General features: G+C 61.6%; 35 protein-coding genes. 16 read left to right on the forward strand and 19 right to left on the reverse strand.

What is annotated here, in order from left to right; genetic code table 11:
* Positions 1-78 precede the first annotated feature (78 nt).
* Entirely contained in the window at positions 79-903 is an 825-nt protein-coding gene (gene tatC, locus ACMO9O_RS09270; RefSeq protein ID WP_418983587.1) for a twin-arginine translocase subunit TatC, read from the forward strand.
* A gap of 162 nt (positions 904-1,065) precedes the next feature.
* Here tatC and ACMO9O_RS09275 read toward each other — a convergent pair whose 3' ends face one another.
* On the reverse strand, positions 1,066-1,881 hold the full coding sequence (locus ACMO9O_RS09275; protein WP_418983588.1) for an SDR family oxidoreductase: 816 nt from the start codon (positions 1,879-1,881) through the stop codon (positions 1,066-1,068).
* Between the two features lie 872 nt (positions 1,882-2,753).
* Complete coding sequence (locus tag ACMO9O_RS09280) at positions 2,754-3,533, reverse strand: MBL fold metallo-hydrolase (protein WP_418983589.1); 780 nt, start codon at positions 3,531-3,533, stop codon at positions 2,754-2,756.
* 184 nt (positions 3,534-3,717) lie between these two features.
* Here ACMO9O_RS09280 and ACMO9O_RS09285 point away from each other — a divergent pair, with 184 nt between their 5' ends.
* From ACMO9O_RS09285 to ACMO9O_RS09295, 3 genes are all read left to right on the forward strand, one after another.
* Positions 3,718-4,266, forward strand: a complete 549-nt coding sequence (locus ACMO9O_RS09285; protein WP_418983590.1) for a hypothetical protein — start codon at positions 3,718-3,720, stop codon at positions 4,264-4,266.
* 32 nt (positions 4,267-4,298) lie between these two features.
* Positions 4,299-4,691 (forward strand): hypothetical protein, encoded by a 393-nt coding sequence (locus ACMO9O_RS09290; RefSeq protein ID WP_418983591.1) that lies wholly within the window; start codon positions 4,299-4,301, stop codon positions 4,689-4,691.
* Between the two features lie 102 nt (positions 4,692-4,793).
* Positions 4,794-6,008 carry a helix-turn-helix domain-containing protein gene (locus ACMO9O_RS09295; protein ID WP_418983592.1) on the forward strand — a complete coding sequence of 405 codons (1,215 nt, stop codon included), beginning with the start codon at positions 4,794-4,796 and terminating at the stop codon, positions 6,006-6,008.
* 39 nt (positions 6,009-6,047) lie between these two features.
* On the opposite strand, the gene ACMO9O_RS09300 is transcribed toward ACMO9O_RS09295, so the two are convergent.
* The 5 genes from ACMO9O_RS09300 to ACMO9O_RS09320 all read right to left on the reverse strand — a co-directional run bounded on the left by ACMO9O_RS09300 (position 6,048) and on the right by ACMO9O_RS09320 (position 12,788).
* Complete coding sequence (locus ACMO9O_RS09300; RefSeq protein ID WP_418983593.1) at positions 6,048-6,341, reverse strand: PG0541 family transporter-associated protein; 294 nt, start codon at positions 6,339-6,341, stop codon at positions 6,048-6,050.
* Between the two features lie 158 nt (positions 6,342-6,499).
* Positions 6,500-9,640: an efflux RND transporter permease subunit gene (locus ACMO9O_RS09305; RefSeq protein WP_418983594.1), complete on the reverse strand. Its 3,141-nt coding sequence runs from the start codon at positions 9,638-9,640 to the stop codon at positions 6,500-6,502.
* A gap of 149 nt (positions 9,641-9,789) precedes the next feature.
* Positions 9,790-10,803: an efflux RND transporter periplasmic adaptor subunit gene (locus tag ACMO9O_RS09310; RefSeq protein WP_418983595.1), complete on the reverse strand. Its 1,014-nt coding sequence runs from the start codon at positions 10,801-10,803 to the stop codon at positions 9,790-9,792.
* Positions 10,804-10,831: 28 nt separating this feature from the next.
* The gene (locus ACMO9O_RS09315) at positions 10,832-12,148 is read right to left on the reverse strand and encodes a TolC family protein (protein WP_418983596.1); all 1,317 of its coding nucleotides are present in this window, start codon (positions 12,146-12,148) and stop codon (positions 10,832-10,834) included.
* Positions 12,149-12,161: 13 nt separating this feature from the next.
* Positions 12,162-12,788, reverse strand: a complete 627-nt coding sequence (locus ACMO9O_RS09320) for a TetR/AcrR family transcriptional regulator (protein WP_418983597.1) — start codon at positions 12,786-12,788, stop codon at positions 12,162-12,164.
* A gap of 190 nt (positions 12,789-12,978) precedes the next feature.
* Between ACMO9O_RS09320 and ACMO9O_RS09325 the strand changes: the two genes are divergently transcribed.
* Positions 12,979-13,608: a CatA-like O-acetyltransferase gene (locus tag ACMO9O_RS09325; RefSeq protein WP_418983598.1), complete on the forward strand. Its 630-nt coding sequence runs from the start codon at positions 12,979-12,981 to the stop codon at positions 13,606-13,608.
* 1,042 nt (positions 13,609-14,650) lie between these two features.
* Here ACMO9O_RS09325 and ACMO9O_RS09330 read toward each other — a convergent pair.
* Complete coding sequence (locus tag ACMO9O_RS09330; protein ID WP_418983599.1) at positions 14,651-16,684, reverse strand: alpha-amylase family glycosyl hydrolase; 2,034 nt, start codon at positions 16,682-16,684, stop codon at positions 14,651-14,653.
* Positions 16,685-16,774: 90 nt separating this feature from the next.
* Between ACMO9O_RS09330 and ACMO9O_RS09335 the strand changes: the two genes are divergently transcribed.
* The 4 genes from ACMO9O_RS09335 (at position 16,775) to ACMO9O_RS09350 (ending at position 22,443) form a co-directional block, all read left to right on the forward strand.
* Entirely contained in the window at positions 16,775-18,298 is a 1,524-nt protein-coding gene (locus tag ACMO9O_RS09335) for a peptide MFS transporter (protein WP_418983600.1), read from the forward strand.
* A gap of 119 nt (positions 18,299-18,417) precedes the next feature.
* Entirely contained in the window at positions 18,418-20,448 is a 2,031-nt protein-coding gene (locus ACMO9O_RS09340; RefSeq protein ID WP_418983601.1) for an ATP-binding protein, read from the forward strand.
* 504 nt (positions 20,449-20,952) lie between these two features.
* Positions 20,953-21,504 (forward strand): LemA family protein, encoded by a 552-nt coding sequence (locus ACMO9O_RS09345; RefSeq protein ID WP_418983602.1) that lies wholly within the window; start codon positions 20,953-20,955, stop codon positions 21,502-21,504.
* 9 nt (positions 21,505-21,513) lie between these two features.
* Positions 21,514-22,443, forward strand: coding sequence for a DUF3137 domain-containing protein (locus tag ACMO9O_RS09350; RefSeq protein ID WP_418983603.1), 930 nt, complete (start codon positions 21,514-21,516; stop codon positions 22,441-22,443).
* A 71-nt stretch (positions 22,444-22,514) separates the two neighbouring features.
* Here ACMO9O_RS09350 and tpx read toward each other — a convergent pair whose 3' ends face one another.
* The 7 genes from tpx to ACMO9O_RS09385 form a co-directional block, all read right to left on the reverse strand.
* Positions 22,515-23,024 (reverse strand): thiol peroxidase, encoded by a 510-nt coding sequence (tpx, locus tag ACMO9O_RS09355; protein WP_418983604.1) that lies wholly within the window; start codon positions 23,022-23,024, stop codon positions 22,515-22,517.
* A 47-nt stretch (positions 23,025-23,071) separates the two neighbouring features.
* The gene (locus tag ACMO9O_RS09360; RefSeq protein ID WP_418983605.1) at positions 23,072-24,493 is read right to left on the reverse strand and encodes an amidohydrolase; all 1,422 of its coding nucleotides are present in this window, start codon (positions 24,491-24,493) and stop codon (positions 23,072-23,074) included.
* A 4-nt stretch (positions 24,494-24,497) separates the two neighbouring features.
* Positions 24,498-24,944 carry a DUF1573 domain-containing protein gene (locus ACMO9O_RS09365; protein ID WP_418983606.1) on the reverse strand — a complete coding sequence of 149 codons (447 nt, stop codon included), beginning with the start codon at positions 24,942-24,944 and terminating at the stop codon, positions 24,498-24,500.
* A 5-nt stretch (positions 24,945-24,949) separates the two neighbouring features.
* Positions 24,950-25,633 carry a TonB family protein gene (locus ACMO9O_RS09370; protein ID WP_418983607.1) on the reverse strand — a complete coding sequence of 228 codons (684 nt, stop codon included), beginning with the start codon at positions 25,631-25,633 and terminating at the stop codon, positions 24,950-24,952.
* A gap of 3 nt (positions 25,634-25,636) precedes the next feature.
* The gene (locus ACMO9O_RS09375; RefSeq protein ID WP_418983608.1) at positions 25,637-26,041 is read right to left on the reverse strand and encodes an ExbD/TolR family protein; all 405 of its coding nucleotides are present in this window, start codon (positions 26,039-26,041) and stop codon (positions 25,637-25,639) included.
* A 6-nt stretch (positions 26,042-26,047) separates the two neighbouring features.
* A complete protein-coding gene (locus ACMO9O_RS09380; protein WP_418983609.1) occupies positions 26,048-26,722 on the reverse strand; it encodes a MotA/TolQ/ExbB proton channel family protein in 675 nt (224 codons plus the stop codon).
* Between the two features lie 542 nt (positions 26,723-27,264).
* Positions 27,265-31,824 carry a translocation/assembly module TamB domain-containing protein gene (locus ACMO9O_RS09385; protein WP_418983610.1) on the reverse strand — a complete coding sequence of 1,520 codons (4,560 nt, stop codon included), beginning with the start codon at positions 31,822-31,824 and terminating at the stop codon, positions 27,265-27,267.
* A 128-nt stretch (positions 31,825-31,952) separates the two neighbouring features.
* On the opposite strand from ACMO9O_RS09385, the gene tsaD reads away from it, so the two are divergent.
* Both tsaD and ACMO9O_RS09395 read left to right on the forward strand, forming a co-directional pair.
* Positions 31,953-32,975: a tRNA (adenosine(37)-N6)-threonylcarbamoyltransferase complex transferase subunit TsaD gene (tsaD, locus tag ACMO9O_RS09390; protein WP_418983611.1), complete on the forward strand. Its 1,023-nt coding sequence runs from the start codon at positions 31,953-31,955 to the stop codon at positions 32,973-32,975.
* A gap of 14 nt (positions 32,976-32,989) precedes the next feature.
* Positions 32,990-33,937, forward strand: a complete 948-nt coding sequence (locus tag ACMO9O_RS09395) for a BACON domain-containing protein (protein ID WP_418983612.1) — start codon at positions 32,990-32,992, stop codon at positions 33,935-33,937.
* Between the two features lie 172 nt (positions 33,938-34,109).
* On the opposite strand, the gene ACMO9O_RS09400 is transcribed toward ACMO9O_RS09395, so the two are convergent.
* The 3 genes from ACMO9O_RS09400 to ACMO9O_RS09410 all read right to left on the reverse strand — a co-directional run bounded on the left by ACMO9O_RS09400 (position 34,110) and on the right by ACMO9O_RS09410 (position 37,631).
* Entirely contained in the window at positions 34,110-35,204 is a 1,095-nt protein-coding gene (locus ACMO9O_RS09400) for an NAD(P)H-dependent flavin oxidoreductase (RefSeq protein ID WP_418983613.1), read from the reverse strand.
* Positions 35,205-35,600: 396 nt separating this feature from the next.
* Entirely contained in the window at positions 35,601-37,049 is a 1,449-nt protein-coding gene (terL, locus tag ACMO9O_RS09405; RefSeq protein WP_418983614.1) for a phage terminase large subunit, read from the reverse strand.
* 294 nt (positions 37,050-37,343) lie between these two features.
* Positions 37,344-37,631 carry a hypothetical protein gene (locus ACMO9O_RS09410; protein WP_418983615.1) on the reverse strand — a complete coding sequence of 96 codons (288 nt, stop codon included), beginning with the start codon at positions 37,629-37,631 and terminating at the stop codon, positions 37,344-37,346.
* Positions 37,632-37,770: 139 nt separating this feature from the next.
* Between ACMO9O_RS09410 and ACMO9O_RS09415 the strand changes: the two genes are divergently transcribed.
* The 3 genes from ACMO9O_RS09415 to ACMO9O_RS09425 all read left to right on the forward strand — a co-directional run bounded on the left by ACMO9O_RS09415 (position 37,771) and on the right by ACMO9O_RS09425 (position 41,373).
* On the forward strand, positions 37,771-38,442 hold the full coding sequence (locus tag ACMO9O_RS09415) for an XRE family transcriptional regulator (protein WP_418983616.1): 672 nt from the start codon (positions 37,771-37,773) through the stop codon (positions 38,440-38,442).
* 1,004 nt (positions 38,443-39,446) lie between these two features.
* Positions 39,447-40,289, forward strand: coding sequence for a 5-dehydro-4-deoxy-D-glucuronate isomerase (gene kduI / locus ACMO9O_RS09420; protein ID WP_418983617.1), 843 nt, complete (start codon positions 39,447-39,449; stop codon positions 40,287-40,289).
* Positions 40,290-40,578: 289 nt separating this feature from the next.
* Entirely contained in the window at positions 40,579-41,373 is a 795-nt protein-coding gene (locus ACMO9O_RS09425) for a gluconate 5-dehydrogenase (protein WP_418983618.1), read from the forward strand.
* A gap of 68 nt (positions 41,374-41,441) precedes the next feature.
* On the opposite strand, the gene ACMO9O_RS09430 is transcribed toward ACMO9O_RS09425, so the two are convergent.
* Positions 41,442-42,617 (reverse strand): hypothetical protein, encoded by a 1,176-nt coding sequence (locus ACMO9O_RS09430; RefSeq protein WP_418983619.1) that lies wholly within the window; start codon positions 42,615-42,617, stop codon positions 41,442-41,444.
* Between the two features lie 609 nt (positions 42,618-43,226).
* Here ACMO9O_RS09430 and ACMO9O_RS09435 point away from each other — a divergent pair.
* The gene (locus ACMO9O_RS09435) at positions 43,227-45,071 is read left to right on the forward strand and encodes a 2-oxoacid:acceptor oxidoreductase subunit alpha (RefSeq protein ID WP_418983620.1); all 1,845 of its coding nucleotides are present in this window, start codon (positions 43,227-43,229) and stop codon (positions 45,069-45,071) included.
* 4 nt (positions 45,072-45,075) lie between these two features.
* Positions 45,076-45,530 (forward strand): thiamine pyrophosphate-dependent enzyme (locus ACMO9O_RS09440; RefSeq protein ID WP_418983621.1); only part of this gene is annotated, 455 nt, incomplete at its 3' end.

Consider the following 45,530-nt stretch of genomic DNA (forward strand, 5'->3'; position numbering starts at 1 on the left):
GGAGACTGCCGGCAAGGAGACCGCCGGGAAGGAGACCGCCGGGAAGGAGAACATCCCCGAAAACAAATAAGCCCGGACATGTCCGGTCAGCCGCAGACACCCGCAGGCGAAATGACCTTCGCCGAGCACCTCGATGCGCTCCGGCCCCACTTGGTGCGGGGTGCGGTGGTCATTTTGGTGCTCGTGGTCGTGGCATTCTGCCTGAAGGAGCTGCTGGTGGACAAGGTGCTCTTCGGCCCCGTGGCGGAGTGGTTCCCCACCAACCGGCTGCTCATACGGCTGGGTGCGCTGTCGGGGATCGACCGGCTGGGCGTCCGTCCGGAAGATTTCCAGCTGGTGAGCACCACGCTGGCCGGGCAGTTCAACCTGCACCTCACCGTCTCGGTCGCCGCGGCATTCGCCGCGGGATTTCCCTATCTGTTGTGGGAGTTGTGGCGCTTCGTGCGTCCGGCACTCACCCCGCGCGAACTGCGGGGCTGCCGGCGCTTCGTACTCTACGTCTCGCTGGGATTTTTCGCCGGACTGGCTTTCGGCTATTTCATGATCGCCCCGCTGACGGTCGCCTTTCTCACGCAGTACCGCGTGAGCGCTCTGGTGACCAACATGATCGACGTCAACTCCTACCTCTCAACCGTGCTGAACGTGTCGCTCGCCTGCGCGGTGGTGTTCCAGCTGCCGCTGCTGGTGCATTTCCTGACGCGCATGGGGATTCTCGGCCCGGCGTTCCTGCGCCGTTACCGCCGCCACGCCATCGTCGTGCTGGCGATTCTCTCGGCCATCATCACCCCGCCCGACGCATTCAGCATGGTGCTGGTGCTGCTGCCGCTCTACGGACTTTACGAATACAGCATCCGCATCTCCGAGCGGACGCAGCGCAAGTACTCCTCGGAAACGGAGCGGTAAGTCGGGCGCGCAACGGCAGGGCATGGCCAGGCACGCGGCGGCTGTCGGCAACAGAACCGGACGGGGAAAGACTGGACGAGACTGGATGAGGCGGTAGCCCCCCCCCATAAAACAAACGAACCGACGGCTTAGGGGCTGTCGGTTCGTGTTTCAGGTCGACCGTTATTTGAGCGGGGAATCGGGTTCGCGGGACATCACCAGGTAGAACATCCGATCGAGAAATCCCGGCGCGAACTTCTTGACCAAGTGCGTGGCGCGCCCCTCGGCCTCCATCAGGCAGAGCCGCTTGCGGCGCAGGATGCCGCGGGCGATGATGCACGCCACCTCCTCCGGGGTCATCATCTTCGCCTCGTCACGCGGGGTTTCGCCCTGCTGCGTGCCGTCCGCGGTCAGCGCCGAAAAGCGCACGTTCGAGGCGGTGAAACCCGGGCAGGCGATCATCACGTGCAGTCCTTTCTTCAGATTTTCGATGCGCAGCGTCTCCAGAAAGCCCGTCATGGCGTATTTCGAGGCCGAGTAGCCCGTGCGGCCCGGCAGACCGTGCAGCCCCGCCACCGACGAGACGCCCACGATCGAACCTTTTGCCGCCTGCAGATAGGGCAGCGCGTATTTGCAGCAGTTGACCGTCCCCCAGAAGTTCACGTCCATCAGGCGGTGGAGCACCTCCAGGTCCACGTCGTCGAACAGCGCCCGCATCGAAATTCCGGCATTGCAGATCAGCACATCCACTCCGCCGAACTCCCGGACCGCCACGTCGATCAGCTCGCGGCACTCTTCGGGCACGGTCACGTCGACCCCGCAGTAGGCCGCCTGACCGCCCCGGGCACGGATGTCGCCCGCGATCAACTGCAATTTCTGGATGCTGCGCGCGCCCAGCACCACGCGCGCACCGCGGGCCGCGAACTCGCGGGCCAGCGCCTCGCCGATGCCCGACGATGCGCCGGTCACTACGACCACCTTATTCTGGAATGTTTTCATATCGGGTTGTGTCTTTTAGTTTGGAACGGTTTCGTTCTGCGGCTTCGCAGCCATCTTTATCGCTACTTGTTACTTAAGTTTCGACCTTTAGGTCGGCGGGCCGCAGCCTCCGGGCAGCGGAGGCCCGCTGGTCGCGTGCCCCGCAGGCTGCGTCCGAAAAATTAGGTTTCCACAGCAAGCGCCTTTATAATTATAAGCAAAGCGTCAGCTTTGCACCTCGATCGCGCACTTCTGAAAAACGGCGGGAATTGCGGTTGTCCGACGCCGAGCGCCCGGAACGGGTGTGCGATATGCTTTAGCTTTCGTGCCCGTTCAGCGAGGCGGAGGACGGACGCCCGCCGTTTTCTGCGTGCGCCTCTCTTTCGCCCTTTCTTTCAAAGAAAGGGCAAGAACGTTTGGTTCGAAGAACCGCGGGCCGCAGCCTCCCGGCAGCGGAGGCCCGCTTGCCGCGTGCACTCCGCAGGCTGCTGCCCGAAATCACTTTTACTCAATATCGGCGGCGTCACTCGCCCCACTTTTACATCTTCAAAAAACGGGAACCCAGCTCGAAGAGCCGCGGACCGCAGCCTCCGAACGCGGAGGTTTGCATTGGCGTTCCTTCACAGGCTGCGTCCTTTCTTTCGATGTAATTCCTCCCACAAAAGGGCGAAAAGTCTTTGGTAAAGTTCTTACCTATTATGGTGCGGCTCTTGAGCCGCGCGGGCCACAGCCTCCGGGTGCGGAGGCCCGCTCAGCGCGTGCACTCCGCAGGCTGCTGCCCGCAACTCCGTAACACGACACATCCGGCAAAATCCACCGTATTCCTCTCTGCAGGCCGTCCTTCCAATAATCAGCCATACCCGTTCGCAGGCTCCCTATCTTTCGGAACCGCTTTACACCTCCACCGTCAGGCCGTCGTAGGCCATATAAACATTTTCCGGAAGCGTCGGTTCCGTGGCGGCGTGCAGACCGATCTCGTGGGACATGTGCGTCAGATAAGCCGCGCGGGGCCGGACGCGGGCGATCAACGCGAGCGCCTCCGCCACGTTGAAATGCGAGTAGTGCGGTTCGAATCGCAAGGCATTGACCACCAACACCTCCACACCGCGCAGTTTTTCGACCTCACGGTCCTCGATGGTCTTGAAGTCGGTCAGATAGGCCAGCTTGCCGATGCGGTAGCCCAGCACGGAGAAGCGTTCGGAGTGGCGGCCCGAGACGGGCACGATCTCCACGCCGCGGACGCGGAACGGCCGCTCGGGGTCGATCTCGTGCAGTTCGATCTCCGGCACGCCGCGGTACTTGTCCTGCGCGAAAGCGTAGTCGAAATCCTTGCGTACACACGCCGCCGTGCGCGCCGAAGCGTAGATGTCGACCTTGTGAACGGCTGCCGGATAATCCACGAAGTTGAACGCCCGCACGTCGTCCAGCCCGGCGATATGGTCCTTGTGTTCGTGCGTCAGCAGGATCGCGTCGATATGCCGGACGCCCGTGCGGAGCATCTGGGCCCGGAAGTCGGGTCCGGCATCGATCACCAGCCTCATGCCCTGCGTCTCGACCATCGCGGCCGTCCGCAGCCGGTTGTCCCGCCCGTCGGCCGAGGTGCAGACCGCACAGCGGCAACCGATGACGGGGACGCCCTGCGAGGTCCCGGTTCCCAAAAACGTAAGTTTCATCCCTGCAAAGATAGTAAAATTCGGCTTTCGCGATCGCTCCCCGCCGAAGAATCCCCCGCCGAAAGCCGGCAGGGCTACCCTGCGGGTCGGCGTGTATGTTTTGAAAGCGTAAATATACGTTTTGAGAGCCTGCAAAACGCGGGCCCGGCTAATTTTGCTACACGTTCAACCAAACTAAAAACCTATGAAAAAAATCGCATGGCTCCTGACGGCCGCCCTGCTGCTCACGGCCGCCGCCTCGGGACAGGATCAGCCCAAGAAAAAGGGCGGATTCTGGAACAAGGTCAAAAAAGGGGTCGAATCCACGACCGGTCTCGACGTATCGAAGGAGACGCTGTTCGTCTATCCGCAGCTCGGACAATGGAAAATGGAGTTCGTCAGCGCCACGGGCAACCCCTCAACGGGCGAGGTTAGTGTCACGATCGGCATTATGCCGCTCGCGGGCCAGAAGTCGGCCTTTCTCAAGCTGACCGAAGTGACCGATGCCGCTGGCAGGGGCGTCGCCGAAGGGGCGGCCTGGAAGGCGACCTCCAAGTTCCGCACCTCGGACCTCGGCGCCAGTCCGCTCTACCACGAGGACCTCGCGGCAGGCACATACGCCGAGTACCGGTTCCAGCCGATCAAGGTCGAGCCGGGCATGAAGAGTTTCAAGGCGCTCAAATTCACCCTCGAAACGGGCAACGCGCAGGAAGAGGGCTTCGAAGCCCGCGACGTGCCCGTCACGTGGGAGTAGGAAGTCACAACCTTTTAAATTATAACGGATTTATGAAAAAATTGCTCCTTCTGGCGGCATCGCTCTGCTGCCTGGCCGCCTGCTCGTCGTCGGCCGCCGCGGATTCGGCCGCGGACACCGTGAAGCGTTTTTACGCCGCGATCAACGACGAGGCCTACGACAAGGCCGCCGACTGCCTCTACTTCGACGGCAAAAGCGTCGAGGCCGACCGGAAAATGATGGTCGAAATTCTCTCCACCTACCTGGGGCCCGAGCTGAAAAAGCTGGGCGGCGTCAAGGTCGAGATTCTCTCGGAACAGGTCGGCGAGAACGGCGAGGCGACCGTCGAATTCAACATGCGCAACGGCAGCGGCCAATCGGGCAAAGAGACGGCCAAATGCGTGAAGGACGCCGCCGGACAATGGAAGATGCGGCCCGCGTTCTGAGGCTGCCGTCCGCCGATTCGAACACCCGGTTCGCCGTGAACCGGGTGTTTTTTGGGTTTCCCGCCCTCCAAAAACCGATTTTTTCGCTATCTTCGTTCTGAAATGACCCGGACGCTCATCTACTTTTTCAACGGCGCGGCGTGCATGTTCTTCCTCGCGGCGTTCTGCCATATGCTTCTGCGGGCGCGGAAAACCCGCTCGCGGCCCCACCGCCTGTTCGCCCTCTGTCTGGGGTGGATGGCCCTGATCGAGGTGAAAGAACTGCTGCTCAGCCTGACGCCGACCTACTACTGCGAGGTGCTCGGGGCCGGATTCACGCTGCCCGACCTGTTCACGCTGCCGCTGCTGTCGCTCTTTTTCTTCGAACTGGTGATGCCCGGCCGGGTCACCGTGCGCTACGCGCTGCGGCTGGTCGCCCCCTTTGTGGCGCTGGCCGCCGCCTACGCCGCCAGGCTGGCGTTCCACCCGCGGCCGGTCTACGCCTCGGGCGGCGAACTGATCGGCTCGCTGCCCGCCTACCTGCCCGCCGTGCTGCTGATCTACGTGGCCTACGCAGCGGGCTACTGCCTGTTCGCCCTGGCGCGGATCGTGGTCTACTCGCTGCGCTACGCCGAGCAGATCGCCCAGGCCTACTCGTTCACCGAGCGCATCCACCTGCGCTGGATGCGGTGGATGTCGGCCGTGCTGGCTTTCTACCTGATTGCCTACATCACGATCATATCGCTCACCACGACGACCCTGTCGATCGTGCTGACCCATGTGATGACCCTCTGCGTGTGGTCGCTGCTCTACGGCTGCGTCAGCCGCTACCGCATCCCGGAGATTATCCGCGACTACTGGCAGCCCGCCGCTCGGGAAACGGTTCCGGAGGAGAATGCCGACGAACGCAGCGGACGCATCGAAACGCTCCGGCGGCGGGTCGCGGAGGCGCTCGACGAAAAACAGCTCTTTCTGGACCCCTGCCTGACGATCGTCTCCCTGGCGCAGGAGTGCGGAACCAACCGCACGCACCTCTCGCAGTTCTTCAATCAGGAGCTGGGCTGTTCGTTCCGCGACTGCATCAACCGCTGCCGGGTGGAGTACGCCACCCGGCTGATGGTGCAGCAAAGCTACAAGGCCGAGGAGCTGGCCCTGCTGGCCGGATTCGGCAGCAGCACCACCTTCTACCGCGCTTTCGCCCGGGAGAAGGGCATGACGCCCCAGCGGTGGCAGGAGCTGCACGGCAGCGAAACGCAAGGGGGGGGGAATCCGCGACCTGCCCCGACCGTACCGCCTGATCGCCCAGGTCCGCAGACCGGATTAGCCCTTTGCGGCTGAAACGGGAGCGGAGCGGGAGAAGTCGACGGACCCGCTCGGTCAGGAGACCTGCTCGATATTCCAGACGAAGGCCCGCGAACCCTGCATCCGGGTCGTGGAATCCATTTCGCGCAGGGCGTCGAGCAGCGGCGCCACACGGCTGTCCTCCACGATAGCCAGCACCGAGGAGTTCATCGACGGCCACGCATGCGTGCCGTAGTGGGGTTCGCCGTCGACCGATCCGCGCCCCTCGGTAAGCGCCCAGCGCGTGAAGCCGCGGATACCCTGCTCGTCGAGGATATGATTTACCCGGTCGGTCAGCGCTTGATTATAAGATATAAAGACTGCTTTCATAATTTACCTTTTATAAATCGACATCCTGTTACCGCAGCTCTTCGAAGCCCCTCCCTCGGGAGGGGTTTGGGGTGGGGTCAGGCTTGTAAACACGGCCGCAGGCCGTGAATACAGCGATCCGTTCTGCTAAACGATGAGAATAGTAATCCATCATCTCGTCAATGCGCACTTGCCTGGTGTTTGGCCTGCAGGCGGGCCAGTTTCTCCCGCTCCTTGCGCTGCGAACGGTTCACCAGAATCGAGTAGAGCACCGGCACGATAAAGAGCGTGAGGATCGTGGAGAAAGTCAGGCCGCCGATCACGGCGATACCCATCGGCTGCCACGTCTCGGAGCCGGAGCCGGTTCCCAGCGCCAGCGGAAGCATACCCAGAATGGTCGTGAACGAGGTCATCAGCACGGGGCGCAGACGGCTCTTGCCGCCGGCGATCACCGCATCGAAGACCCCCGAACCGCGCTCGATCAAAAGGTTCATGTAGTCCACCATCACGATACCGTTCTTCGTTACGATACCCACCAGCATGATGGCTCCGATCAAGGCGATCAGCGACAGCGGCGTGGAGGTCATCCACAGCGCCAGGAAGACGCCCGTGAAGGCGAACGGAATGGTGAACATGATGATGAACGGGAATTTGAGCGATTCGAACTGCGTGGCCATGACGATATAGACCAGAATGACGATCAGTACGAACAGGGTCAGCAGATCGGAGAACGCGTCGCCCTGATCCTCGACCGTACCGCCGATCTCGAGGTCCACGCCGTCGGGCAGCGGATAGTCGTCGATCATCTGCTGCGCCCGGGCCACCACCTCGCCCAGCGGCACGCCCGCGCCGAGCGACGATTTGACCGAAATAACGCGCTGACGGTTCTCGCGCTCGATCATCGGCGCGGCGTACTCCTCCTGCACCGAGCCGACCTCCTTGAGCTTCACGGGACGGCCCTGCGCATTGTAGAGCGTGATGTTCTCCACGTCCTCCACGCGCGTGCGGAACGGTTCGGCGTAGCGCACGATGATGTCGTACTCGTCGCCGTCCTCACGGTATTTCGAGGCCACCAGCCCATCGATGCGGTTCTTGACCGCCTGCGAGGCCACCGCGCTGTTCATGCCGTAATACGAGAGGCGGTCGCGGTCGAAGACCACATTGTATTCGGGCCGCAGGTCGTCGCGCGAGAGCTGCACGTCGCGCGTGCCGGGCAGTTCGCGCATCTTCTGCTTGAGGTCGTTGGCGACGGCGTTCGTCACGTCCATGTCGTAGCCGAAAACCTTGATGTCGACCGTCGAAGCGCCGCTCATGCCGCCCGACTGACCGCCCGGGGTCACCTTGTACTGGCGCACCTCGGGGATGCGGTCGAGCTTCTTGCGCAGCAGGTCCGAGATGACGTAGATCGAGCGGTCGCGCTCCTCGGAGCGCGGCAGACGCAGGTTGTAGTTGATGATGTGCGAACCGGTGGTCTGCATCGCCGCGAAGGCGTTGTCCGAGGAGTTCGCACCGGCCGAAGCCGAAACGAGCACGATTTCGGGGAACTCGGCGTAGATGATGCTGTCGATCTGGCGGGCGATGCGCGCCGTGTACTCCACCGAGACGTTCTGCTCCAGCTCCACGGTGGCCGAGATACGGCCGTTGTCCGAGGGCGGGAAGAACTCGGTGGGCACCTTCGACAGCAGACCCAGCGAGACGACGAAGATCGACATCATGGTAAAGACGGTGATCCGGCGGTGATGCACGACCCAGTTGAGCGCCCGGGCGTAGGCGTTGTCCTGCCAGGCGAGCGCCCGGTCGATGGGTTTGTAGATCGCGCCCAGCCCCTTGTAGTCGTGCTGGCCGCCCTCGAGTTTCAAGAGGTAGGCCGACATCATCGGCGTGAGCGAAATGGCCGCCGTGGTCGAGACGCATACCACGATCGTCACGATCCAGCCCAGCTCGCGGAAGAGGATACCCGCCATGCCGGGAACCATCGTCAGCGGCAGGAACACGGCGACCACGACCAGCGTGGTGGCGATTACGGAGAGCCACACCTCATTGGTGGCGTAAATAGCCGCCTCCTTCGGGTTCGAACCGCGTTCGATGTGGGTGGTGATGTTCTCCAGCACCACGATGGCGTCGTCGACGACCATGCCGATGGCGATCGAGAGCGACGAGAGCGAGATGATGTTCAGCGTCGACCCCGTGGCGAAGAGGTAGATGAACGAACAGATCAGCGAGACGGGGATGGTCATGCAGATAATCAGCGTCGCTCGCCAGCGTCCAAGGAAGACCATCACCACCAGCACCACGAAGATAAAGGCGTAGAGGATGGTCTCCGACAGCGAACCGATGGCGTCGGTGATCTCCTGCGAACCCTCGAAGATCAGCTCCATCTTCACGTCCTTGGGCAGCGTCTTCTGGATCGCCGGCAGGCGGTCCTGAATCTCGTGCACGATATTGACCGTGTTGGCGCCGGACTGCTTCTGGAACATGACGCGCACGCCGCGCTGGCCGTTGACGCGCTCGTCCATCGTCGACTTTTCGAGCGTGTCGCGGATCTGCGCCACGTCCGAAAGCATCACCGTGCGGCCTCCGGCGTTCGAGACGACCACCTTGCGCAGCTCGTCCGAGAGCTTGAATTCGCCGTCGGCTTTGATGTTGAAGGTGTTGTTGCCGATGTCGATCGTACCGCTGGGGATGTTGACGTTCTCCGCGGCGATGATCTGTCCCAGCTGCTCGACCGTGAGGTTGTAGGCCTCCAGCTTGGCGGGATCGACGTTGACCTGCACCTCGCGTTCGGGCGCACCGATGATCGACACCGCCCCCACGCCGTCGACGCGGTTGAGCACGTTGACCAGCTTGTCGTCGAGAATCTTGTTCAGCGCCGGATAGCTCTCCTCGGCGGTGATGGCGAGCATCATCACCGGGATCATCGAGGTGGAGAACTTGAAGATCGTCGGATAGTCGATATCGTCGGGCAGCATCGACTGCACGCGCGACACCACGTCGCGGATCTCGTTGGCCCCCTCGTTCAGGTCGGAGCCGTACTCGAACTCGACGGTAATCATCGACACGTTGTCCTGCGACTTGGAGGTCAGCTTCTTGAGGTTGCTCACCGTATTGAGGTTGTCCTCCAGCACGCGGGTGATGTTGGTCTCGATGTCGGCGGCGTTGGCCCCGGGGTACATCGTGATGACCGATATCTGCGGAATCTCGATCTCGGGGTACTGGTCCACGGCCAGGTTCGAGAGCGAGAAGAGTCCGAAGACCAGCACGCCGACGAACAGCAGCACCGTCGAAATGGGTTTGCGGACCGCGCTTTCGTATATTTTCATGGATATTCGACAGTTTTTATTCTAATATTCGGATTCCGGTCGGGTCAACCATGAAACTGTCGAAAGACAGGAAGCGTCTCCGACGCAAATCTCACAGTTAACATCCCGCTGAATCTCCTCTTGTCAAGGGAGACAATCCCAGCTCTTTATCAGTCTTTGCTGATTTCGATCCGTGCGCCGTCGTAGAGTTTCGAGAGGGCCGTGACGGCGACCTCTTCGCCCGGCTCCACGCCCGAGAGGATGTCCACGCGGTCGCCCACCTGGCGGCCGACCTCCACGCGGCGGCGCTCGGCCAGCGTGTCGCCCTTAACCACGTAAAGGTAGCGTTCGGCGGAGCCGACCTGCTTCTGCACGGCCACGTCGGGGACCAGCACACCCTGCTTTTCGCCCAGGTCGAAGCTCGTGCGGGCGTACATGCCCGGCCGAAGCGTGCGCTGCGCGTTGGGGACCTTGACCTCGACCTTGAACGTGCGCGTCGAGGGATCGAGCGCCGGGTAGATCAGCGACACCGTGCCGCGGAAAGTCTGTCCGGGGAAGATGTCGACCGTCAGATCGACCGGCATGCCGACCTTCACAGCGGGGAAGAACTGCTCCGAAATGTTGACGATCACCTTCAGCGGGTCGATCTGCATGACGTGCAAGATGGGCTGCTGCGCGAACAGGTCGCCCGATTCGTAGTTGCGGGCCGTGACCACCCCCGCGATCGGGGAGCGGACCTCGATGTTCTTTTTGAGGTTGGCGACCACCTCGCGCTGCACGTCCAGCTGCGCCTTGGCCTGGTCGATCTGCTGGCGGGAGATGCCCCCGGCCTCGTAGACCGGCAGCAGACGGCCGTAGTCGTCCTCGACGGTGCGCAGCTGCACCAGCTGCTGGTTGTACTGCGTGGGGTCGAGCGTCACGAGCAGCTGCCCCTCGGAGACCCGATCCCCCACTTCGACCAGGATGCGGTCGATGTGCACGCCCGACGCCGCTGGGGTGATGTCGTTCTCCTTGAAGGGTTCGATCTCCGAAGTGAAGCGCTCGGTGAGGCGCACCGACGCCGCCTCGGCAGGCGCGGTGCGGGTCAGCACGCCCGTCTGCTCCGCCACGGTCTGCACGTTCTTTTTGCCCGTGCAGCCCGCCAGGGCCAACGCGGCGAAGAGGATGACTGAGAGTTCTTTCATAGGTATCGTCTGTTTTTTCCGTTTCACGCTAAAGTTCGCGGCCGATGATGCGGTCGTAGTCGGCCTTGGCCGAGAGGTAGTCGTAGATGGCCTGCGAGAAGCTCAGCTGCGCCTGCGTCTGGGCCAGCTGCGCCGAGTTCAGTTCGAGGATCGTGCCCGCCCCCGCCCGGTAGCGGGTGTCGGCGATGCCGTACGCCTTGCGCGCCTGCTCGACGGTCTTCTCCTGCGCGAACATCGTCTCGCGGGCGGTCAGCAGGTCATTGAGCGCCGTGCGGACCTCCACGTCGATCTGGTCGCGGGCGTAGCTGCGCTGCAGGCCGACCTGCGCGATCTGGTTCTTCAGCTCGCGCGAGCGGTTCATCTTCGTAAGCCCCGAGAACAGGGGGATGGAGACCTGCACCCCTGCGTAGAGGGGATTCTGCCAGTAGTAGCCGTCCTGCACGGTGGTCATCGTCCGCATGTCGAACGAACCCATGTTGTTGCCCGAGACCGTGAAGTTGCCGAAAAGCCCGACCGTCGGCCAGCGGCTGGCGTTGGCCACCTTCAGCTGACGCGTAAGCAGCTCCTCCTGCAGTTCGAGCGAGCGGAGGTCGGAGTTCTGCGAAATGTCTGTCGACAGGCCGTCGGTCCCCTCCAGCACCGCGTCGCGCAGCGCATCCAGCTCGCCCGCGACCTCGACGGCGATCTCTTCGGGAATCGAGAGGTACATTTTCAGCAGCCGCACGGCCACCTTGATCGAGTTCTCGGTCTGGAGGATCGAAGGGCGCAGGTTGCTCAGCTGCACCTGGGCCGTCAGCAGGTCGTACTCCGAAGCCAGCCCGTTGCGGTAGCGAAGCTCCGTGTCCTCGACCGTGCGGCGCACGGTGGCCTCCGACTCGTGCAGCACGGCGAGCGACTGTTCGGCCAGCAGGATGTTGTAGAACGCCTTGCGCACCTCGGCCACCAGCCCGATGCGCGTGGCGCGCGCCGCCTCAACGGCCGCGGCCATCTGCGTATCGTTGAGCCGGAGCGTGCGGTAGACCGTCGGTGCGAAGAGCGGCATCGTGGCGTCGACCGTACCGCTGAGCGTGTTGTACTGGTCGCCGCCCAGCGAGAAGCCTTTCGACATGTTCTGCTTGATGAAGGTGTGGTTGAGCTGTCCGCCCACGGTGACTTGCGGCAGCAGTGCGCCCCACGTCTGGCGTTTCACGTAGTCGTAGCGCGTCACCTCCAGTTCGGCGATGCGGATGGTGGGGTTCTCGCTAAGCGCCAGCGTCACGGCATCGTCGAGCGTCAGCCGAAGCTGCGCCCGCGCGGCAAGGATGCCCGCGACGGCGAAAAGGAGTGTCAGAAGGATTTTTCTCATATCGGATTCGATTTCATTTTCGGTCTTTGCCCGGCTCGTAACGCGTCAGGTAGTCGTCGATGAGCCGGAGTCCCTTGGCCGTGGAGATGCCGCGGAAGAAGTTGCTAACGATCTCCACGAACGCCTCGCGCTCGGTGATGCCCTCGGGCAGGACGAGGTCCTTGCGCGTGACGAGCGCCGAGGCGGTGTAATAGAGGACGCTGATAGCCAGGTCGATATTGATGCGGTCGAGGAAGAGCCCCTCCGAAATGCCCTGCCGGAGCATCGCGCGGAACTCCTGGCGGTTCTTCTCGGTCCCCTCGCGCGTGAGCTTGTCGTGGACCGCCGGGTAGAACTTGCGGAGGTTGTCCATCAGACGGCCCGTGGTGTCGGCATGGTCCATGACGCTGCCCAGCACCCTGAACATCGACTCCAGTACGTTGCGTGCATCGGCGCACAAGGCGTCCCAGCGCGCCCGGTTCTGCTCGAAATAGCAGGTCATGGCCAGGTAGAGCAGCCCCTCCTTGTCGCCGAACAGCTCGTAGAGCGTCCTTTTGGAGACGCCCAGCTGCTGAGCGATGTCGTCCATGCGCACGGACTTGATGCCCTGCGTGACGAACATCCGCATGGCCTGTTCGATAATACGTTCTTTCTGCGTCATGGGCTAACGGTTAAATCGGTTACAAATTTAGCAAGAAAACCCATAAAACCAAAAAAGTTTTCTGTTTTTTTACGTTTCTTCCACGAAAATCTTCCGGCGGTCTGCAATTTCCTGCCGGTACTATGTCGGAAAGGGTGCAGCGAACCGGATTTTTCCGTACTTTTGCAAACATTCCAAACCGAGCATCCGCATGAAACGATTGATCGACGTCGCCTCCTGGGCGCGCCGGGAAAACTACCTCTTTTTCCGCGACTTTCCCAACCCCTACTACGCCCTGACGGTGCGCATGGACGTGACCCTGGCCCGGGAGCGGGCGCGCAGGGCGGGCGTGCGGTTCTCGCAATACCTCTGCTACGCCGCGCTGCGGGCGGTGAACTCCGTCGAAGAGATGCGCTACCGGCAGGTCGACGGGAAGGTGTGGCTCTTCGACGCCATCCGCCTCAACACCCCCGTCGCGCTGCCCGATCACTCGTTCCGTTCGGTCATCATCCCCTACGCCCCCACGCTGGCGGCGTTCGCCGCCGAGGCCGAACGCATCCGCGTCGCGGCGCTGCGGGGCGAGGGCGATGCCTACGGGGCCGATGCCATCAAGGACACGTTCTGCATCAGCATCAATCCGTGGTACGACTTTACGGGACTTGCGTTCCAGAGCGGTCCCTGCCCGGGCGAGGAGATTCCGATCGCCACGGTCGGGAAAATCTGCGAGCGCGACGGGCGGCTGAGCGTTGCGGTCGCCATGCGCTTCCACCACGGCTTCGTCGACGGCTATCACGTGGGGCAGTACCTCGAACGGTTCCAGCACAATCTCGATACGTTATAAAAAAACGAACGGCCGCAGTCGCGCGGCCGGAACGGCAGCGGGTCGGGGCGGAACTTAGGGGCGCTGCCTGCGGCCCGCAGGTTCTTCGAACCGAATTCTGTCTGCGAGGGGACGCGATGGACAACCCGGAGCGGACTGGTCTGCAATTCGGGGCGCAGCCTGCTGAGGAACGCGCTTGAGCGGGCCTCCGCAGGGCGAGGCTGCGGCCCGCCGACCTGACGGTCTAAAACAAAAAGAACGGATTGTGGTCCACGACGTTAGGAAGTCGCAAAACAATAGGAAGTCGCAAAACAACCGGTACGGTGAAACGTCTTCAGCCGACCGGATCGTACGCCATCTCCCTCCCTGAGGGAGGGCCGGGGTGGGGTCAGATTTATAAATGCGGCGGCACGCCGCAAGGATTCAACGATTGAGCGTGATTTGACGGTCCTGTCGCTCGCATGGTTTCGATAATCGTACAGCCTTGCCCTTTCCCAGGAAGAAAGGGCGAAAGAGAGGCGCACGCAGAAAACGGCGGTCGGTTGTCCTCCTTCTCTCTGAACGGGCACGAAGGCTAAAGCATATCGCACACCCGTTCCGGGCGCTCGGCGTTGGATGGCCGCAATTCCCGCCGTTTCCAGAAGTGCGCGAGCAGGTGCGGCGCTCCGCGCCGCGGAGGTTGATTAAAAATAAATCCGGCTGGTAGCCTGCATAGATATACTTGCGGAAAGTTCTCGGGGCCCAGCCTGCGGCCCGCCGACCTGACGGTCGAAAACAGAACGACGACCTGTGCGGGAGAGGTTAAACCAATTGGTAAGATGAAAACTTCTCAGCCAACCGGGTGGTACGCCCCTCCCGGGGAGTGGATAGGGGAAGGCTGATTGGCAAATGCGGCCGCGGCCACGAAAATTCAGCCGTCGGAGCTGCTCCCACGGTCGTTTGAATCCGCTCAGGCTTCGATCGAGTACAATCTGCCTTTCCTGCCCCACCTGCCGCTTGCGTAGAAAGACCGTCGCCGTAGCGAGGTGTTGTATATGCGGATGCGCGGTTACTCCTGCCCCGCCTACCGCTTGCGCAGAAAGACCGTCGCCGTACGCGAGGTGTTGTAGATGCGGATGCGCGGATACTCCTTCCCGTCCTCGGCGCGGACGTTGAAGGAGAAGTGCTCGGCGTCCATCGCCTGCCGCTCCTGCCCGCCGAAGCGCTGCTCGTCGGTCGAGAGGATCGGCACGTATTTGCCGGGTCCCTGCACCGGAAGCTCGTAGTCGGGGATCGAGGCGGTCGGATGCCAGTTGAAGACGAACAGCAGCCGCCCGTGCGAGAAGGCCATCGTCTGGTTCTGCTCATCCATCTGCAAACTCCACGGATAGCCGTCCGCAAGCACCTTGTAGCGCTTCACCAGCCGGATCATCGCCTTGTCGAAGTCGCCCAGAAAGACATAGCGCAGCAGCTTGTCGGTCGAGAGCGACCACTGCCTGCGGGCGTGGGCGTAGCTCCAGCCGTTGCCCTCGCGCGGAAAGTCGATCCACTCGGGGTGGCCGAACTCGTTGCCCATGAAGTTGAGATAGGCCTGTCCGCCGGTGGAGATGGTCATCAGGCGGATCATCTTGTGCAGCGCCATGCCGCGGTCGACCACCAGACTCTCCGAGGCGCGGTCCATGCGGTAGTACATCTCCTTGTCCATCAGCCGGAATGCGATGGTCTTGTCGCCCACCAGCGCCTGGTCGTGCGACTCGGCGTAGGCCACGGTCTTGACGTCGGGCAGGCGGCCCGTCATCACCGACCACATCTCGTGGATGTTCCACTGCTCGTCGGGCACGTCCTTGAGCAGTTTGATCCAGAAGTCGGGGATCGCCATTCCCAGCCGGTAGTCGAAGCCCACGCCGCCCTCCTCGGTGGGGATGCACATGCCCGGCATGCCGCTCACGTCCTCCGCGATGGTCACCGCATCGGGCCGGAAGTCGTGCACCAGCCGGTTGGCCAGCGTGAGGTAGGTCATGGCGTCCTCGTTGACGCCCCCGTCGAAGAAGCGGTCGCGGCTGTCGAAATCGACGTAGCCGTGGTGGTGGTAGATCATCGAGGTCACCCCGTCGAAGCGGAAGCCGTCGAAGTGGAAGCAGTCGAGCCAGTATTTGACGTTCGACAGCAGGAAGTGCTGCACCTCGCCCTTGCCGTAGTCGAAGAGCATCGAATCCCAATGGGGCTGGTAGCCCTCCGCTCCGGGCCGCGAGTAGAGGTGGTCCGTGCCGTCCAGCTCGTTGATCCCCTCGTTGAGGTTCTTCACATAGTGGGCGTGCACCAGATCCATGATGACCGCCAGCCCCATCTCGTGCGCCCGGCGGATCAGCTCCTTCAGTTCCTCGGGCGTGCCGCAGCGCGAGGTGGGGGCAAAGAAGCTCGACACGTGGTAGCCGAACGACCCGTAGTAGGGGTGCTCGGCAATGGCCATCAGCTGCACGGCGTTGTAGCCGTCCTTCTTTATAACAGGTAGTATCTTCTCGGTGAACTCGCGGTAGGTCCCGACCCCCTCGCGCTCCTGGGACATGCCTACGTGCGCCTCGTAGATCAGCAGGCTGCCCAGCGCCGAGGCGTCGAAGCGGTCGCCCTGCCAGTCGAACGGTTCGGGGTTCCAGAATTGCGCCGTGTAGTTCTTGGTCTCATCGTCCTGCACCACGCGCGTGGCATAGGCCGGAATGCGGTCGAGCCAGCCGTTGTCGCCGTGCACGTGCAGCTTGTAAAGCGAGCCGTGGAGGAGCCGGTCGCGGTACATCGCCGCCGGGAAGAAGGCGCTCCACACGCCCGCCGCGTCGCGGTGCATGCGCAGTTCGGTGCGCTGCCAGTTGTTGAAGTCGCCGAATACGTAGACGTCGTGCGCCCCGGGCAGCCACTCGCGCAGCCACCAGCCGTCGAGCGCCTCGTCCCACTGCCACCCGAAATAGCGGTAGCCGTTGGCGTAGTTGACCAGCGAGCGGGAGGTGCGTTCGATGTCGCTGAGTTTGGCGGTATAGCGCGCGTAGCGGTCGTTAAGCTGCTGTTCGACGGGCTGCAGCCACTCGTCGCGTTCGACGATGGGCAGGCGGCGGTTCGATTTTGTCATGACGGAGAACTGTTTATACAAATATATGAAAAATTTTTCTATCTTTGTCTCCGACACGAACGAATCATTCATCAAACACGTAAACTGACTATGTTCAAAAACCACCCCAAAGGCTTGATCCCTGCCGCCTTGAGCAATATGGGTGAGCGGTTCGGCTACTACATCATGAATGCCGTGCTGGTGCTCTTCCTCTGTTCGAAGTTCGGTCTGAGCGAGGAGAAAAGTACGTTGATCTACTCCTTCTTCTATGCCGGCATCTACGTGCTGAGCCTGGTCGGCGGTCTGATCGCCGACCGCACCCAGAATTACAAGCGTACGATCATCAGCGGATTGGTGGTCATGACACTCGGTTACTGCGTGCTCTCCGTTCCGATTCTGGCCACGCCGCAGAATACGACGTGGCTGCTGACGCTGACCTGCTGCGCGCTCTTCTTCATCGCCTTCGGCAACGGCCTTTTCAAGGGCAACCTGCAAGCGATCGTCGGTCAGCTCTACGACAATCCGCGCTATGCGGCGCAGCGCGATTCGGGTTTCCAGATCTTCTACGTCTTCATCAACATCGGCGGTCTGGTGGCTCCGTTCGTCGCCCCGATGCTGCGCAGCTGGTGGCTCGACGTGCACAACATGACCTATAACTCCGATCTTCCCGCACTCTGCCACCAGTACCTGAGCGTCTCCGACAGCATGTCGGGCGAGACGATCGACAACTTCTACGCCCTGGTCACGCAGGCCGGCGGCACGGTTTCGGACAATCTGAGCGCGTTCTGCCAGCAGTATCTGGAGGTCTTCAATACGGGTATCCACTACTCGTTCATCGCCTCGGTGGCTGCCATGCTCATTTCGCTGGTCATCTTCGTGGTGAGCAAAAAGGGACTTCCCAATCCGAGCAAGAAGGAGAAGGAGGAGACCGTCACCTATACCGCCGAGGAGAAGAAGCGGATGGCTCAGGAGATCAAGCAGCGCATGTACGCGCTCTTCGCCGTGCTGGGTATCGCCATCTTCTTCTGGTTCTCGTTCCACCAGAACGGCACTTCGCTCTCGATCTTCGCGCGCGACTTCGTAAGGACCGATACCATCGCGCCCGAGATCTGGCAGGCGGTCAACCCCTTCTTCGTCATCGTGCTGACCCCGCTTATCATGTGGCTCTTCGGATCGCTGGCGGCCCGCGGAAAGGAGATCTCCACGCCGCGCAAAATCGCTATCGGCATGGGGCTGGCCGGGGTGGCCTACCTCTTCCTGGCCGTCTATTCGCTCGTTCAGGGGTATCCTTCGGGTACGGAATTCCGCGAGATGGCCTCCGTGGCCAAGGAGGGGCTGAAGGCGGGTCCGTGGGTGCTGATCATGCTCTATTTCTTCCTCACGGTCGCCGAGCTGTTCATCTCGCCGCTGGGCCTTTCGTTCGTCTCGAAAGTGGCTCCCAAACATTTGCAGGGCCTCTGTCAGGGCTTGTGGCTCGGTGCTACGGCCGTCGGCAACCTGCTGCTCTGGATCGGTCCGCTGATGTATAACAAGTGGCCGATCTGGGAGTGCTGGACCGTCTTCCTGACGGTGTGTCTGATCTCGATGGGCGTCATGCTCGGCATGGTCCGGTGGCTCGAACGGGTCACGGAGTAAGGAACCGTTTTCGTACAGGACAGCCGCTGCAGAGTTCTGCAGCGGCTTTTTTTCGCACCGGTAATTTGCAATTCGGACGGATATTGTTACCTTTGTAACCAATACAACCTTTTCCTGCCATGTCCCCACGCATCCGCCGCTGCCTGTCCCTGCTGCTCTTCGTCGCAGTATGCGCCGGCGGTCCGTCCGCGCGGGCGCAGGAGGGCGGTGGAAGCGATACCGACAGCCTGCTGTGGGCCTATTACCGGGAGGTGCGGGCGCACGTGAACGACCCGGAAGCGCCGCAGCGGTGCGACACGCTCTTCCGCCGGGCGGGCGAAGCGGGCGACCGGAGGATGCAGGCCGTGGCGCTCTGTCTGAGGCTGGATCACGATTACTTCCGCAACGACCGTGAGCGAATCCGCGAAGGGGTGCAGCGCGTTAAGGATTTCTGCGCGGCGCACCCCGACCGGGAGGAGCTGCGCTATTTCTACTATTTCGCCTGGGGCAGCCGGCTGGTTACCTACTACATCAAGCAGAACCAGTCGAACGTGGCGGTCTACGAGACGCGCAAGATGCTGACCGAAGCGCAGAAGGAGGGCTACGCACGCGGCGTGGCGATGTGTTACGGCCTGCTGGCCAACCTCTACCTGTCGCAGGGCGACCATAAGCTGGCCTACGACAATTTCCGGCTCCAGATCGACCAGATCGAACGCAACGGGATCGAGGAGATCAACCTCCCGACGCACTACGCCTCGATGGCCCAGTGCGCGCTGGAGATGAATATGCCCGATACGGCGCTCGTGGCGCTGCGCAAGGCCGATACGCTCTCTATGCGCAGCGCCTACCAGCGTTTCACGGTCGACAAGTCCTTCGCCCTCTACTACATCCAGACGGGCGACCTGCCTGCGGCGCGGCAGCGGCTCGATGCGATCGAAGAGGCGTTCCGCAACGAACCCAAACTGTCGACCTACCGTTCGGGACTTTACTACATCGAGGCGGCCTACTACAAGGCTGCCGGTGACTACCGCCGGGCGCTCGACGTGGTGCTCCGCTCGCAGCGCGACACGGTGCTCATCAAGAACGACTACGCCTACTACTCCCTGTCGCTCGAGCTGGCTAATATCTACTACAAGATGGGCGACATGGGCCGCGCCGCGGAGAACTACCGTCAGTATGTGCTGGCAGCCGATTCGGTGCACCGGCAGGAGGTGCGCAACGCCACCAACGACTTTTCGGGGCTGCTCGAAGTGGGCCGTCTGCAAAACGAGACCCGCGAGATGCAGCTCGACCTGCAGCGTCGCCGACTGCGCAGCACCTATCTCGTCATCCTGCTGCTGGGCTGCGTGCTCATAGCGGGTACGGCCCTCTTCGCGCGGATCATGCGGCTGAACCGGCGGTTGAAAGCCTCCGAGGCGCTGGTCACAGAGCAGAACGAGCACCTGGTTGCCGCGGGCGAGCAGCTGCGCGCTGCCAAGGAGCGCGCCGAGCAGGTCAGCAGCCTCAAGACCAACTTCATCCAGAACATGTCGCACGAGGTGCGCACGCCGCTCAACTCGATCGTGGGCTTCTCGCAGGTGCTCGCTTCGCAGTTCCGCAACGACCCTTCGGCGGGCGAATACGCCTCGATCATCGAAACCAACTCCCAAAACCTGCTGCGGCTGATCGACGACGTGCTGGACATCTCTTTCCTCGATCAGACGGACAACCTGCCCGCCAACGACCGGCGGGAGATGAACAGCTGCTGCCGCGAGTGCGCCGACAACATCGTGCGCGAGGTGGCGCCGGGAGTGTCGGTCCAGTGCGAACTCTCGTCCGAAAATCCGGTCGTAAGGACCAATATCCGCCGCGTGGCGCAGGTGCTCAACCATCTGCTGCACAACGCCGTGAAGTTCACCGAGCAGGGGACGATCTCGCTGAGCTACAACTGCCTGGAGCCGGAGGGCGTGCTTCGCTTCACCGTCACCGATACCGGACCCGGCATTCCGGCGGGGATGCACGAACAGGTCTTCGAACGCTTCGTCAAGCTGGACGCCTTCTCGCAGGGATCGGGGCTGGGGCTTCCCGTCTGCCGCGTCATTGCGGATAAGCTCGGCGGCCGGCTCTACGTCGATCCGGCGTATACGGGCGGCTGCCGGATGGTCTTCGAAATTCCCTATCTGGAGGCGTAAACGGCCGAACGCAAGCGCCCGGAACAGGTGGCGTACGTTCCGGACGGTCAGTCGCAAAGAGCCGTGCGGGCCATGTCCGCTGTGTTCTGTTTTCGACCATTTCGGTCGGCGGGGCGAAATTCGCGTTGTTGTTTTTCGACCTTACGGTAGGCGGGCCGCAATACGATTTGCCATGTTGCGGTTCGAAGAACCGGCGGGCCGCAGCCTCCGGCAGCGGAGGCCCGCTTATCGCGTCCCTCCGCAGGCTGGGCCCGATGATCCTGGTTCGACACGAAACTTCGTAAGCCCCCGAAGCAGTGGCCGCCCCTCCGCAGGCTGCGTCGCAATCGGCAAACCGTTGTTCCACACTTTTTCCGCAGGCTGCCACCCGAAAACAAAACGTTTGAAGAATCTTTTCTGCAGCTCAAAGAGCCGCGCGCTTCATCCTGCGGACCGAAAAATGTGCGCGGAAAGCGGATTCTTGCCGAAAAACAGCTATATTTGTCCAAATTCAAACTTACTGTTATGACCCTCGTTCTCATTCTCGTCGGGATCGCCCTGTTTGCGTTTATCGGTGCATACAACTCACTAATCGTCAAGCGAAACGACGTCACGAACGCGTTCGCGTCCATCGACGCCATCCTCAAGAAGCGCTACGACCTGATCCCCAACCTGGTAGCCACGGTCCGCGCCTATGCCAAGCATGAGCACGACACGTTCGCCGAGGTGACGGCCCTGCGCACGAAGGATTATGCGCAGCTGACCGACGCGGAGAAGCGTGCGCTGGAGGCCGGCATGCAGCGGGCGCAGACCGCTTTCAATCTGACGGCCGAGCAGTATCCGCAGCTGCGCGCTTCGGACAACTTCCTCCAACTGCAAGGCGCACTGAACGAGACCGAAGAGCAGCTTTCAGCCGCGCGCCGCGCCTACAACGCCGCGGTGACCCACTACAACAATACGATTCAGATTTTCCCGACCAACGTGTTCGCCTCCCTGTTCGGCTTCAAGGCCATGAGCGTACTGGAGACCGCCGAAGCCGAGCGTAAGAATCCCGACGTGAAGAAACTCTTCGAGTAACGCCCCCTGATGGAAACGAATGCCGGACAGTTGTACGACGCGTTACTGCCCCTGCTGGTGGAAATGGAGGCGCAGCGGGTGTGGATAAAACGTTCGGCCGTACGAAGAGTGAGCATCACGATCCCCTTGCTGGCGTTCATAGGTTTTTGCTGCGACCGGATACTGCAGGAAAGCGGATACACCTGCACGATCTTCCTGCCTTTGTTCGGTCTCATGTTCTGGATCAACTCCGTGAAGTCGAGTTCGAACAAACTGAACGCTGTCTATAAAGAGCAGATCATCCCCCGCATCGTCGCCGCCATCTGCGAAAAGGCGGAATATCGTCCCAAGGAGGGCATAACGGAGCAGGTATTTTGCGATTGCGCGCTCTTTTCCGCCCCCGACCGGTATGCGTCCGAGGACCTGATCACCGGACTTTCGGGCGAAACGCATTTCTCCTTTTCGGAGGTGCACGCCGAGGAGAAACGGACCTCTACCAGCAGCAAGGGGCGCACTACGACCCATTGGGTGGATATATTCCGCGGTTTTCTGTTCGTGGCCGACTTCAACAAGGATTTCCGGGGCCGCACGGTCCTCACGCGCGACAGCCTCTTCCACTTTTCGACCCGGGGCGAACGGGCGCGGCTCGAAGACCCCGACTTCGAAAAGCGCTTCGACGTCTTCACCACCGACCAGATCGAGGCCCGCTACATCCTCTCCCCTTCGCTGATGAAACGCATCACCGAGTTGGACGAAGCCCTCGGCGGCCGGATCACGCTGAGTTTCTATAACTCCTCGCTGGTGGTCGCCATCCCCGATTACAGCAACCACTTCGAAGCGAGTTTGTGGCGTACGTTACTCAACAAGCCCTATTTCGAGCGGGAATGCGACCTGATCGTGCAGCTGGTCGGGATTGTCGACGACCTGAACCTCAACCTCAGGATCTGGACCAAACGGTAGCCCGCTGCCGAAACGGCTAAAGAAAAGACCGCCTTTCGGGGCGGTCTTACTTATTTTTATACGTGGTAGGACTACCCCACCAGTTCGCGTACCACGGCAAGCGCCCGCTCGTAGTCGGGTTCGCGGGTGATCTCGTGCACGTATTCGATGTAGCGGATCACGTCGTCGCGGTCGACCACCACCACGCCGCGCGCCAGCAGGCGCAGTTCGTCGATCACGAAACCGTACTTCATGCCGAAATCCAGCTCCTTGTAATCCGAGAAGACGTAGACGCGGTCGATACCCTCCGCAGCGCAGAACCGCTTCTGCGCAAAGGGCAGATCGACCGAGATCGACACGACGGCGACCCGGTCGCCGAGCGCCGCGGCCTCCCGGTTGAACCGCTTGTTCTGCAGCGAGCAGACCGACGTGTCGACCGACGGAAAGACGCTGTAAATACGCACCTTGTCGGCGAAACGCTCCGACGATACGCTTTGCAGCTCCCCGTCCACGACGCGGAATACGGGGGCCTTGTCCCCCACCTTGCGCCGGATTCCGACCAGCGTCACGGGTTTGCCGCCGAATGTCACTTTCTTATCCATAAGCTCACGGTTTTACACGCTTCCTTCGTTGCAATTCCGATGCCAGCCTATTTCACCGCCGCCTTGATCCGCGCAACGGTCTGCGCGACATCGCGGTAGAGCGCGGGCAGGTCGACGTTCCGCACGCGGCGGCCGTCGACCACGATCTGGCCATCGACCACGACCGTCTCCACGTCCGACGCCTTGCCGCAGTAGACCAGGTTCGACACCGCGTCGTGAACGGGTTGCAGATGGGGTTTTTGCAGGTCGATAACCACCAGGTCGGCCAGCGCCCCTTCCGATACGACGCCCAGCTCCCCCGGCGCATAGCCCAGGGCCTTGGCTCCGTTGACCGTCGCCAGCCGGAGCGCCTCGTAAGCCGGAAGCGCCACGGGGTCGCCCGTAGCCGATTTCTGGAGGAAAGCCGCCGTGCGCATCTCCTCGATCAGGTCCAGATCGTTGTTCGAGCAGGTTCCGTCGGTCCCGAGCGTGACCAGCACCCCGGCGGCGCGCATCCGCTCCACGGGAGCTACCCCACTCGAAATCTTCATGTTGCTCTGCGGGTTGTGCGACACGGCCACCCCCCGCTCGGCCAGCGTGCGGATGTCGGACTCGGAGACGTGGATGCAGTGCGCGCCGATGGTCCGCTTGTCGAGCACGCCCAGCGCGTCGAGGTGCTCGACGGGCGTCAGCCCGTAGCGTTCGCGGATGATGCGGCTCTCGTCCAAGGTTTCGGCGATATGGGTCATGAAGTGCAGCCCGTGCCGGCGGCAGAACTCCTTGCCCCGCACGAGGTTCTCCGGCGAGCAGGTGTAGCCCGAATGGGGCGCCGCGGCGATCCGGATGCGGTCGCAGCCGGCGGCAAGCGCCAGCGCCCGTTCCATCTGCGGGAAAACCTCGTCGACGTTCGTGTCGAAGTAGTTGCATCCCAGCATGGCGCGGATGCCCAGCCGGCGGACGGTTTCCACGCAGCGGTCCTGGAAATAGTACATGTCGACGAACGACGTAACGCCGCCCAGCAGCATTTCGACCACCCCGAGCGTCATGCCCAGCGCCACGTCGTCCGGCGTCTGGTGCGCCTCGAACGGCCAGATGTAGTCGTTGAGCCACTCCATCAGCGCGATGTCGTCGGCGTAGCTGCGCTGGAGGGTCATCGCGGCATGACAGTGCGTGTTGACAAGCCCCGGCATCAAAAGTTTCCCCGTGCAGTCGATCTCCCGCGCGGCGGGATGCGCCGCCCGGAAAGCCGCTACGACAGCCGCGGCGTCGGAGTCGGCGGTCGATCCTGTCGATCCTGCGGCGGGTTCGGTACAACGGGCGCAGTCGGCGCTTGGGTTGGTCCCGGCATTAGGGGCGCTATCCGCGTTTCCGGCCGCGGCGACCAGCACGATGCGGTTGCCCGCCACGCCGACCGCACCGGTGAAGGTGCGGGGCTGCGATCCGTCGGCCGTCATCGGCAGCACGGTCGCGTTGGTGAAGAGAATATCCATAGGCTTACTTGATTTTTACTTTCGTTCTTCCGGTCCGGATTTTCCGCACGGGCTGTCGCCCGTCGATCGAGTTGCCCTGCACGGTGATCAGATCGCGGCCTGAAGCGGCGTTCGAGCAGACCTGAATCACTTTGTTGAAAACGCCCGGCTCGGCCTTGTGGGGTTCGTAGACGATGCGAACGACGCCCGAGCCGCCGGGAGCGACCGGCTTTTTGGAGAACGACGCCTTGAGGCACGAGCACGAGGTAATCACGCGCGTAAGCACCAGCGGGGCGTCGCCTGCGTTGGTGAAGGCGAATTCATACGTCAGGTCGCCGCCCTTGCGGGCGACGTCGCCGAAGTCGTGGCTGGTCTGCGCGAAGCGGAGCACCGCGCCCTGCGGCTGTGCGGCGGCCCCGCAGCAGAAGAGGCAGGCGCAGAGCGCCGGAAGGAGGAATCGTAACGGTTTCATAGCTTTTACTCCATGCGGAATATATAGGTTATCGTGCCGCCCTGCACCGCGGCGGCGCTCTCCGTAAAACGGGCCTTGCGCGCGGCGGCGAGCGCGGCGGCGACCAGTTCGGCATCGCTCTCGGTCGAACCGACGGGTTCGAACGAGGCCCCCGTGACGTCGCCCTTGGGGCCGACCGTCACCCGGATGACGATCTTGCCGCTCTTCGTGCCGGGGTAAGCCGGACGGGGCAGGCTGCCTACCAGTCCGCGCCCCTGCAACCCCTTGTCGAGCTGGTCCAGCCCGTCGGCGGCAAGTCCGGGTCCCGTGCCGGAGGCCCGGTCCTCGCCCTGCTTCGCATGCGGATTGCCCGCGTTGTCGGGTTCGTCGACGCCCCCCTTGTTCATCTTAAAAAGCGCCTTGGGGTTGGGCGTGCGGGTCTCGGCATCGCGGCCCTCGGCCTGCGCGGTACGCTCCTCCGGGGCCGGCTTCTCGTGCACGCGCGGTTCGGCCGGAGCCTTCACGGGTCTCGGCGGCTCGGGCGCAGGTTCGACCAGCTCGATCTCGATCGTATCGCCCGGCTTCTCGGCGATGCGGCGGAAGTCGAACGAAACGAACGCGAACGAGACGATCAGCAGCAGCGCGTAAACCGCGGCTGCGATCGTCGCCCAGCGGCGGGGCTTCCGGTCGTTCGGGTCGTAGTAGTGCATACGCTATTCGGGTTGGGTCGCGGCGTTGAGCTTGTAGCCGTTGCGCTTGGCGATGTTCATCACCTTGACCACCTCGTCCCACATGACCGTCTTGTCGGCGTGCAGCGAGACGGTGGGTTCCTGCTGTCCGTCCAGCCGCGCCTTAAGCGCCCGCTCCACCCCGTCGAGCGATCCCACCTCCTGCAACTCCACGTAGTAGCGGTACTTTCCGCCCGCATTCTGGATCGAGACGGTGGTCATCGCCTTGTCCTTAAGCTGGTTGGAGCTTTTCGGAAGCATCAATTTCAGCGCGTTGGGGTTGATGAGCGTCGTGGCGATCAGCAGGAACAGCAGCAGCAGGAACATCAGGTCGGTCATCGACGATGCCGAAAAGCTCTTATCGACCTTCGATCCGTGTTTGATTGCCATGGTATCCTATTTTTGTACGGGTTGGTTGAGAATGTCCATGAAGGCGATCGAGTTGGCCTCCATCTGGAAGACCAGCTTCTCGATGCGCGCCACCAGGTAGTTGTAGCCGAAGTAGGCCGGGATGCCGACGATAAGTCCCATCACGGTGGTCACCATCGCCACGTACATGCCGCTCGAGAGTAGGCCCAGATCGACCGTGCCGCCTGCGGCGGACATGTCCATGAAGGTCTGCACCATGCCCAGCACCGTACCCAGGAAGCCGATCATCGGCGCTCCGCCGGCGATCGTAGCCAGGAACGGCAGGTTGTTCTCGAGTTTCGACACTTCGAGGTTGGCAACGTTCTCGATGGCGGTCTGCACGTCGCTCATCGGGCGGCCGATGCGCTCGATGCCCTTCTCGATCATGCGGGCGATGGGCGTGTCGGTCTTCTTGCAGAGGTTCACCGCAACGGCGATCTTTCCGTCGGAGATGTAGTCGCGGATGCGGTTCATGAAGTTCATGTCCAGCACCGAGGCCTTGCGGATGGCCATGAAGCGTTCGACGAAGATGAAAATCGTCACGCCGCCCAGCGCCAGCAGCGGCCACATCAGCCAGCCGCCCTTGGTAAAAAGCGTCCACAATCCCATGCGGGTTTCTTCACTGAGGGCCACCTCGGCGGTGGCCTGAAGGAGTGTTGTCATGTTCTAACGTTTATTTAAATTTGTTGTTTGTTCGCCTGTTTCGTTTCTTATCACCGTTATCTGCCCGCGGCCGTTGGCCGCGTCTGCAAGTCTGACCCTCCCCTAAATCCCCTCCTCGGAGGGGACTTGTCGCAACGCAACCACGGGCCATTGCATTAGCGAGCCGCCTTCCCTTGCGTCCTTCCCATACCTTCTTTCCTAAAGGAGGGAGATAGCGCACGATCCGGTCTGCCGGCGGAATATATTCTTCCGCCAAACCCGCTCGTTGACGGCTCCCGATCCATGCGGGGCAGCAATTCGGCTGTCTTGTTTTCGGCCGTCAGGCCGGCGGGCCGCAGCCTCGCCCCGCGGAGGCCCGCCTTTGGCGCTCCTCCGCAGGCTGCACCCGAGACAGGAGAAACATCCGCTCAAAACAAGCCGCTCAATCGCCGTCGCCTCCGAGGGCTGGGTCCGAGACAGGAGAAACGCATCCGCTCAAAACAAGCCGCTCAATCGCAGTCGTCTCCGCCCGGCCGCGGTCTTCCGGCCAATTCACAATCCTCTCAACGACTGCTATCCGTCGCCTCTTCCGCCGGAGGAATCTCCCCCTTCGCTTCGGCCGCCTCCGCGGCGGCCGCTTTCCGCGCCGCCCGGCGCGCCTGACGTTTCTTGTTCGTAAACCGCTCCTTGATCCGCCGCCGCAGGTCGCGGAAGTTGTTGAAATCCTCCTTGAAGTAGATGCCGATGCCGGTCTCCTGCATACCCTGGTTCTCGTCGAAGCGGTCGATGGTCTGCGTGAAAGCTTTCAGCTTGAGCGTTCCCGCCCGGTCGATCAGGTAGGTTATGTAGGCCTCGCCCATGAAGTTGGACATCGAGCTGTTCACCGCCTGCTTGTTGTCGATCAGGTAGTTGCCCTCCACCTCGACGAACAGGCGGTTGTTGATCAGGCTCTTCGACAGGCCGAAATCGACCTCGTCGCTGGTAATGTCCGACTTGGGCCGGTAGCGGATGACGATGTTGTAGTCGTCGGCCGAGAGCCAGCTGCTCAGCTGGTTGGCCAGGAACTCCAGCCCCGTGTTGTAGGAGACCGACGCTCCGATATTCTGCGACGCGGCGCTGTTCTCGGCCATGAAGCTCTTGAAGAGCAGCAGGTAGAGGAACTGCATGTCGACCGTCTCGGGCGTATTGAGCGCATTGGCGATGATGGTCTGCGTCTCGGGGTCGGAGGCGGGCACGCGCACGTCGAACGTCACCGCCGGGTCCGTCAGCCGGTCGCCGAGGTGGATGACGCACTCGACGGGAACCGAGCGGTCGGCGGCCAGACGGTCGGAAGTGCCTTGCAGGAGAGGTTGCAGCGAGGCCTTGACCTTATAAACGGCGTCGATGTTGAGCAGCGCGTTCACCGGCGAGCCGGTCCACTGGATCGTCGACCCCGGTTCGATGATGAATTTGCGGGTGAGGATGTTCTGCAGCGAGAAGAGGAAGCTGCCGTCGCTGATGGTGTAGTCGCCGTAGATCTCGAAGACGTTCGAACGGGGGTTGATCTGCATGTTCAGCGCCCCCTCGCCCCGTGCGCGGATGGTGTTGCCCGAGACGGTCAGCTCCACGTCGACGTTCGGCTGTACGTTGAGCGCCAGCGAGATATTCATCCGGCTGCCGGTGGTCGACCGCTCCTTGCGGCGGCGTTCGAACGCCTGTTTCTTCAGCGTGAGGTTGTCCACCGAATCAGCCGTCTTCGGCTTCTCGAAGATCACGAAGTCGGCGTTTGAAATGTTCGACTTGCTTGACAGGGGCATGAAGAACGAGGAGTTGTCGTCCGTAGTGGCCGCGATGTCCATCTCCACGCTGCCCTTGCCGCCCGCGATGCGGGCCGTGCCCGTGGCGAAGACCTTGCCGTAGAAGGCGTCGTTGTCCTGCTCGGTGGTGTTCAGCACGAGCATCCCCTCGGGGGCCACCCGCACGTCGTAAGTGATGTTCGAAAGGTGCTGGAGGCTCATGTCGAAGTCGAAACGGCCGCGGTTGCCCTCCGTGTCGAAGATCGGCACGTTCTTCGCCCGGAAGCGATTGCCCTTCACGTCGAGCACGGCTTCGGGCATCGAATAGGTCACCTGCGTAAAGTCGACCTTCGTGCGAAGTCCCTGCACGCGGATGCGCCCCGAGAGGTCGGCGTCGCGGCGCTGGCCGCGGAGCGTCAGATCGGCCGAGGCGAGGCCCTGCGTGGAGGAGATGACGCCCGAAAGCACGGGATCGAGCAGGCTCATGTCGAGGCTGTCGACGGACAGCCGGGCGTAGTAGCGTTTGTCGCGGGGCGCATAGAAGCCCCGGATAAGCGTGTCGCGTTTGGCCCGGTTCGCCACGATCACCCCGGCCCGGTTGCGTGCCGGGTCCCACCGCGAGGTGAGCTGCAGCGGCGGTCCCCCGACGCCGTTCACCGAGAGGCTGTCGATCAGAATGTCGGCCGCGATCTCGCCGCTGCCCAGCACCGCGCGCATGGTCGCCTCGCCGCTGGTGCGCCCCTCGATGCCGTAACCGATGCGGTCGGCCACCTGCGAGAAGGGGGCCAGGTCGAAGTTGCGCAGACGGAGCGTCAGCGAATCCTCGGGGCTGCGCGAGGCGATGCCGTCGAGCAGCAGCTCCTGCCCGCTGTTCATCACGTAGAACCGGTCGATGACCACCTGCGCCGTGTCGATCTGGATACGCCGCGCGAAGATGCGCCACGTCTTGTCGCCGCGCGTGATGTGCGAGGGGAGGATGTGCACGTCGAGCACCCGGCCGTTGGGACCGTCCTCCCTGGCAATCCCGGCGCGCAGGCCGAGCAGACCCGAAGCCTTGCGCAGCGTGTCGTTGAAGCCCGCCGACAGCTGCACCAACCCCTGTTTCGCCCCTCCGGTGAGCGAAAGGTGCGGCAGGTGGAGCGCTCCGGCGTAAAGGTCCTCGGCCGAGGCGTAGACCGCCAGCGAGTCGCCCTGATTCGAAGCGTTGATATTGAGGCGCGTGGCCAGCAGACGCCGCCGCTCGACGTATTCGGACGAGGCCCGGAACGAGAGTTTGTTGCTCGCGGGGTTGAACAGCAGCCGCAGCAGCGAGCCGTCGGCGATCTGCAGCCCAGGGGCCACCGCGTCGGCGACGGGGTTGAAACGGCGGATGTCGACCGAGAGCAGCGAGTAGTCGTCGGCCGCGGAGGGTCCCCCCTGCCGCGCGGACTCGGCGCGCCCCCTGCGGTCGAGCATCGGGAGGTATTTCCAGGCGCTCTGCCGCAGGTATTCGAACACCTCGCGGTAGCTGGTTTTGCTGCGGAAGGTGGCGTCGGCGAAGTCGGAGCGCAGCTCGAGGTACTTGCTCCGCGCGGAGTTCACGCCACGCACGGTGAGGCTGTCGGCCTCCAGCTCCTTGTCGTTGTAGCGGTAGCGGACGTTCGTCACCCGGATGCGGCCGTTCATGTCGTCGAGCGAGCGGCCGCTGCCGTTGGCCGACAGACGGGCGGAGAGCTGCGAGAGCGTGTCGCGGCGGTTGATGTGCAGACGGGTCAGATCGGCGTGGTGCAGCGCCAGCGTGAAGTCGTAGCGGGGAACCGTGTCGTTGAAGTCGACCAATCCCGAGAAGTCGAAGTCGAGGTTGGGGTCGCGGGCCGTGATCAGCCCGTCGAACTCCTTGTTGCGCAGGCGGCCGTCGAGCCGCAGCGAGTCGTAGACGTAGCCGTTGAAACCCAGCCGCGAGACGCTGCCGACCACCTTCGCGTCGGCATAGCCGCGCCCCACCACTCCGTTGATGCGGGCCGCGAGGGTGGCGTCGCCCAACAGGTCGCTGCGCCCCAGCAGTTCGCCCAGCTTGAGGCTGCGGGTCGAAACCGCACCGCGCACGCTGCTGAATCCCTTGCGCAGCGGCTTAAGCTCCACGTTGCACGCGAGCGTGCCGACACCCGTCTCCGCACCCAGATCGACGTCGAATGCCGAGAGGCTGCCCCGGAAGCGGGCCGAGAGGTCCATCCGTCCGGCGTGCGAGAGCATCTCGACGGTCTTCGCGGGCAGCGGCTTGCGGGCGATGCTGCGGGCGAGCGAATCGGCGGCCGAGGCCGTAGTGCTCAGGCGCGGAACGTTCAGGTCGAAGCGGGCGCTGCGCACGTCGGGCAGCCCCTCCACCGCCAGATCGGCCGTGAGGTAGGTATCGCGTCCGACGCGCAGGCTGTTGATTTTCCCTTTCAGATCTTCGACCTCGCCCGAGACCTCCAGGTCGATCCGGCTCAGGGTCGTATGCCAGTCGCGCAGGCGGGGCGCGAAGTAGGCCGCGTCGTCGGTCGCAAGCTGCGAGTTGCGGATCGTCGCCTCGATGCGCACCTCGCCAATGAACTCCTTGTAGTCGGCCCACGAGCCGCCCGCCAGCGAGATGGAGGGGATCGAGAGGTAGGAGTGCTCCGTGGCCAGGGTCGCCTGCTCGAAGCCGATGCAGCCATTGGCCAGGAAGAAGCGGCCGGAGAGGTGGTCCAGCACGAAGCCGCTGCGCTCGCGGGCGCTCAGGGTCGCAATGTCGACCGCGATGGCCTGTCCGTCGATTTCGAGCTGGTCGATCCGCGCCTCCAGTCCGTAGAGGTGCATGTGGCCGAAGTCGATGCCGAAGGGCGGGTCGCGCCGCTTGAGCCGCTCCAGGCAGAAGTCCATGTCGTGGATCGAGGCGTTCGACAGCGAAAGACGGAAGTTGCCTTTCTTGGGTTTGTCGGGGTCGGACAGGCGGTCGATGAGCTGCTTGATGTTCATCACCCCCTCGGGCGTCTCGCGCAGGTAGAGTTTGGCGTCGGCGATCTCGCCGCGGCTCAGGCTCACCCCGCCACCGAAGAGGCCCAGCCCCGTGACGAACGCGTCGAGCCGGCCCACATAGAGCAGCGTATCCTGTTGGTAATCCTCCACGTAAAGGCCCGACACGCGCACTTTGCCCAACAGGCCCACGTCCACGCGGCCGATGTCGACCGTGGTTTCGAGCTTGTAGGAGAGGGCGCGCACGGCCTTGCGCACCACGAAGTTCTGCACGGCGGGAATGTGGAGCAGCAGCGCCAGCGTCAGCGGCAGGACGACGAACAACAATACCGCCGCCGTGAACACCTTTCGCAATATTTTTATACCTTTGCGCATCGGGACCCCGTTATAACCTGCAAAGTTAATTTTTTTAGGGGAACTACCCTACAAAAAACATGAAAAATCTCCTCCGGGAGCCGTTACGGGCCGACGGAGGCGGCAATGAAAACCGAATATAGCATCCCATGGACATCACCATCTTAGGCATCGAATCTTCCTGCGACGACACCTCGGCGGCCGTGCTGCGCAACACCACGCTCCTCTCGAACGTCATCGCCTCGCAGGCCGTGCACGTCAAGTACGGCGGGGTGATCCCCGAACTGGCTTCGCGCGCCCATCAGCAGAACATCATCCCGGTGGTCGACACGGCGCTGCGCGAGGCGGGAATCGCCGCCGACGAGGTGGACGCCATCGCCTTCACGCGCGGCCCGGGACTGGTCGGGTCACTGCTGGTGGGCGTCTCGTTCGCCAAGGGGCTTTCGCTCGCCCGCAACATCCCGATGGTGGAGGTCAACCACCTGCACGGGCATATCCTCTCGCACTTCATCGACCTGAAAGAGCGCGAGTTGACCCACCCCGCGTTCCCGTTCCTGTGTCTGTTGGTCAGCGGCGGCCATACGCAGATCGTGCGGGTCGATTCGCCGCTGGAGATGGAGATCATCGGCACGACGATCGACGACGCGGCGGGCGAGGCATTCGACAAGTGCGCCAAAGTGATGGGACTGCCCTACCCCGGCGGCCCGGTGATCGACCGGCTGGCCAAGGAGGGCGACGCGGAGGCGTTCCGCTTCGCACGGCCCCGCGTCGAGGGGTACGACTACTCGTTCTCGGGGCTTAAGACCTCGTTTCTCTACACGCTGCGCGATGCCGTGGCCGAGGACCCCGGCTTCATCGAGCGGCACAAGGCCGACCTGTGCGCCTCGCTGCAGGCAACCATCGTGAACATCCTGCTGGACAAGCTGGTGCGCGCCTCGAAGGAGACGGGCATCCGCGACATCGCCATCGCGGGGGGCGTGTCGGCCAATTCGGGGCTGCGCGACGGTATCGTGGCCGAAGGTCGCAGGCGCGGGTGGCGGACGTTCCTGCCGGAGTTCAAGTTCACGACCGACAACGCCGCGATGATCGCCATGGCGGGTTACTACCGCTATCAGCAGGGCGCCTTCTCGGCGCTCGACGTATCGCCCGTGGCACGACTGGAAGAGTTATAAACCAAAACGATAGGATGAAAAAGGAGATTTTTCGGCGGGCGGCATGCGGTGCGCTGCTGCTCGCAACGACCGTTTTCGCTGCATGCAGTGGCAGCGACGATAACGGCGACACGCCCGCGAACGGGGGCGGAAACAACGGCGGAGGCGCGACGCCCGACGCCCTCTACCTGCGCGTCTCGCCCGAAACGCTGACCTTCAACGGCGACGGCACGGCGGAGGAGGCGACCGCCTTCAGCGTCGAGACCAACGGCACGTGGCAGGCAGCCGCGGGGCAGGATGCCGACTGGGTGCGGCTTTCCGCTGCGTCGGGTACGGGCAGCGGAACCGTCGCGGTCACCATCCCCGCACCCGTAAAAGGCGGCGGCCGGGCCGAAGTGACCTTCACGGCCCGCGATGCGGAGGGTGCAACGCAGACCCGGACCGTATTCGTCGTGCAGAAAGACCCCGCAGCGCCCGGTCCGGGCGACTACACGATCGACCTCGACTTCGCGGTGGGTCCCAAGCTGTCGGAACCCGAACTGCCGGGTTCGTCCGCCGAGGCGCTCAACGGCCGCAAGGAGTATGAGATGGAGGGCCACACGTTCGCCATCCATGCCGACGGATCGGTGAACGGCAAGTACTTCTGGGTGGACAACTCGCAGTACTCCCCCTCGATTCCCGAGCCGAACAAGGGGCTTTACTTCAGCAAAGAGGGGGCTTATGTCGAGTTCCCGGCCATCGCGGGCAAAGCGCTGAGCAAGGTGGTCTACACCCCGACCACGAGCGCCAACGGCGACCTCGTGCTGGAGATGACCGACACCGAAGATACGATGGTGAACCACACGCTCGAATACGCCGACGACGGCTCCTCGGTCTTCACGCTCGTAACGCCCGCCGCCAATACCCGCTACCGCCTCGAGGTAATCAACTCGAAGAATGCGCAGGCGGCACGGCTCGTGCTGACCTATTCAGACGCAAAATAGCGGGCCTCCCAAAAAACGAGACCTCCCGGCCTTTCGAGGGCCGGGAGGTCTATTTTTAGCGGGTCCGTTTCGGGAGAGCAGCCTGCAGGGTTACCGGCCTACTGCTCGGGTCGGGCCTGCCGGTTTACCGTCTACTCGACTGTTCGGGGCGGAGCCTGCCGGGGTTCGTCGCTTATTTCGTACCGAAAAGTTTGGCGCGGAGCGAGAAACTGTCGTACTCGTTCCGCAGCGACGACATCAGTTCGCGCACCGACTGAATCTTCTGCGCACGCCAGGCGTTGGCGCCGCAGAAGGCGTATCCGTTCTGCAGCTTGCCCTTGAACGCGTTGTAGAGCGCCAGCATGATGCAGTAGGGGCTGTGGGTCACGTCGCACGTCTTGATGCAGTCGAACGGGCACGCCTTCGGTCGTTTCAACCCCTCCTTCACCCGGTCGAGGAACGAGTTGCGGATGGCCCGGCCCGGCATGCCGACGGGGCTTTGGATGATCTGGATGTCGGCCTCGGTGGCGTCCAGATAGCTCTGCTTGAAAGCCGGATCGGCGTCGCACTCGTCGGTGGTGACGAAGCGCGTGCCCATCTGCACGCCGTCGGCCCCCAGCTCCATGATGCGGTAGATGTCCTCGCCCGTGTAGATGCCGCCCGCGGCGATGACCGGGATGCGGCAGTCGTGCTCGGCCTCGAACGACCGCACCTCGGCGACGATCTCAGGCACGAGCGCCTCCAGCGAGTAGTGCGCGTCGGCGATCTGCTCGTTCTTGTAACCCAAATGGCCGCCCGCCTTGGGCCCCTCGACCACAATGGCGTCGGGAACGTATTTGTACTCGGCCCACCACTTGCGGCAGAGCAGTCCGGCGGCGCGTGCCGACGAGACGATGGGGGCCAGCTTGGTTTTGGCCCCCTCGGGGAGGAACGAGGGGAGGTTGAGCGGCAGTCCGGCACCCGAGAAGATGATGTCGGCCTTCTCGGCGATGGCCGTGCGGACCATGTCGGCGAAGTTGGACATGGCCACCATGACATTCACGCCGATAATGCCGCGCGTGGCTTCGCGCGCCTTGCGCAGCTCCTGTTTGAGCCCCCAGACCGAAGCCTCGCGGTAGTCTTTCGAGTAGTTGTTGTAGATCGCCCCGAGGCCCGCCGACGAGATCACGCCGATGCCGCCTTCGTGGGCTACGGCCGAAGCCAGTCCGGAGAGGGATATGCCGACGCCCATGCCGCCCTGAACGATGGGGACGGGGGCGCAGAGATTGCCGATTTTCAATGCTTTCATAGTGTGGAAACGGATTAGTGTCGGGCTAAAGGTACGAAAATGCGGACCGAACGGCTCTCCGGCGGGTCAGATTTAACGTAGACTTCACATAGCACACACCGAAAGCGGGTTCCGCAAAACGGTCCGCCAGCCAAACGGCAGCGAATCGACGATCCGCAAACACCGCCCGCTCCGACCGCCGATTCACGGTTTGCAACGGTCCGGCAGCCAAGCGGCAACCACCCGAGGGTCTGCGACACAGTCCGCTCCGACCGCCGATTCACGGTCCGCAAGCGGGCCGCCAGTGGCAGCCGTTCCTTCTGAAAGGCCACTCAATCGTCCGCCCCTGCCTGTAAGTCCCACCGTCGCCGAACGCCCCCAGCCTGTGCGCCTACCCTACCCGCCGAATCGCATGCCCTACAAAAACCGCACACCGCGCAGCCGCCCCCGGCCGACGGCTTCGCGCTCGACGATCCCCGTCACCACGTCGGCCGCATCGTGCCAGCGGTTGGCCCCAAAGCGGCGGCGGTAGGTCGTCAGATGGGCGTACAGTTCGGGCCAGCGCACGCTCCAGCCGCGCGGGAAGCGGATCAGATGTAGCGCCGTGGCGGCATTGGAGAGGATGCGGGCCTCCTTGTTGCCGCTCTGGTGGAACCACTCGACGCGCACCCCGGGACAGCGCGCCTGCACGGCCCGGGCGAAACCGCGTCCGCCGTTGTTGCTTTCGACGGCGGCCTGCCGCGTGGCCGAACGGAGGAGCATCGCGGCCACCAGCGGCTCGGTCGCCTCCATCGGCTCGCGCGAGTAGACCGCATCGGTGACGTAGATCGTCCCGTCGGCGTCGACCGCATAGCAGATCGAGCAGAGGTAGTCGTCGCCCGTATCGGCCGTGTCAGTGTAGTTGGCGCGCCGTACGATCTCGCGCGGCAGCGCATCGTACTCGCCGAACGCCGTACCGTAGAGCTGCCCTTCGCGCGAGGAGGGATGCCCCTGGTACATCGCTTCGAACTGCACGGGGTCCAGCCGCCGCTTGGCCGCCAGCAGCGCCACGCCGTGCTGCGCCTCCCACAGCGCCTCGCCCGGCAGGCGCGGGTCGATCTGCGTGGGCGGCGAGGATTTGACCGCCTCGAAATTCATGTGCAGCCACGCCCCCTCGGGCAGCGTGTCGAGCTGCGCCCAGGCGGTCAGCTCCACGACCGGCTCGCGGGCCGCGAGCGTGCCGATCAGGTCCTCCTCGTGCCAGCGGGTGAAGACGATCAGCTCGCGCGAGGCGTTGTGCATGCGCGTGCGAACCACCGAGGTGTACCACTCCCAGCAGTTGGCCCGGATGACGGGCGAATTGGCCTCGATGGCGTCCTTGTAGAGGTCGTCCAGAATGAAGCAGTCGACGCGGTTGCCCGTGAGCGACCCCTCGCGGCCCACCGACAACAGCCCGCCGCGGCGGCCGATGATCTCCGCCTCGTCGGCCGTGCGGATATAGCTCGGGGGCTTGGTTCCCTGCTTGATGGTGGTGGCCGGAAAGAGCGCCCCGTACTCGCGCGATTCGAGGATGCGCTGCACGCGGCGGTTGAACTTCGACGCCAGCGCTCCCGAGTAGGAGGCGATCGCCACGCGGCAGTCGGGATCAAGCCCCAAAACATAGGCCGGCAGCAGCGTGGTGGCCCCGACGCTCTTGCCGTGCTGGGGCGGCATGGTGACCATCAGCCGCCGCACGCGCCTCCGGGCGAACGCCTCCAGCACCCGGTAGTAGGCGCGGTGAAAGGGTTCCAGTTCGAGAAAGGGATAGACCTCCGCGGCGAAGCGGTCTAAGGATAAAAGTTCCCCGGCGGAACGCTCCGCCGGGGTGGATTCGGTTGGTGCAACCATACGGTTTGCTTTTTGAACCCGATGCGCGGCGCCGCGGCGGGGAGGTTCGACATAAAGAGAGGTTCCGGGGGCCGCGCCGGGCCGGGAAGGGAGTGCGGAACCTAATACATGCGGTCTGAAGCGGAGCCGTTCCGGCGGTAGAGGATGCGGTGCGGAAAGCGGACGGTCCGATAAGCGGATGCGGACCCTGAGAGAGGCGTCCGAACCAAGGAGCAGGAGAACTGAGGAGCGAACAGGCGTCCGAGTGCACGTGCTGGCCTGAACGAGCATGCCGCCCCAGCAGGTGCGTCCTCCTTAAAGGCAGGCTCTTAACTGACTGAATGAGAAGTCGTTGAGCACCTCCCTGCCCTCAATGGACGTATGAAACTCCCACCAGACAGGCACGAGGTCAGCGATCCGTTCGCCATCGCCCTCGGGCAGCGATTCGCGCTTCCGGTAGACGATCACCGAGCCGGTGAGCCGGCACTCCGTATCGCCGAACGGGAAGCGGACCGTGCCCGAAAAGTAGTTGGAACCGCCGACAGCCTCCGCCAAACGCGCCGCCGCCTCCCGGTAAAGTTCAGGTGAAACCGAATACATCATTGAAATAAAGTTCGTTTCTGCAAAATATTTGCAAATAAAATTTAAATTGTTTAACTTTGTAGCACAAAGATATATTCAATTATTGAATTTAAATCCGATAAGTACAATTATTTATTATCAAATTTTCCGATAAAAGGCTATGAACGAACGGGTAAAACTGATACGCAAGCAGCTCGGAATGACACAAGAGCAATTGGCACAGCGACTTGGCATCGGCAAGGCGGCCTTGTCGATGATCGAAACGGGCCGGGCGGGGTTGTCGGCCCGCAACCGCAACATACTGGTTCAGGAATTGAACGTCAACCCCGAGTGGCTCGAATCGGGACGCGGCGCGATGTTCAACGCCGAACCCGATCTGACGGCTTACATGCACCGTACGGACAACTCGCTGCCGCTGCAGAGCGTGCCGCTCTACTCGATCGAGGGCACGGCGGGGCTGGTTCCGCTCTTCACCGAGCAGACGCGCACCAAACCCGTAAACTTCATCCACATTCCGAACCTGCCCAAGTGCGACGGGGCGATCTACATTGTGGGGGATTCGATGTACCCGCTGCTCAAAAGCGGCGACATCGTGCTGTACAAGCAGCTGCGCGATCTGAACGATATTTTCTGGGGGGACATGTACCTGCTCTCGATCGACATCGACGGCGAGGAGTACGTGACGGTCAAATACATTCAGAAGTCCGAGCGCGCGGGCTTCGTCAAGCTCGTCAGCCAGAACCCCCACCACGCCGACAAGGAGGTCGAAACCGCCCGCATCCGCGCCATCGCGCTGGTCAAGGCCAGCATCCGGATGAATTCGATCCGGTAAGCGGGAAAATTGGCAATAAATATAAAGTTCTTTTTCGTTTCATTCAATTTATTATTCGGCCAATTCGGTCGGATTCTTTGACCTGCCCCGGATCACGAGGGAGGGGGTATGGCAGGTTAACTGTTTATGGGCGCAGTGTCTCTTGGTTCGTTTGTCAGTCCGCAGCCGGCGGAGGGCATCGAAGCCATAGGCAGAGATGCAGCCCTCCGCACCCGGCGACTGCGGGCTGCCGGGGCCTGATCGGCCCCAAATCGAGCAAAAACGAGCAAGGGCGCAGCCTGCGGAGGGACGCGATAGGCGGGCCTCCGCGGGGCGAGGCTGCGGCCCGCCTACTCTTTGAGCCGAAATCTCTTGCCCTTTCCCTATGAGAATGGGCGAAAGAGAGGCGCACGCAGAAAACGGCGGGCGTCTATCCTCCGCCTCGCGGAACGGGCACGAAAGCTAACGCATATCGCACACCCGTTCCGGGCGCTCGGCGTCGGACAACCGCAATTCCCGCCGTTTCCAGAAGTGCACGAACTGGTGCGGCGCTATGCGCCTCGGATAAGGATAAGGACGCAGCCTGCGGGGCGCGCCATAGGCGAGCCTCCGCGGGGCAAGGCTGCGGCCCGCGCGGCTTCACAGCCGAAAACAGACTATCGAAGTTGCGGCCCGCACGGCTCTAAGAGCCGCAAATCAAAATGAAAGCTGAACTTCGTACCAAAGATTCTTCACCCTGCCCGCAAGCTGCGTTCTTATTCATAGATCTGCGGCAACATAAAAGACTACACTTTCCGATCACCCGGTCCATTCACCCGTCAAACTGCACTCCAGCCATCCGGCGGCCGAATCGCTTCTGCCCCAACTGGGTCGGCGGTCGCATCGCTCAAAATTATCCGGGCAAAATTTTCACAATCCCCGTATTTTTTCGTACCTTTGCGAGGATAGGATTGGTTAGCCAATTTCAGAAAGTGCGCCCAATTCGACCTGCAATCGCTACAATAAACTAAAAACCAATATCTTCTATGAAAACCAATTATGAAATCCGTTACGCTGCGCACCCCGAGGATGCCAAACATTACGACACCGCCCGACTGCGCCGCGACTTCCTGATCGAGAAGGTCTTCGCCGCCGATGAGGTCAACATGGTCTACTCGATGTACGACCGCATGGTCGTAGGCGGCGCGATGCCCGTCAAGGAGTCCCTCAAGCTCGAGGCCATCGACCCGCTGAAGGCCCCTTATTTCCTGACCCGCCGCGAGATGGGCATCTACAACGTCGGAGGTCCCGGCGTGGTGAAGGCCGGCGATCAGACCTACGAACTCGACTACAAGGAGGCACTCTACCTCGGTTCGGGCGACCGCGAGATTTATTTCGAGAGCAAGGACGCGAAGAACCCCGCCAAGTTCTATTTCAATTCGCTCACCGCGCACCGCAGCTACCCCGACAAGAAGGTCACCAAGGCCGACGCCGTCGTGGCTCACATGGGTTCGCTCGAGGGATCGAACGACCGCAACATCAACAAGATGCTGGTCAACCAGGTGCTTCCGACCTGCCAGCTGCAGATGGGCATGACCGAGCTGCTGCCCGGCAGCGTCTGGAACACGATGCCCGCGCACGTGCACTCGCGCCGCATGGAGGCCTACTTCTATTTCGAAGTACCCGAGGACCAGGCCGTCTGCCACTTCATGGGCGAAGTCGACGAGACGCGCCACATCTGGATGCAGAACGACCAGGCCGTGCTCTCGCCCGAGTGGTCGATCCACAGCGCCGCCGCCACGCATAACTATACCTTTATTTGGGGTATGGGCGGCGAGAACCTCGACTACGGCGACCAGGATTTCTCGAAAATCACCGATCTGAAGTAGTCCTTTCGACTGTTCCGGAGTATTCGGACCGATCTGAGAAGCATGGATTATTTCTTCGATCGGCGTTTTCGAAAACCGGTACAGACAAATCCCCCTGATTCCCCCTTTGAAAAGGGGGACCTTGCCGGGATGACACAGATCGGCAACCCGGATATTCGGCAGACGGATTTCTGCTGCCGGCCATACACCGGTCCGGCAAATTCCGGCACAGACAATCCCCTGAATCCCTTTTCAGAAACGGGGGACTTGGCCGGGAACAGTAAAAACCTTATAAAACCAATATTTCAAAATGGTAAACTTTTCTTTGGAAGGTAAGGTAGCCCTCGTAACGGGAGCTTCTTACGGCATCGGATTCGCACTGGCCACGGCATTCGCGCGTCAGGGAGCCAAGATCGTCTTCAACGACATCAAGCAGGAGCTTGTCGACAAGGGGCTGGCCGCCTACAAGGCCGAGGGCATCGAGGCACACGGCTACGTCTGCGACGTGACCAGCGAGGAGCAGGTCAACGCCATGGTCGCCCGGATCGAAAAGGAGGTCGGCGTGATCGACATTCTGGTCAACAACGCCGGTATCATCAAGCGCATCCCGATGGTCGAAATGACCGCCGCCGAGTTCCGCCAGGTGATCGACATCGACCTCAACGGTCCGTTCATCGTATCGAAGGCCGTTATCCCCTCCATGATCAAGAAGGGCAAGGGCAAGATCATCAACATCTGCTCGATGATGTCGGAGCTGGGCCGCGAGACCGTATCGGCATACGCCGCTGCGAAGGGCGGTCTGAAGATGCTTACGCGCAACATCGCTTCGGAGTACGGCGAGTACAACATCCAGTGCAACGGCATCGGCCCGGGCTACATCGCAACGCCGCAGACCGCACCGCTGCGCGAGCGTCAGGCCGACGGTTCGCGCCATCCGTTCGACTCGTTCATCGTCGCCAAGACGCCGGCCGCCCGCTGGGGCACGCCCGAGGATCTGATGGGTCCCGCCGTGTTCCTCGCTTCGGACGCTTCGGACTTCGTCAACGGCCACATCCTTTACGTGGACGGCGGCATCCTGGCCTACATCGGCAAGCAGCCGCAGTAGTGAAAACCTTTTTGGAAAATAATCCCCCGGAAATATTCCGGGGGATTATTTTTTATGGAACCTGATTATTATTTAAAAATTTCTTCGGAAATAGAAATTTGTTCTTGTGCCTGAAATGGGGACTGGATGATACCGGTCCGAGCCCAATTCAACGAATCCATATAAATCATCCGGTCAAGAACCGTTCTCAATGCTCGACTGTCAGCTTGGATTTCCTTAATATGCAAAGTTACAGCCTCAATTTTAATTTGCTGGCGCGACAGTTCCTCTTCAATACGGGGTAATTTGTCATCATACCATTGTAGATAAGTAATAATACCGCTTATGACAGAAACCACACCAAAAATGACGGCCATCCACCAAGCCGTATTCGATGCTTTTTTTGCCGTTTTAAGCATACTATGTGTTTGAATAAGACCCTGATATTCCGAAAGAAAGAGATTCTGCCTTTGCAACATCTCTATTTTTTCGAACAAGTTATGGATATTCAAAGCAATGCGATGCAACTTTTTGTCGGGATTGGGGGCCTCGGTACGAAGAACGCATGAAGCATTGTATTGAGAATAAAACAAACAGTTATAATATATCTTTTCTCCGAAGAAATTCATAAATGCTTCATTCAACTGCCTCCTTATATCCAATTGGTTGGCTATGTCATCATCAAAAGAATTAGGCTCGTGCTCCTCCACCAAACGATACATTAACATCATATTGTCATGTATGCTGGCAAAACGGAATTCGTACCCTGCAAGAAAATGCGTAAGAACCTTGTTATCGTTTTTATGTATATCGATTCTTCTTTTGCACACCAGGGCCTCGAACAGGTAGGATGTATTTTTCTGATGAAAAGTGTGCTTATGGAAAAAAGATTTTACATGATGATAAATATTCCGGACCAACTCTACTTCGATAGTTTCATATTCGGCACCGACCCCTTCATTAAAACGATATTCAATTATCCCATTTTGAGAATAATCCGTATTTTCCAGAAAGAGATCGCATGACTGCTCGCTACCAGATCCCAACTGACCGGATTTCAATCTGACTTGCGAATGAATCTGTAAATCGTACCGAACGACCGACGAAGATTTTTTTCTTTCTTCGCGAAGGATGACATTAATGGTCACCACATGGCCAATTTCATCAATTGGCAAATAGCAATTGATCGGCTTTTCCCGGATAAGTTCAAGGTTGGTATGAGTTGTGACAGGAATCCAATAGTAACAGTACTTTGGAGAGACCATTTCAGATTCTGCTTTTACCGGCAATAAAACATATAGTATCGCCCCACCTCCTTGGTTCCTTTCTCGATATAATTTTTCTGTATAACCTTGCTCTCGTGTCCGCCAATTTAGTACTTGCCCAACGAATGGAATTGTCGTCGTTCAAATGAGAGAAAGCAGTCTGCCGGATGAACCCTAAAGACAAAAATTGTCGGAATAGGAAATCATCATCACCGCCGGTCTTGTTTTTAAAATCGGCTTTCGTCCCTTTTTTTTGGTCGGCGACATATACTATTGCTTCGTCTCTCGAGCACATAACAGCAAATTTTTTTATTAACGCCTGCTATCAGGACATCAATAAGCCAAAACAACAACGCAAATATGAATTTGCGTCATTAAGCGCCCAAATATACGAATAAAATAAATAAATAGCAATTTTCAGCGCAAAATTATTCTTATGTAAACCGTTACAAATTCCTCGCCATTGTTGTGCACAGTAACGACTTAATTATTGTAAATCCATCTCGTTATTACGATTCGTTTAATTTTCTTCATAATTGTGAACAACCTAACAATAAATTCCTATATTTGTGTTATCGTTTCATAAACCACTAATCTCAATCCATTACCATGGAAAAAACTTCTGTACGGGAGTTGCAGGACGTCGTGATCCGCTTCTCGGGCGATTCGGGCGACGGCATGCAGCTCACGGGCACGCTTTTCTCCGACACCTCGGCGCTGATGGGCAACGGCATCTCGACCTTCCCCGACTACCCCGCTGAGATTCGCGCCCCGCAGGGAACCGTCGCGGGCGTATCGGGCTTTCAGGTCCACTTCGGCAACCACCGCGAGCTGAACCCGGGCGACTACTGCGACGTGCTGGTCGCAATGAACCCCGCGGCGCTCAAGGCCAACCGCAAGTGGCTCAAGGCCGGAGCCACCGTCATCATCGACGGCGACTCGATCACCGAAGAGCACCTCAAGCGAGCCGGGTTCGAAACGCTGGACCCCATCGCCGAGCTGAAGCTCGACGAGTACAACGTGGTCATCCCCAACATCACCGCCATGACGCGCGAAGCACTCATGCAGACCGAGCTGGACAACAAGTCGGCCGTGAAGTGCAAGAACATGTTCGCGCTGGGCATCTGCTTCTGGCTCTTCGACCGCCCGGAGAACCACGCCCTGCGCTACCTCGAATCGAAATTCGCCAAGAAGAACCCCGCCATCGCCGAGGCCAACAAGCTGGTCATCGAGGCGGGTTATAACTACGCCGCCAACACGCATCAGTTCGCCAACCACTACCGCGTGCCGTCGGCCTCGCTCGAGAAAGGAACCTACCGCTCCATCTCGGGCAACGTCGCCACGGCATGGGGCCTTTGCGCCGCCGCCGAAAAGGCGAACCTGCCGCTCTTCTGCGGCTCCTACCCCATCACCCCGGCCACAGTCATCCTCGAAGAGCTGGCCAAACGCAAGGACCTGGGCGTGAAGACCGTACAGGCCGAGGACGAGATCGCCGGCATCTGCACCGCCATCGGCGCGGCCTTCGCCGGCAATTTCGCCGTGACAACCACCTCCGGCCCCGGCCTGTCGCTCAAGAGCGAGGCGCTGGGACTGGCCGTGATGACCGAACTGCCGCTCGTGGTGGTCGACGTGCAGCGCGGCGGACCCTCGACGGGTCTTCCGACCAAGACCGAGCAGAGCGACCTCCAGCAGGCCCTCTACGGCCGCAACGGCGAATGTCCGGTGGCTGTCGTCGCCGCCTCGTCGCCGAGCGACTGCTTCCACTACGCCTTCGAGGCCGGACGCATCGCCATGGAGCACATGACCCCCGTGATCCTGCTCACAGACGGCTTCATCGCCAACGGCTCGGAGCCGTGGCGCATCCCGTCGATGAAGGACTATCCGCAAATCACGCCTCCGATCGTGAACGAAGCGCCCGAGGGCGGCTTCATGCCCTACGTGCGCAACGAGAAGCTCGCCCGCGGCTGGGCGTTCCCCGGCAAGGCCGGGCTGGAGCACCGCGTGGGCGGTCTGGAGAAGGACAGCGTGAAGGGCTGCATCTCGCACGATCCGGCCAACCACCAGAAGATGGTCTCGACGCGCGCCGCCAAGGTGGCCCTGATCGCCGAGGACATTCCCGAGCAGACCGTGTTCGGCGACCGGGAGGGCGACCTGCTGGTCGTCGGCTGGGGCGGCACGCGGGGTCACCTCCAGAATGCCGTCGAGCAGATGCAGGCCGAGGGCAAGCGCGTCTCGCTTTGTCACTTCAACTACATCAACCCGCTGCCGCGCGGCGTGCGGGAGATCTTCGCCGGCTTCCGCCGGATCGTGGTCTGCGAGCTGAACGAAGGGCAGTTTGCCAACTACCTGCGCACGCAGCTGCAGGAGTTCCGCTACGAGCAGTACAACAAGTGCGAGGGACTTCCGTTCACGGTGGTCGAGTTGAAAGAAAAGTTCGAATCCTTACTTGCGTAAAATCATGGCACAATACAACTATACCCCCGCCGATTTCAAGAGCGACCAGGAGGTCCGCTGGTGTCCCGGATGCGGCGACCACGCCATCCTCAGTTCGGTACAGAAGGCACTCCCCGAAGTGGCCGAGGCCCTCAACTACAACCATGAGCAGTTCACCTTCGTGTCGGGCATCGGATGCTCGTCCCGTTTCCCGTATTACATGCAGACCTACGGGTTCCACGGGATACACGGACGCGCCGCCGCCATCGCCACGGGCGTGAAGGTGGCCAACCCCAAGCTGACCGTCTGGGAAATCACCGGTGACGGGGACGCCCTGGCCATCGGAGGGAACCATTTCATCCACGCTGTCCGGCGCAACATCGACATCAACATCATCCTGTTCAACAACGAGATATACGGGCTGACCAAAGGACAGTACTCCCCCACTTCCAAGCTGGGCAAGATCACCAAGACCTCGCC

The organism is Alistipes sp. (assembly GCF_048465635.1).
Taxonomy (GTDB): Bacteria; Bacteroidota; Bacteroidia; order Bacteroidales; family Rikenellaceae; genus Alistipes.

Coding starts and splice junctions, on each gene's coding strand:
- tatC (WP_418983587.1), top strand. CDS start 79: ATGTCCGGTCAGCCGCAGACACCCGCAGGCGAAATGACCTTCGCCGAG.
- ACMO9O_RS09275 (WP_418983588.1), bottom strand. CDS start 1,881: ATGAAAACATTCCAGAATAAGGTGGTCGTAGTGACCGGCGCATCGTCG.
- ACMO9O_RS09280 (WP_418983589.1), bottom strand. CDS start 3,533: ATGAAACTTACGTTTTTGGGAACCGGGACCTCGCAGGGCGTCCCCGTC.
- ACMO9O_RS09285 (WP_418983590.1), top strand. CDS start 3,718: ATGAAAAAAATCGCATGGCTCCTGACGGCCGCCCTGCTGCTCACGGCC.
- ACMO9O_RS09290 (WP_418983591.1), top strand. CDS start 4,299: ATGAAAAAATTGCTCCTTCTGGCGGCATCGCTCTGCTGCCTGGCCGCC.
- ACMO9O_RS09295 (WP_418983592.1), top strand. CDS start 4,794: ATGACCCGGACGCTCATCTACTTTTTCAACGGCGCGGCGTGCATGTTC.
- ACMO9O_RS09300 (WP_418983593.1), bottom strand. CDS start 6,341: ATGAAAGCAGTCTTTATATCTTATAATCAAGCGCTGACCGACCGGGTA.
- ACMO9O_RS09305 (WP_418983594.1), bottom strand. CDS start 9,640: ATGAAAATATACGAAAGCGCGGTCCGCAAACCCATTTCGACGGTGCTG.
- ACMO9O_RS09310 (WP_418983595.1), bottom strand. CDS start 10,803: ATGAAAGAACTCTCAGTCATCCTCTTCGCCGCGTTGGCCCTGGCGGGC.
- ACMO9O_RS09315 (WP_418983596.1), bottom strand. CDS start 12,148: ATGAGAAAAATCCTTCTGACACTCCTTTTCGCCGTCGCGGGCATCCTT.
- ACMO9O_RS09320 (WP_418983597.1), bottom strand. CDS start 12,788: ATGACGCAGAAAGAACGTATTATCGAACAGGCCATGCGGATGTTCGTC.
- ACMO9O_RS09325 (WP_418983598.1), top strand. CDS start 12,979: ATGAAACGATTGATCGACGTCGCCTCCTGGGCGCGCCGGGAAAACTAC.
- ACMO9O_RS09330 (WP_418983599.1), bottom strand. CDS start 16,684: ATGACAAAATCGAACCGCCGCCTGCCCATCGTCGAACGCGACGAGTGG.
- ACMO9O_RS09335 (WP_418983600.1), top strand. CDS start 16,775: ATGTTCAAAAACCACCCCAAAGGCTTGATCCCTGCCGCCTTGAGCAAT.
- ACMO9O_RS09340 (WP_418983601.1), top strand. CDS start 18,418: ATGTCCCCACGCATCCGCCGCTGCCTGTCCCTGCTGCTCTTCGTCGCA.
- ACMO9O_RS09345 (WP_418983602.1), top strand. CDS start 20,953: ATGACCCTCGTTCTCATTCTCGTCGGGATCGCCCTGTTTGCGTTTATC.
- ACMO9O_RS09350 (WP_418983603.1), top strand. CDS start 21,514: ATGGAAACGAATGCCGGACAGTTGTACGACGCGTTACTGCCCCTGCTG.
- tpx (WP_418983604.1), bottom strand. CDS start 23,024: ATGGATAAGAAAGTGACATTCGGCGGCAAACCCGTGACGCTGGTCGGA.
- ACMO9O_RS09360 (WP_418983605.1), bottom strand. CDS start 24,493: ATGGATATTCTCTTCACCAACGCGACCGTGCTGCCGATGACGGCCGAC.
- ACMO9O_RS09365 (WP_418983606.1), bottom strand. CDS start 24,944: ATGAAACCGTTACGATTCCTCCTTCCGGCGCTCTGCGCCTGCCTCTTC.
- ACMO9O_RS09370 (WP_418983607.1), bottom strand. CDS start 25,633: ATGCACTACTACGACCCGAACGACCGGAAGCCCCGCCGCTGGGCGACG.
- ACMO9O_RS09375 (WP_418983608.1), bottom strand. CDS start 26,041: ATGGCAATCAAACACGGATCGAAGGTCGATAAGAGCTTTTCGGCATCG.
- ACMO9O_RS09380 (WP_418983609.1), bottom strand. CDS start 26,722: ATGACAACACTCCTTCAGGCCACCGCCGAGGTGGCCCTCAGTGAAGAA.
- ACMO9O_RS09385 (WP_418983610.1), bottom strand. CDS start 31,824: ATGCGCAAAGGTATAAAAATATTGCGAAAGGTGTTCACGGCGGCGGTA.
- tsaD (WP_418983611.1), top strand. CDS start 31,953: ATGGACATCACCATCTTAGGCATCGAATCTTCCTGCGACGACACCTCG.
- ACMO9O_RS09395 (WP_418983612.1), top strand. CDS start 32,990: ATGAAAAAGGAGATTTTTCGGCGGGCGGCATGCGGTGCGCTGCTGCTC.
- ACMO9O_RS09400 (WP_418983613.1), bottom strand. CDS start 35,204: ATGAAAGCATTGAAAATCGGCAATCTCTGCGCCCCCGTCCCCATCGTT.
- terL (WP_418983614.1), bottom strand. CDS start 37,049: ATGGTTGCACCAACCGAATCCACCCCGGCGGAGCGTTCCGCCGGGGAA.
- ACMO9O_RS09410 (WP_418983615.1), bottom strand. CDS start 37,631: ATGATGTATTCGGTTTCACCTGAACTTTACCGGGAGGCGGCGGCGCGT.
- ACMO9O_RS09415 (WP_418983616.1), top strand. CDS start 37,771: ATGAACGAACGGGTAAAACTGATACGCAAGCAGCTCGGAATGACACAA.
- kduI (WP_418983617.1), top strand. CDS start 39,447: ATGAAAACCAATTATGAAATCCGTTACGCTGCGCACCCCGAGGATGCC.
- ACMO9O_RS09425 (WP_418983618.1), top strand. CDS start 40,579: ATGGTAAACTTTTCTTTGGAAGGTAAGGTAGCCCTCGTAACGGGAGCT.
- ACMO9O_RS09430 (WP_418983619.1), bottom strand. CDS start 42,617: ATGGTCTCTCCAAAGTACTGTTACTATTGGATTCCTGTCACAACTCAT.
- ACMO9O_RS09435 (WP_418983620.1), top strand. CDS start 43,227: ATGGAAAAAACTTCTGTACGGGAGTTGCAGGACGTCGTGATCCGCTTC.